Source organism: Mucilaginibacter sp. GW822-FHT03E02 (assembly GCF_058801545.1).
In genome coordinates this window covers 1,268,285-1,325,955 of the sequence record NZ_JBXANJ010000002.1, presented here as the reverse complement: position 1 = coordinate 1,325,955, position 57,671 = coordinate 1,268,285, and the positions used below count along the sequence as shown (strand labels likewise).

The following is a 57,671-nucleotide window of genomic DNA, read 5'->3' as shown; positions in this document are numbered from 1 at the left end:
ACATTTCATTAAGGATCAAAGTATTGCCGCCATTCTGGAAATCAACTTTAGCTTATGCTATTTACCTGGTAGTGTTCCTGGGTATACTTTTACTTATTCGCCAAAGAGGAATAAGAAAAATAAAAAGACAATTCGAAGCTGAAAAAGAGAAGCAGGAAGCAAAATTAATAATTGAACAGGAGCGCCAGGAGGTTAAACGGATGCAGGAGCTTGACCAACTGAAAACTAAGTTTTTGACGAATGTTAGTCACGAGTTCAGGACGCCGCTGTCATTGATCATGGCGCCGGTTGATAAAATGCTTACCCGTGCTGACCCGGAACAGAAACAACAGTTGAGCATGATAAGAAAAAATGCCAGGCGGCTATTAAACCTGGTAAATCAGCTGCTCGATTTTCGTAAGATGGAAGTTCAGGAGTTGAAATTGCATAGTAAGCCTGGCGATATTGTGAAATTCATCAGCGAAATAAGCATGTCATTTACAGATATAGCCGAAGAAAAAGGGATTAATTTTGTCTTTGATACCACGATTGATTCGTTGTTTACCAGTTTTGACCATGATAAGATAGAAAGGATATTGTTTAACCTGCTATCAAATGCCTTTAAATTTACACCGTCTGGCGGCCGGGTAAGCGTTTTGCTCAATATAGATGGGGAAGCCGATGACGCCCCACTTGAGATTAAGGTGATTGATACTGGTATTGGTATTCCGCTTGAAAAGCAAGGTAAAATTTTTGAGCGTTTTTTTCAGCACGATATCCCCGAGTCGATGATTAACCAGGGCAGCGGCATCGGCCTTGCTATCACACGTGAGTTTGTAAAGATGCATGGAGGAGAAATAAAAGTGGAAAGCGAGCCGGATCACGGCAGCTGTTTTATTATTAAACTGCCGCTTATTATTTATGACGGGGCGGCAATGGAACTACCAGTTGAAGATGAAGTTGATATTGAAAGCCCGAATGACATCATCAATTCTGAAAGTAAAGCTGTATCCAAACAGCAGCGTACAAATAAAATGCCTGTGGTTCTTTTGGTTGAGGATAATGATGACTTTCGTTTTTATCTGAAGGATAATTTGAAAGACATATTTTTTTTAATCGAAGCTTCAAACGGAAGAGAGGGCTGGCAAAAGGCGCTTTCGCAACATCCGGACATTATCGTGAGCGATATCAGTATGCCCGAGATGACCGGAATTGAATTGTGCAAAAAACTAAAGAATGATAAACGCACGTCGCATATTCCTGTTGTTTTGCTAACCGCATTGACTGGCGAGGCCGAACAGGTAAAAGGTTTGGAAATTGGTGCGAATGATTACATGACAAAACCATTTAATTTCGAAATACTGCTCTCCAAAATCAAAAACATCCTGACCCTGCGGGACACCTATAAACGTACATACAAAAAACAAATGGATGTGCAATTGCAGGAGACTTCTTTGCCAAATGAAGATGAGAAACTGTTAAGGAGCATAGTAGAGTATATAGAACTTAATATTTTAAATGATAGCCTTTCGGTAGAAGAATTGAGCCGCAAAATGAACATGAGTCGCGGATCGCTTTATAGCAAGGTATTAATGCTTACGGGCAAATCACCTGTCGAGTTTATTCGTTCTATAAGGCTTAAAAAAGCGGTGTATCTGCTTGAAAACAGCCAGATGACTATTAGCCAGATTTGTTATGAAGTAGGCTTTAACACCCCCAAATATTTTACAAAGCTATTCAAAGACGAATATAATATGCTTCCCTCTGCCTATATCAGTTCTATTCGCCAAAAGAAACTCTCCGAAGCTGAAGAGCAATAGCTTTCACATCGCAGGGCAAACGCATCTAATTGGGTTAACATAACTTAACATGTTTTAGATATATTTTTTATAAATATTTGATAATCAATATTTTGTATTTTATCATGGTTGACGCTAAACTAATAGCGCAATTTAGGCGCATCCTAATATTTGTGCCTGTTGTTAGCCAACACAAGTCCCGTTAGTACCTGGATTATTTAACCAGAATCAGCCAATAAAAACAAGGTATTGTTTGATGCTTATATCTTCCCGGCGCTATAAGCTTATTCCGTTAGCTATTATTAATAACAGCTTATCGCCGTTAACTATTTAGATGCGTTTGCCCCGTTTCACATCGTTGTAGGGCCGTTATCCATTTTATGTTTGGCCCCAATTAGCTAATAGTCCACAAGGTACTGGTGTAAGGGATGCTGTGACTCTGAATTATTATAGAACTTTTTGTAGTGATACAAGGTGTAATGACTATATTTTTATTTGTAATTTGTTCATTTACAATAAGTTGTGTTTTTTTGAACATTTGGTCTATATTTTTGCTCAACTCTGGCACGTCCCCTTTTTTAAGTTATCATAGTTTCATCCCCCGGAACAAAGGTTTAAAGTAACGTCTGTAAAGAAGTTGCTTTTGTACGATGTGCCACCAATTACCAATAGGACCAACAGTTAATTTTTTTTGAACTAATAAGCATGTCTCTGGCTGCACCTGAAGTTTTTACTGATTGTTTAGGCAGTCGTTTCATGTGAAAAACCTATCAGTTAGATAGTTTCAGGTGCCTTTTTTGGCGTGTTTTAACCAAAAAGTTGTGATAACTAAGATAATTATGAATGAAAGAAAAACCAATTAAGTACTAACCAAAAAGAACAATGAACCAATTATCAAACCTTAAAATCCTGTTACCAGATGGATAAAAATTTACAAAGAAGAGTGAAATACCAGTTTTCATTAATTATCGCGGGCATATTTCTTTATTTTTCAGCCCATGCACAAACAGTCAATATCACCGGTAAAATAACAAGCGCAGACGATGGCCAGCCAATACCGGGAGTAAGCATTAAAATTAAAGGCACAGGCCTCGGGACCATATCCAGCGTTGATGGTAGCTATAATATAGCTGCTGAACCGGGCAAAGTACTTGTTTTTAATTTTTTAGGCTACGCGAAACGGGAGATAACTGTTAAACAAGCCGGAGAAATTAACGTCAGACTCAATTCAACATCCAGCAATTTGAACGAAGTAGTCGTTATTGGTTATGGTAAATCGCGAAGGCCTGATGTAACGGGCTCTATCAGTTCAATTTCGGGTACCGAATTGCGCCAAACACAACCCACTACTTTTGATCAGGCTCTGCAAGGAAAAGTTGCAGGTGTAGTAGTGCAACAGATATCAGGTCAGCCTGGTGGTGGTGTATCTATTCAAATACGTGGCGTATCGTCAATATCAGGCGCTAATGCGCCATTGGTGGTTATAGATGGTGTTATCATTCCTCCGGCTACCGATCCTGGTCACGGTTCTAATCCCTTAAGTGGTATCAATCCTAACGACATCGAATCGCTCGACGTATTGAAAGATGCTTCCGCAACGGCCATATATGGTTCGCAGGCTACCAATGGTGTTATCGTTATTACCACAAAAAGAGGTAAAGCAGGGCGCCCAACAGTAAATTACGATTTTTATACCGGTTACCAGGAGATTCGTAACAGGCTCCCTACCGTAGACTTACAACAGTTGGCAACATTTTTGAATGCCCGCGCACAAGTTTGGGGCTACGGTACAAGGCCAGAATTAGCCAATCCGCAATATTTAGGTAAGGGTACCGACTGGCAAAGTGAATTATTCCGTAAAGCGCCGATGACCAATCATACACTTTCTGTAAGCGGTGGCGATGATAAAACCCAATATTATATATCGGGTTCTTATTTCAACCAGCAAGGTATAGCGCTTGGGTCTGCTTTCAAAAGATACTCAGTACGTTTGAACCTGGATACTAAAACCACTAAATGGTTAAAACTCGGAACCAGCCTTCAGTTTTTTCGTGTTTATGAAAACACAGTTGCCACTGACGGCGGTGTAATTGGCCAAGCGTTAAGCATGACACCCGATGTTGCAGTAAAAAACGCCGACGGTTCCTATGGTGGTGTTACCACCTCAGATGGTTGGGTACCACCTGTTGCAAACCCTGTAGGCATAGCCTCGCTTTTGAAAAACGAATCTGCAAGATATGAGGCGTATACCAATGCTTATGCAGAAATACAGTTTACTACGGATCTGTCATTCCGTACGGAAGTATCTGGTAACTTTACATTTGGTTCCCACAATACTTTTAACCCGGTTTTTCTATTTGGAACAGCAACTAATAATGTCTCCAACCCTGTCAACAGTGCCGGCTCGGATATTAGTCATGATTACGCCACCACATGGCGCCAATATTTAACTTTTAACCATAATTTCAAGAAATCTAAATTTAGTATTTTAGGAGGGCACGAAGCAAATACAGATTATTACGAAAATATAAGTGCCGGGCGTAAAAATTTCGTTTCAAACAATGTGCAGGCTATAAGTGCTGGCGATCCCACTGTTGTAACAAACGGTGGCGATCATGGTCCCGGTAGCGCATCTGAATCGTATTTCGGCCGGGTTAATTTTTCCTGGGATGATAAATACCTGATCACCGGTAACCTGCGCAACGATGGTTCTTCAAATTTTCCGGTTAACCATAATTGGGCTGTTACCTATTCAGGAGCATTTGCCTGGAAAATTAATAACGAGGCGTTTTTAAAAAGTGTAAAATCTATAGATGAATTGAAACTGAGACTTGGTTATGGGCTTACCAATAACCAGGGTATACCGGGCAATACTTATGCAACCCAACTTACAACAGTTCCTACCGGTTTATCAGGTGTTTCGCAGTTTCAAAGCAATTTGCCAAATCCAGATGTAACCTGGGAAAAAACAAATTATTATAATGCCGGACTTGACGCATCGTTTTTTAACGGCCGCATAAACTTGTCGTTCGATGCTTATGACCGCGAAACAAAAGGGCTTTTATTAAAAGTCCCTCTTCCTGAATTTAGCGGTACTACCACCAACTGGTCGCCGGGCGCCATGGCTGCACCTTATGTAAACGTTGGTTCTATTCGCAATAGAGGGTTTGATTTCCGTATTAGCACTACTAATACCAATATCAGAAACTTTTCATGGAAAACTGATTTTACCTTTTCACGAAATGTGAACACTGTACTCAGTTTAGGTTCTGGCGGAAGTGATGCCAGCTTAACTACCTCTGTTCAAAAAACCGTAGTCGGGCAGCCAATCGGCGAATTTTACGGCTACATATATGATGGCATATTTGCAAAGCCAAGTGATTTTCAAAACCATGCCCGGAGTGCTGATCAAAGCGGAAAACCTTATCCAATTACTCCTGCTTATGGCGGTATCTGGTACGGCGACCGTATGTTTAAAGATTTGAATGGTGATGGTATTATCGATACCAAAGACCAAACTTTCCTGGGTTCGCCTCTCCCTAAATTCCAATATGGGTTCAACAACTCATTTACCTACAAAAATTTCGGTCTGAATATCTTCTTCAGTGGTAGCTATGGCAACAAAGTTTATAACCAATTAGCTGTATCACAAACCAGTTCACAAAATAACACATCCTATTTTGTCCAGGTATTAGATTACGCCAAATATGCTATGGTAGATCCCAAAGGTTCATCATCTGATATTAACAACGTATATATTTCCAACCCCAATACATCGGTTGTAGGTTTAAGACAGGATAACGTCACCAACTATAATAACCGCCCTTCTAATTTGTGGATCGAAGATGCTTCATTCCTGCGTTGTAAAAATATCAGGTTAGATTATAGTTTTCCAGAAAGCATGTTGTCGAGGATCTTCTTGCATTCGGTACGTGTATATGCTAATGTATCCAACGTATTTGTAATCACAAAATATAAAGGGATGGATCCTGAAATTGGTACGTGGAACCCCCTTCAGGGTGGTGTGGATGGCGGTAACTATCCTTTGCCACGCGTATTTACTATTGGTGCAAGCCTAACCTTTAACAAATAAAATGATTACCAATTTTAAAAGATATTTTATGAAACCAATTAATAAAATTGTATTCTTTTTGCTACTCGGAGCAGCAATTGCCGGATGTAAAAAAGAATTCTTGAACCGTCCATCCAACTCGCAAATCAGTTCTACTAATTTCTACAAAACCCCCAACGATTTAAGGTTGGCTACTGCCAGTCTGTACGGAGGTGCCCCCTGGGGCCAATGGCATTATAATGCATTGTTGCAATTGGGCGATATATTGAGCGGAACTGGTCACGTAGGCTATAACGACGATATGGGGCAGCTTTTTAGTCGTACAATTACGGCGAATAATGGTATTTTAAATGAGGGTTGGACTGGTTTGTATATCGTGATCGGTCAATGCAATAACGTTATCAATGCCATACAGCAAACAGCATCGGCATCTATCCCGCAGGCAACCAGGAATGCTGCTATTGCCGAAGCTAAGTTTATACGTGCGGTAGCTTATTACCACCTCGCTGTTTATTGGGGAGCTGTGCCTATTATCGAGGACAATTCCAAATTAATAGGCAACCCAATGCTTAATCGTAATACTGTTACTGATGTATTCAAATTTGTCACCATCGATTTAACTTATGCCGCACGAAACCTTCCTTTAAAAGATGACAAAGGCAGGCTAACCACCTGGTCGGCGCAAGGAATGCTGGCCAAAGCGTATTTAACAATGGCAGGTGTGGGCAGCAAACAGGAAGGGCAACGCAACCAGGCTTTACTGGACAGTGCAAAAAAATACGCAGGCAATGTATGTAAAAACAGTGGACTAACACTTCTTGGGCAGGATGACCCGAACCACCTTGGTTATTATAATCTTTTCAGGTCGCAATACAATGATAACCCCGAAGCATTGTTTGCTTTTCAGTGGTCGCCTGATCAGACGAGCTGGGAAACTGGTAACATGTATTTAACCTTTTCACCAAGCAATGCTATAAATCCTCAAAAAAACGGTGCCTGGTTTGGCTTAGCCCCAACCTGGGATCTGTATAAGATGTACTCAGCCGACGATACAATAAGGCGCAAAGCCACTATTATGCTCAACGGAGATTTTTATCCCGAATTGAATGCAGCAGGTGGTGGTTTTAAATCAACAGGCGTTGGTTTAAAAAAGCACATTATTGGCAACGAAGTGGATAACAACGCGCCAACAATGACTTATACGTCATCCGTTGAGCACGACGCAGTGCTCAGGTTGGCTGATGTATATTTGGTGTATGCCGAAGCTATTTTGGGTAACAATGGTATTACTACAGATCTTGATGCCTTAACCTATTTTAATAAGGTGCGGACAAGGGCTGGCGTAACCACTCTGAATAAGCTGGACGGTACTACAATACTAAAAGAGAGAAGAGTTGAACTTGCTTTTGAAGGGCAATATTGGATAGACCTTGTCAGGTATTCTTTTTACAGCCCGATGGCAGCTGTGAAGTTGCTTAATGATCAGGATGCCACTCACAGCCGCCAAACGTTTAGTTATGATGCTACAACGCGTAAGGCCACAAGGGATACTACTACTGCTCCATCTACGGTCCCAGCATCCATCAGTTCATTTACATTGCAAATTCCGGCATCCGAATTATCCTCCGATCCGAAATTGGCAGCTCCACCGGTACCATATTATTAATTAAGAAACATTTTAAATAAATTGTTATGAAAAAGAAATCATATCTAAGCTTGTTTTTTTTGCCGCTTTTATTCGTGATAGTGGCCTTATTACCAGCTTGTAAAAAGAATACCGACGGCAGCGGTGCTCCTCCGGTTATCGCAGCTATTAAAAGTTATGTAGCCTCACCTAATGATACGGTTTTGCATAGCGCTGTGGCAAATGGCCAATGGGTGGTAATAACCGGGCAGAATTTGAAAAATGCAACTCAAATTTATTTTGACGGAGTTCCTGCCTCTTTTAACATTGCTTTATTAGCCCCAGGCAGTGCTGTTGTGAAAATTCCTGTCATACAGTTTTCAACAATTGATACTGCCAAACTATATACAGTAAAGTATGTTACAACGGCAGGTTCAGCAACGTTCTCTTTCAAATTAGGCCCGGCAGCACCTGAGTTTACGGCTATATCTAATGTATTTGCCGCCCCGGGAGATTCTGTTCACATTTATGGTGCAAATTTAGTACTGATTCAACGCTTTGTGTATGGAGGAACTCCAATTACATCGTTTAAATCAAGCCTCGACGGGACTTCCCTTGACTTTATTATGCCGGCAACAACGCCTACCGATCAGTTATTAATAGTCGGCAAGGCTGGTACTATTAATTTAAAAATAGTTGCAACGCCAACCATTACCGGCATTTCAAACGAAAATGCCAGCCAGGGCGATTCGGTATTTGTTTATGGCACATATCTTAAAAACATCCAGTCACTATCGTTTGCAGGTACTCCAATTACTTCCTTTAAAGAAACAAGTGATGGAAGTTCTGTTCGTTTTGTTTTGCCTGCGCTAAGCAAAAGCGGACCGGTATCTGTAACTACAAAGTTTGGTACCACTGCTACCGTGTACAATGTAAACGATGTTGCAACCGGTAGAATATCAGATTGGGAATGGGGCGGAAACTTTAACTGGCAATGGTGGGGCGGTTCCTATTATACAAGTGGCAGTTCTGATTTTCCTGGCAATTCCAGCCAATACATGGTGCTGAAAACTGGTGTTTTGGCTAAGGACGAAGGAAATACGTATTCCAGTTATGCAATACGCATGAATGGAGCACAGTGGGTACCAGCAGCCAATATTAATGAACCGGTTGGCAATTGGGCATTTAAATTTGAAGTAAATGTTTCAAAACCCTGGAATGGTGGTACAATTGATATCATGAGTGGGATAGATAGCAGCCCTATAGCCAGGTGGGAGCCATGGCAAAAAGACGCTGCTACCACAGCACCTTATTCAACAAAAGGCTGGATAACCGTAACTATTCCTCTTTCATCGTTCCGTAAACCAGATGGTACGCTTGGCGAGGGCAAAGGGGAATCTATATCTAAACTTGCCGATTTGATAACCACATCAGGAAATACATCGTGCTTTGTGTACATACACAACTATAGCGCTTCGGCTACAGCCACAGGTTTTTACGGTGCTTTTGACAATTTTAGAGTTGTTAAAATTAAATAAACAGCCTAAGCCCCACGGTAGCACATTGCTGTGGGACCTTAGCTAATTAAAAGATGATTTTTTTAATAAAAAACGGATATGAAGATAATGAAAATAGAGACGGCGTGTAAGATACTGGGAGTGTTTTTTGCAATTTTGGTTGTGGTTTCCTGTAAAAAATCGGCAACAGCGCCCGCACAGCTAACGCTGTCCAATTTAACAGATGCTATACCGGATGGTGGCGGAACTGTAGACTTAAAATTTACCACCAACGCCGCCTGGAGTGTTGATACTGCCGGTTTAGGATGGCTCCATTTAGACAAAACATCGGGCAATGGCGGCGATGTGACCATTAAATTTACGGCAGCAGCAAATTCATCGGGCGTTACCCGGTCGACGGTGTTAAATTTAACTTCGGTTAATGGTCAAAGCAGGCGAATTACCCTAATGCAGGATGCCATAATTTATCCAACGTACAATGTATCGCCAAAGGCGCCCGATGCCACGGGTATGGGCAGCACCGCTTCGCAGCTGGCCGCAAAGATGACAATGGGATGGAATATTTATAACACTTTGGATGCGCCCGGGTGGGAAACCGGATGGGGAAACCCTAAAGTTACCCAGCAGCTGATTGATCTGGTAAAATCAACCGGTATGAATGCTATAAGGATTCCTTGCACCTGGAGTAACCACATAATAAATAACCAAACTCAGGAAATAGACCCACTCTGGCTCGCCCGCGTAAAAGAGGTTGTTCAATATTGCATTAACGACAATATGTATGCGATACTTAATACCCACCACGAGGGTTATATCGACTGCACAGTTACAGGTGCTAAACAGGATACTGTTAATGCCAGGCATAAGGCAATTTGGCAGCAGATAGCCACAGCGATGCGGGATTTTGACGAGCATTTGATATTTGCCAGTGCCAATGAACCCAATGCGAATGATATACCGACAACCGTTACCTTAATGCGTTATCATCAATCATTTATTGATGCAGTGCGTGGTACCGGTGGTAAAAACGCTTATCGTGCTATAGTTATTCAGTCGCCTTCTACGTCACTTGATTTGCTCGCTTCTTATCTTGATCCGGCCAATGAGTATAAAACACCAAGACTACCTACCGACCCTACCGCTAATAAAATGATGGTAGAGTTTCACTTTTATAGCCCGCCGCAATTTTGCATATTAGGTGGCTACGGTAGTACCACACCTATGGACGCAAGCTGGGGAAAAGAATTATATTTCTGGGGAAAAGACTTTCATACAACAAACCCACTCTTCCTGGATCGCAACTGCGTAGCCTCAACAGAAGAAACTTATATGGATAACGCATTTAAAAGCGTTAAAACAAAATTTGTCGATAAGGGTATCCCGGTAGTTATGGGCGAATTTGACATACAATATCACGCTCAGCGATTAACCGGATACCCGGCTGATTCGATATTGGCATTAAGATCGGGCTGGCATTACTATGCTTACCTCACAAAGCAAGCCAAAGCACATGGTGTGCAGCCGTTTTTATGGGCCAGCGGTATATTTCAGCGGCCAAATACCGGTGTGCCCGCATATATAGGAGACAGGCAGGCATTAGATTCGTTAAAAAAAGGCGCAGGGTTTTAAGCAAACCAACAAGTAATATAAAACCTTTCGTTAAAGTTCACCTATCGTGGGTGATAAAAAAGGTCATCTGGACAGTATTCTGTTCAGATGAATCTTTTAGGTAAAGATCAGGAGTAAATGAAAATAAAGTATTCTTTTAAAATATTAATATCTATAATAACGCTCGCGTTTTTTTCTTCATTCAAAAGCGCGAATATTTACAATAGGAAAGCGAGTTTCCCGCGGCCAGCTCTCTATCCTTCTTATAACACCTCACCAAAAGCTCCCGACTCAACTGGGATGAAAAATAATGCTGTTCAGCTTGCAGCTGAAATCAGGTTAGGGTGGAACATCGGTAATACCTTTGAAGCTCCGGGTGGCGAAACAGGTTGGGGTAGCCCTGTCATTACGGAAGGCTATATAAAATTCGTAAAACAGCAGGGGTTTAATGCTATCCGCCTGCCATGCGCCTGGAATTTGACGCATTTAGCTGATAAAGACAAAGCGCGTATAGATATAAATTGGCTTAACAGGGTTAAAGAAGTAATAGGATATTGTGTGAAAAACGATATGTATGTTTTACTCAACATACATTGGGACGAGGGATGGCTCGAAAACAATTGTACCGCCCTTAAGAAAGAGTCTGTTAATGCCAAGCAAAAAGCGCTTTGGGAGCAAATTGCAACAACCATGCGCGATTTTGATGAACACCTGATGTTTGCCAGCGCCAACGAGCCAAACGCAGACAACGCGGAAAAGATGGCTGCGCTTGCCAGCTATCATCAAACTTTTGTCAATGCAGTCCGATCCACCGGCGGCAGGAACAGTTACCGGGTGCTGGTAGTTCAGGGCCCTTCAACAGATATCGACAAAACTAATGAACTGATGACCGGTCTTCCCCAGGACCAGGTGCCGGCGAGGATGATGGTTGAGGTTCATTTTTACTCTCCATATCAACTTTGCCTGATGGACGGCAACGCAAGCTGGGGCAAAATGTTCTATTATTGGGGAACAGGACACCATTCTACGATAGAACCCGAACACAATGCCACCTGGGGCGAAGAAGGTGATGTAAACGCCACCTTCCGCAAAATGAAGGCAAAATTCGCCGACAAAGGAATTCCTGTGCTATTGGGCGAGTACGGTGCCTACAGGCGTAACAACAGCAATCACGTTCCTTTAGATCTGGCAACACATAACGATGCAGTTGATTATTGGCTAACTTATATTACAAAACAAGCGAAAGCCAACGGGATGCTGCCATTTTTCTGGGATACGGGTGGCGCTTTGGACAGGCAAAATTATTCGGTAAAAGATCAACGTACAATTGTGGCACTTAATGCGGGAGCTAACTAAAATATTACACAGAAAAGGTGCAAATTACATTCGAATAATTGCAGAGTCAATGTCACCTGCATCTATAACAAATGACATTATTGATAATGCTGAATGAAATTTATGGTGAAACAACTTAAAACAGCTTCTATAGAAAAGCCCGGGACCTTTTTGATGAGAAAATTAATAACTACAATTATATTAGGGATCTTAATCCCTTCGGCAGTGTTAAAGGCACAGGAAGCCGGCCGGTTTTTCCCGGAAAAAGATTTGGTAACAACGGGTATCTATTACTACCCCGAACATTGGAATGAAGCCCAATGGGAAAGGGATATAAAAAAGATATCAGACATGGGTTTTGAGTTTGTTCACCTGGCCGAATTTGCCTGGTTCAAAATGGAGCCCGAAGAAGGCCGGTTTGACTTTACCTGGCTTGACAGGGTGGTGGGGCTTTGCACAAAATATCATCTCAAGGTGTTGCCATGCACACCTTCTGCAACCACGCCAACCTGGATGCGGATAAACTACCCGGCGACTTTTGTTATGGATGGCCATTATATCCGTGCGGAAAATGGTACGCGGGGCCTGGAATCAATGGTCAATCCGAAATTCCGTGGCTTTGTACAAAGGATAGTAGCAGAGATGGCTAAACGATACGGGCAGAACAAAAATGTGATCGGGTGGCAAATAGATAATGAACCAGGTGCTGTGTCTGATTATAGCCCTTCATCGCAGGATGCATTCAGAACGTGGCTGAAAAAGAAATACAAAACCATTGATGCATTAAATACCGCCTGGGGTGCCGCCTTCTGGAGCCAGTGGTTTAATAGTTTTGATCAGGTAATCATCCCGAATACGAACCTGGTAGGCTGGTGGGGCAATAATCCCCATGCATTACTGGATTTTAAAAGATATTCGGCAGATGCCCAGGCTGAGTTCCTTGATTTTCAGGCAGGCGTTTTACGCAGCTACGTTTCAAAGACGCAATTTGTTACCACCAACTATACTGCCGTTTGCACCGGTTCCGACCCTAACCGTACCGCTAAACTGGATTTTGCAACATACACGGCATATCCAAACGGTGGTACTGATAATCTTGGCGAATCGGGATTCCGTTTAGGCAACAGCGATGTTGTTCTTTTTGCTTCAGAATATTATAAATCTGTGGGCGGTGTGTCGGGTGTCTTGGAAATTCAGCCGGGGCCTGTTAATTGGGGAAGCTACAATCCGCTGTTGTTACCGGGTACCGTTCGGCTATGGCTGTATCACAGTTTTGCAGCTGGAGGTAAAGTCGCCTGTTCGTACCGCTTTCGTCAAATCCTATATGGCGCAGAACAGTATCATGCTGGTGTGATACAAACGGATGGCGTAACGCCTTCGCAGGGCGGTAAAGACTATATGCAGTTCATGAAAGAAATAACAGAACTGAGGAAGCAATTTACGCCAGGCGCGAAGATGCCGGCAAAGCTGACTGCACGGTCGACAGCACTTCTTTGGAATGTGGAAAATTACTGGAGCATTGACAGGCAAAAGCAGACAGGACAATGGAATACCTGGGATTACCCGGTAAAATTCCTTAAAACGGCAAGATCATTAGGTGCACCTGTTGATGTAATTCAGGAAACGGCAGATTTGTCGAAGTATAAGTGTGTAATCGTTCCCGCTTATGAAATGATTGATTCTGTATTGGTAAAAAAATGGAATGACTATGTAGCCAAAGGCGGCCACCTGGTTATTACCTGCCGTACAGGTACCAAAGATCGCAGAGGGCATTTTTGGGAAGGGGAGACCGCCTTGCCAATTTCAAACCTGATTGGTGCCCATATAAGCCAAACCGATATGCTGTCATCATATGGTAAAGGCGATATATTAATGAATTCGAATCATTATCCATGGCATAGTTGGGCGGATTTGCTTGTGCCGAATGATACTGCGGGGGTGCTGGCCACCTATAATAACCAGTTCTATAAAGGAAAAGCTGCTGTGGTAAAACACCGGATTGGCAAAGGCGATGTAACCTATATCGGTGTAGATACCGATGATGCTAAATTAGAAAAGGATTTGTTGAGGCAGATTTATAAAGATGCCGGTGCTACAACGGAGGATTATCCTCCCGGTGTATTTGTTTATTGGCGCGATGGCTTTTATACAGCATTAAATTACTCATCAGAAAATTACACGGTAAACCTGCCGGAAAAAGCAAAAGTTTTAATTGGGGAAAAAACACTAAAACCATCGGGCGTGCTCGTGTGGACAGAATAATTTTAATAAGAATTAACAAAACAGATGAAAAAAATAATTTGGGTATTGGTGGTTTCGCAATTGGCTTTTTTGGCAAATGTAAAAGGCCAAAGGGCGATTAACGTAGATTTAAACAAGACATCGGGTAAGCTTAATGCCATGTTTAACACCTGCGTAGGTGCAGGCCGGGCAAATGAAGGGCTGCGTGCCGACTGGCAGCAACAACTGGAATACGTAAGAAAACAATGTGGTTTCCGGTATATCCGCATGCATGGGTTACTTACTGATGATATGGCCGTATATACCGAAGACTCAAAAGGGAAACCTCAGTATAATTACATGTATGTAGATGCGCTGTTTGATTTTCTGCATAAAATTGGGATGAAGCCTTTTGTAGAACTGGGTTTTATGCCTAACGCCCTGGCAAGCGGAAGCCAAACAATTTTTTGGTGGCGCGGCAATGTTACCCCTCCAAAAGATTATAACAAATGGCAGGCGCTGATAACCAATCTTGTCCAGCATTTTACAGAACGGTATGGTACCGAAGAAGTAAAATCCTGGTATTTTGAAGTATGGAATGAGCCTAATTTATCTCCCGGATTCTGGACAGGTACGCAAGCCGATTATTTCAAATTGTACGATTATTCTGTAAAAGCGGTTAAAAGCGTAAACCCCGAATATAAAGTAGGTGGCCCAGGCACTGCAGGCGCGGCCTGGGTTCCCGAAATGATAAGCCATTGCAGCAAGAATAATATTCCAATCGATTTTGTAAGTACCCATTCTTATGGGGTAAACCAAGGCTTCCTGGATGAGTATGGTAATTCGGGCACGGTATTAAGTAAAGATTCGCTGGCCGTGAGCGGTGACGTGCTGAATTCCCGTAAACAAATTTCTCAATCAGCGAAACCCGGCCTGGAACTGCACTATACAGAATGGAGCGCATCCTACACACCGGCAGATCCCGTGCATGATAGTTATCATGAAGCCGCCTATATCCTGGAAAAATTAAAACAGGTTGGCAATGCGGCCAACTCCATGTCGTACTGGGTTTTTACCGATGTGTTTGAAGAACCAGGCCCACGGTTTACACCTTTTCATGGAGGTTTTGGCCTGCTCAACATTCAAGGCGTAAACAAGCCCGCTTTTTATTCCTATAAGTTTATGAATAAACTTGGAGGAACGGAGTTAGCCAATACCGATAAACGCTCATGGGTTTGCAAAAATGATAAAGGGGATATACAGGCATTATTGTGGGATTATACTTATACTTTACCGGATTCTGTCAATAACCAGTCTTACTATATCAAGGATTTGCCCGCCAAATCAAAAGGCAAGGTGAAAATAAATCTGTCGCATGTACCTGCCGGGAAATATACTATGGAAATTTATAAAGTAGGTTATAGGATGAACGATGCCTATACACGCTATGTGGATATGGGCAGGCCCGGACAATTAAACAGGCAACAGGTTGAAAAGTTAAAAGAAGAAAATGGCTCTCCTGTAACAAAACATGAAATTGTAATACAACCCAATGCCGGGTACTCCCGCGAATTTGATATCCGGGAAAATGATGTAATCCTGATAAACCTGATTAAACGCTAACCTATGAATACATTGATATTGAGAATAAAAAAAATGGTAAAAAGATGCGGTAGCGTGCTTTCTTTTATGCTGCTGACAGCGGGAATGGCAAATGCACAGCAAAACCTGAATAATAGCAAGCAGGAAGAAAAAATCCGTTCGCTCATCAGCCAAATGACGTTGCAGGAAAAAGTCAGTCTTTTGCATGCTAATTCCAAGTTTTATGTATCCGGGATAAAGAGGTTAGGCGTCCCCGAACTGGCACTGAGTGATGGGCCGCATGGCGTACGCGCCGAAATTAACAGGAACGACTGGGCTTATTCGGGCTGGACTACTGATTCAGCGACCTGCTTTCCGCCGGGAACAGCGCTTGCTGCAACCTGGAATCCTAAACTGGCCTCAAAACAGGGTCTGGTATTAGGAGAAGAAGCCCGTTCCCGAAAAAAAGATGTGCTGCTTGGGCCTGGTATCAACATTATCCGTTCGCCACTTGGTGGCCGTAACTTCGAATATATGAGTGAAGACCCTTATCTTATTTCGAGGATGGCCGTTGCTTACATCAAAGCCCTGCAGTCCAAAGATGTTGCGGTGAGTGTAAAACACTGGGTAGCCAACAACCAGGAAACACATCGCGATTCTGTTGATGTGCAAGTAAGCGAAAGGGCTTTTCGTGAGATTTATTTGCCGGGCTTTAAAGCGGCTGTAACAGAGGGCGGGGCTTACACCGTTATGGCTGCTTACAATAAATTCCGCGGCGACTGGTGTTCGGAAAACGAATATCTCAACAGACAGATCCTTCGGAAAGAATTTGGATTTAAAGGCGTTTTGATGACCGATTGGGCTGCGGCGCATACTACGGTAAAGGCCGCGTTAAGCGGGCTCGACCTGGAAATGGGTACCGATATAAAAGATTACAACGAATGGTATTTTGCCAATCCGTTAATAAAAGCGGTAGAAGAAGGAAAAGTACCCGTATCGGTAGTTGATGAAAAAGTAGCGAATGTGCTGCGTGTAATGTTCAAAACAAAGATGTATGATGAAGGTAACCGCGAAAAGGGAAAAATGAATACGCCCGAGCATCAAAAGGCAGCCTATAATTCTGCTGCCGAAGCTGCGGTGTTACTTCAGAACAAGGGCGGTATTCTCCCTATCAATTTTAATAAAATACAATCGATTGCGATTATTGGTGATAATGCTACCCGGAAACATTGCGGGGCGGGGCTTAGCTCCGAAATAAAAGCGCTATATGAAATAACGCCGTTACAGGCAATCAAGCAAAAATTCGGCGCCAACGTAAAAATAAATTTTGCGCAGGGCTACGAGAAGCAATCTACATTCAAAGAAGGCAGCAACGGGGGCCAGGGAAATTCGAACAAGGTTGATTGGAAACTGATTCAGGAAGCTGTAAAAGTTGCCCGGGAATCAGACGTAGTTATCATTTTCGGAGGGTTAAACCATGATTTTGATACAGAATCTTTTGACAAGCAAAATATGGACCTGCCTTATGGACAGGAAGTTTTGATGCAGGAAGTGGCAAAAGCAAACCCTAACACAGTTGTGGTAATGATTGCCGGTTCGCCTGTAAAATTAGCAGGCATTGTTAACCGTGTACCTGCTATTTTATGGTCGTGGTATGGCGGCATGGAGGCGGGCAATGCGGTGGCAGATATATTAAGCGGCAAGGTGAATCCATCAGGCAAATTACCTTTTACATTACCTGTTACGCTTGATCAGTCGCCGGCCCATGCTTTGGGCAATTTTCCGGGAAAAGATTTGAAAGTGAATTACGAGGAGGATATTTTGGTAGGATATCGCTGGTTTGATACTAAGAAAATCCAGCCCCAGTTCCCTTTTGGATATGGGCTTTCTTATACCGGTTTTGTACTCAGCAACTTTTCGACAGATAAGAGCTTTTATGAAAAGAATGATATCATCCATGCAAAATTGGTGGTGAAAAATACAGGCAACCGTTATGGTGCCGAGGTTGTGCAATTGTATGTAAGCGACCCTGTTAGTTCGGTTTTGCGTCCTGAAAAGGAGTTAAAAGCTTTCGAAAAAGTTTTTCTGCAGCCAGGCGAAACAAAAACAGTTGAACTGGATATAAAGGTTGGTGATTTGGCTTTTTATGACGAGATAAAAAAAACATGGAAAGTTGAAGCCGGCGAATTTGTTCTTCAATTGGGTAATTCATCACGCAATATTTTAAAGACAGTAAAAATATCCGTTAAATAACATCATACTGGATACTGTCATACTCGGAAACAAATTCCAATTAATAAACAAATGTCGGTTTTGTATAAAAGAAAGTCCCTTTAAATGAAACATTTGGGACATGCTTTAAGCTAAATTTGATTTGCCAATTATCAATTCCTTGTAATGAATTAAGTGGAGAACCAATTATTGACAGCTATGCTCCTTCCTGTCTGCGGTTAGGTAATTCATTACGTAATATTTCAAAAACAGTAAAAATATCAGTTAAATAAATGAAGATACAAATCAAACAGCTTTTGATAATTTCAACGCTGTTGCTTGCTACCTTGTCGGTTAAAGCTCAGGAATTATACGTGGGCACCAATTATCATCCACATGATGATAAAGACCAGGAAAAAATAAAAAAAGACATCGAATTGATGAAGGCCGCCGGATTCAAGTCGGTTAGGATGGGGCATCTGGCCTGGGACAGTTATGAACCTTCTGAAGGTAAGTTTGATTTTAAATGGTTTGATTTTGTGATGGACATGATGAATAAAGCAGGGATTAAAGTGATTCTTGATATCGCTATTCGTCCGGCGCCTGTTTGGTTGCACCATAAGTACCCCTCCATTGATGTTACCAGTCCGGGGGGCAATGCGCAATACCCCAACCATCGCTACATGGATGATGTAGGCGATCCGATGTATCAAAAATACGCCGTACGCTATGCGGATACACTTACAAAACATTATGCCAAACATCCGGCTCTGTTAGCTTTTGGTGTTGATAACGAACCTGGTGATGGACCCATTTCCTACTCAGAAACGGTAAGAAAAAGGTTTGTTGTTTGGTTAACCAAAAAGTATGCTACCATTGATAATTTTAACAAAGCCTGGGCTACGCAACGTTGGTCAAGAAGGATTAACGAATTTGATGAAGTTGGGCTACCTGTAGCAGGCGAAAAAAATGGCGCCCCGGAGAAAATATTAGATTTCAGGCGTTTTATTTCAGACGAAGTTAACCAGATCTTATTCAAGGTACTCGACAAAGTTAATACCAATGCCCCTGGTGTACTTACCAACACCAACGCATGGTACTTTAGTTGGATGAGATATTTTGACTATTCTGAAATTGCGTATTCAGGGAAAATGGCCCGCGAGGGTTGCGGCTTCTATCCCGGAAACTCATTAACCACCAATTGGGGTGTCATGAACGCCAACTTTGTAATTTCCCGTAACCAGTTTGAAAGTACAAACCCCTTCTGGTGCAGTGAGTTTACAACAATGACGGCGGTTCCCAATTCTATCAGAAAATCGGCCTACGCTACGCTGATGTACGGCAATCAGATGGTTTGCGGATGGACCTGGCAAAGTATGTGGTCGGGCGAAGAACAATATCTGGAAGGAATGCTTGACTGGGACGGAATTCCTAACCGTAAATATGAAGAATACAAAAAGATAGCGACGGAGTTTAAAAAGATCGAAAAATACTTTCCCTACAAGCTCAACCCGGAAGTTGGTTTAGCATTCTCCTTTCCAAGTCAGATAGCCAGCAGTTCGTTTCCCGAGGTGCAGGACCAACAGTTACAGAGCTGCTGGAATTTGTTCCATTACCGCAATATGGATTCCCGCATTTTGGAGATCAGCAAGAGCTCATTAAAGTATAAATTACTTTTTGTGCCGGGTGTAACTGTAATGGATGAAATAACTGCCAATAAAATCAGGGATTTTGTAAAAGATGGCGGGACAGTTGTGATGACAAGTAATTCTGCCGTGGTTGACGAAACGGGGAGAGTATTTGCATCCACCCATCCGGGCCGTTTAAGCGATGTGTTTGGAATACGGGTAGCCGGTTATGAAGAAACAGAGCAGATGAACGAAATATCCCGCACGTCGTTGAGAGGCAAAAAAATTGAACTAAATTACAATGGGAAAACTATTGGCGCTGAATCAACCCGATTTGACGTTGTGGAATCTAAAGGCGCCGAAATACTTGGAAGTATAACCAGCTTAGATAAAGATTACCCGATTATTACTGCTAACAAGTACGGTAAAGGCAGGGCAATTTATGTCGGCCTGCCTGCAAGTGGCGAGGTATTGGGCCCATTGCTTGACAACCTGGTAGATGAACTGGGTATTAAAAAAGGACCACAGGTACCAGTAGGCGTTATGGCCAGGCAAATTGATAAAAACCATTTTTTATACCTGAACGTGTCGGGCGAACCTAAAATAATACCAATGAATAGAAAATCGCAGAGTATTCTTTTTGATAAAAGTTATACCGGCAATTTTACTATTGCACCGTACGAACCTGAGTTTATAGAGATAAAATAGCTTTAGTTTCTGGTATACTGAATAAACAAAAATGATAATTGAATACATTCTGCAATCGATTGAGTGTTGTAAAATGTTCGGGTAAAAGGCATGACGGGGCAACGTCAACATACGGGGTAATTTTTAAACAGCATTAAATGCGAAAAATAAGGAACTTAATAATAACAGCGGTTTTATTTGCTGCGTTTTTATGGCCGGCCGGTAGCAACGCACAAACTAATTTATATGTTTCCGTCAGCGGGAGTGATAGCAATCCAGGTACCCAAAGTGAACCGTTGGCGTCCATAACTGGTGCGTTGACTATGGCACGGAAAATTTCGGGAGCTGTTTTTATCAGGCTATACGGAGGTACCTATTATTTTAGCAAGCCTGTGGTGTTTGGCTCTGCCGACTCCAGGAAGGATAATGAGCCCCTCACTTTGACCAATGTTGACCACCAGAAGGTTATCATAAGCGGCGGCGCTAAATTAGACGGCCTGAATTGGACAGCATATAAAAACGGTATCTGGCAGGCTAAGATGGGTCATGATCTTGTTTTTGATGAACTGTTTGTGAACGGTAAATTACAACATATGGCCCGTTACCCAAACTATGATCCGTCGGCTCAGTTTCTTGGTGGCACAGCAGCCGATGCAATAAGCAAAGAACGGGCTGCAAGGTGGAAGTCGCCAGCAGGAGGGTATGTGCATGCATTGCACAGTGCCAGGTGGGGAGATTTTCATTACATCATAACAAGGAAAGACGTCAGCGGCCAACCTATACTGGAAGGTGGCTGGCAAAATAACCGGCGTTCGGGCATGCATGAAAGATATCGTTATACAGAGAATGTTTTTGAAGAGCTTGACACGGTCAACGAATGGTATTATGATAAGAAAACGAAAATATTATATTATCTCCCATCTAAAGGCCTTGATTTAAAGGCTGCAAGGTTTGAAACGCCACAGATTGCCCATTTATTTGAATTCAGGGGGACGGAAGAAAAGCCGGTCAAAAATATTACTATCTCTGGCCTTACATTAACAGAGACGGTACGCACTTTTATGCAAAACAAGGAGCCCTTGCTGCGCAGCGACTGGACAATTTACCGGGGCGCGGCAGTATATTACGAGGGTGCGGTACGTTGCAACCTCGAAAATTGTGTGCTACATGATTTGGGCAACAATGCTGTTTTTTTTAGCAAATTTAATCGCGGCTGTCAAGTGTCCGGATGTCAGATTTCCGAAATCGGTGCAAGCGGCATTTGTTTTGTCGGCGACCCGGGTGCGGTACGTTCGCCCAGTTTTGAATATTACCAGTATATACCTCCGGCGGAAATTGACCGTACACCCGGGCCCAAAACAAACAACTATCCAAAAGACTGTAAGGTTTATGATAACCTGATGTTTAACCTTGGTTATGTAGAAAAACAATCAGCCGGGGTGCAGCTATCTATGAGTCAGGATATCACGGTAAGCCACAATACCATTTACGATGTGCCCCGTTCCGGTATAAATGTAAATGAAGGAACCTGGGGAGGGTATATCATTGAATATAATGATGTGTTCAATACGGTAAAAGAAACCGGAGACCATGGTTCTTTCAATTCCTGGGGCCGCGACCGTTACTGGCAGGCCGATAAGAAAAAACTTGATTCAATTGTTGCCGAAAACCCCGGCATTGCACTCCTTGATGTGGTGAGGCCCATAGTCATCCGTAACAACCGGTTCCGCTGCGACCATGGTTGGGATATTGACCTGGACGACGGATCCAGCAACTATCTTATCTACAATAACCTTTGTTTAAACGGAGGTATCAAGCTACGGGAGGGCGTAAACCGTGTTGTTGAAAACAATATCATGGTTAATAATACTTTTCATCCCCACGTATGGTTTAAGAACAGCGGCGACGTGTTTCGCCATAATATCGTTGGAACAGGATACTTACCTATCGGTATTTCCGCCTGGGGAAAGGAAGTTGATTATAACACTTTTTCTGATTCTTCTTCACTGGCTGAAGCCCGTTTGCGCGGAACGGACAGTCATTCGGTGTACGGCCCCCTAACCTTTGAAAATACTGAAAAAGGGGATTTTCGCGTGAATGAGGGTGCCGCTGCGTTGTCCGTCGGGTTCAAAAACTTCGCGATGGATAATTTCGGTGTTGTTTCCGCGCGGCTGAAGACCATTGCAAAAAAGCCAATCTTCCCGGCAGTCGTTGTCACTAATAATTTAAGTAAAGATGATGCAATAGATTTTATGGGTGCCAGGGTCAAAAACCTGGGCACAGCCGGCGAGCAATCTGCAACCGGCATGGATCAGATCAGGGGTGTGTTGGTGCTCTCTGTTGCCCATAGATCGGCCGCATCGGCATTCCTTCAGGCCAATGATGTAATACTGACTTTTAATCGCAGGCAGATTAACAACCTTAAAGATCTGCTGGAAGCCCGGAGTGCGGTTGCCGGGAAAAATACCGAAATAGTGGTCTTTCGCAACCAACACCAGTTGAAGCAAAAGATTGAATTAAAGATGTAATAAATATGAATTTATGAATAGAAATTTTTTCCTGGGAATTGTTTTTTCTTTATGGCCGGCAGTGTTTTGCAGCGCTCAAATCAGTGCGCCTAAACCATTTGGCCCGGTGCCAACCAGTAACCAATTGCGTGTGCAACAAATGGAATCCTATGCATTTGTGCATTTTTCATTGAACACCTACACCGATCAATCCTGGGGATTTGGTAACGAAGATGTGAATTTGTTTAATCCAAAGGACCTGGATTGCCGGCAATGGGCACGTACCTGCAAAGAAGCAGGTATGAAAGGAGTCATCATTACCGCGAAGCATCATTGCGGTTTTTGCCTTTGGCCATCAAAATATACAGCGTATTCGGTTAAAAATTCGCCATGGAAAAATGGCAAAGGCGATGTAGTGAGGGAAATGGCCGCCGCCTGTAAAGAATATGGTCTGAAATTGGGCATTTATCTGTCACCCTGGGACAGAAACAGCCCTGATTATGGTAAACCGGAATACATTACCTATTTCAGGAATCAGCTCACTGAGCTACTGACTAATTATGGGCCCATTTTTGAAGTATGGTTTGATGGTGCTAACGGAGGGTCGGGTTATTACGGCGGTGCCGATGAAACCCGTACTATTGACCGGACGACCTATTATGACTGGAAGAATACTTATGCCCTTATCCATAAACTGCAGCCAAATTGCGTAATCTGGAACGACGGGGGCGAGAGGGGCGATCTTCGTTGGGTAGGAACAGAATCAGGGTATGTAGGCGAAACCAATTGGAGCCTGCTTAATGCGACTGGTGATGTGCCCTACAATATGCTGCATTACGGTTTGGAGAACGGTAATAGGTGGGTTCCCGCCGAAGTAAATACTTCCATCCGGCCGGAGTGGTTTTATCATCCCGGTGAAGACACTAAGGTAAAAACGCTGCCCCAGCTGATGGACACTTACTATCACTCCATTGGCCGTAATGCTACTTTCCTGCTTAACTTTCCGATCATGCCCAATGGCTTGATCAATGAACGAGATGAAAAAGCAGCCCTGGAATTTGGTAAAGCGGTTAAGGAAGCCTTTGCGGTGGACCTGGCTAAAATAAAGAAAACAACGGCTTCCAATGTTCGTGGCAACAATAAGGAATTTGGTGCCGGCAAAGCTGTTGATAATAATAAAGACACTTATTGGGCAACGGACGATAATATAAAAACTGCTTCGCTAACTATCGATTTGGGTAAGCCAACTACATTCAATCGTTTCCTGGTGCAGGAGTACATCCGGTTGGGCCAAAGGGTGAAGGCATTCACGGTTGAAGCCCTGGTTGACGGTAACTGGAAAGAAGTAGCTAACGCGACGACGATTGGGTACAAACGTATCCTTACTTTCCCGAGTGTGAGGGCTACAAAGGTTCGGTTAACTATTAAGGATTCAAAAAGTTGTATTGTTATTTCCAATATCGGTGTTTATGATGCGCCGCAGATTTTGACTGCGCCATCTATAATCAGGGACCAATCCAGTAAAATAATTATAACCCCGGCAGACAAGGAATCGGCAGTTTATTACACACTGGATGGCAGTGCACCCACCACGGGTTCAAAAAAATATACTGGTCCGTTTCAAACAGATGGAAAATTGGACGTGAAGGCAATTGCCGGCGACCCTACCACGGGCAAAAGCAGCCCCGAAGTTGAGGAGAAATTTGACTTGCCCCGCAAGGATTGGAGAATTTTAGGAGTAAGCGACGAAAAGGCTAACGCAATTTTAGATGGAGATCCGTCGACAGTATGGCACCAGGGTAAGGATAAAAAAATGCCGGTTGATTTGGTGATCGACCTGGGAAAAGAAGAAACCCTGTCTGGTTTCAGGTATTTGCCCGATCCGGGTTTGTGGGGCCCCGGCATTATTACAACTTATCAATTTTACGTATCTGCCGACAACAAAGAATGGAAACTGGTTGATGAAGGAGAGTTCCCCAATATCAAAAACAATCCGCTGATGCAAATTAAAAACTTTGCGGCTGTAAAAGCGCGCTATATTAAATTGAGGGCTTTGAAGAATACGGAAGGCAACGATAATACAGGATATGCCGAAGTAGATGTAATTACAAGCCAACCCTAATGTTATCGTCCGGTCTTTAAGGAGCCGGTTATCTATTTAAATGATGAATACACATAGTCATACTAATAATCAGTTATTTAATATGCTACTGCGGGGGATTGCACTCTTGTTTGCAGCTTTATTAGCGTTAAATGCAACGGCCCAAAACACGCCATCGAAAAGGACAAAAGAGAATTTTGACTTCAGCTGGCAGTTTCACAAAGGCGATATTGCTATCAAACGGGCAGTGAAAGCTGCCGGTTATGGAGGCTTAACAGATATCAATGTCAAAGTTGAAACAAATAAAGAAACCATTGTTGCTTATACCGATGTAGATAAAGCAGCTACATTTAAACCCGAAGACTGGAAGGAAGTAAACCTTCCGCACGATTGGTGTGTGGAGGGAACTTTTGTTAATGATAAATCAATCGGCAGCTCGCCTGCTGTAAGCGGATATTTACCCGGTGGAACAGGCTTTTATAGAAAAGAGTTTGAAATACCAGAAACCGATAAGGGGAAAAAAATATCTATTGAGTTCGATGGGATATTTAGAAACAGTACTGTTTGGGTCAATGGTCAGCTCTTAGGCAGCCACCAAAGTGGTTACACACCCTCAAACTATGATTTGACAGATGTTTTGCGTTACGGTAACGAAGGCAAAAATGTTATTTTGGTAAAGGTTGATGCTACCGAATATGAAGGTTGGTGGTACGAAGGCTGTGGGATTTACAGGCACGTTTGGCTCAATAAAACCGACAAGCTCCATGTCGACCGGTTTGGCACCTACGTTACTACATCTTTAGCCTGGCCCGGTGAAGCTGCTGTAAACGTAAAAACCAATATTAAAAACGAATACGGCTTAGTTAAAAACATTAAACTCACCTCTAAAATTGTAGATAATAAAGGAGCGGTGCTTGATACAAAAACTTCATCGCAAATAATTGAGCCATTTAGTACAACGGAGCTTTCACAAAAAGGAACAATTCAAAAGCCCTTGCTCTGGAGACCCGAAACACCAAACCTTTACAAGGTACTGACTGAAGTTTCTGAAAACGGGATAGTAGTCGACAATTACGAAACCACTTTTGGGGTAAGGACAATCGAAATAAACCGGAAGGGGGTGTTTTTAAACGGGAAGCTTTACCCGGTGAAGGGCACCTGTAACCACCAGGATTTTGCCGGGATTGGCGTAGCCCTCCCTGATAAAATAAACGAATACAAATTAAAGTTGCTCAAAGAAATGGGCAGCAATGCTTATCGTTGTTCCCATCATCCGCCCACACCGGAACTGCTTGATATGTGCGACAGGATGGGTTTACTTGTGCTGGACGAAAACCGGATGTTGTCGAGTTCTGAAGAAGGGATAAACGATTTGAAAGCCATGTTATACCGGGATCGCAACCACCCGTCGATATTTATGTGGAGTATGGAAAATGAGGAATGGATTCAAGGTACGGTAACCGGGGCCAGGATACTAAAAACCCTGGTTGACATCACCCATAAAATTGATCCAACGCGTCCTGTCACCGCTGCAATGAATCACGGGCGGAATGAAGGCGGATATAGCGATGTGCTGGATATTGTGGGATATAACTATGGAGACAAGGGATTGGCGTATGTGAAAGATCATGAAAAATATCCTAACCGAGTTGAGTTTTGTACAGAGTCCACAAGTTTCATTTCAACCCGTGGTGAGTATCAGAACGATTGGGGAAAAGGTTATGTTTCAAATCTCGGACTATGGCAACCCAACTGGGGGCCGTTACCCGGCGAAGACTGGGCGGATATTGTTAAATATCCTTATCTGGGAGGCTTGTTTGTGTGGACAGGTTTTGACTACCGTGGTGAGCCTACTCCATACCAATGGCCATGCGTTACATCACATTTCGGATTTATGGATATATGCGGCTTCCCCAAAGATGGGTATTATGCGTACAAAGCGGCCTGGACAAATGATCCCGTTGTTCATATTTTTCCGCATTGGAACTGGCCTGGCAAAGAAGGAGACAGCGTAAAGGTGCATTGTTACACCAACTGCGACGAGGTAGAGCTATTCCTTAACGGCAAAAACATAGGTAAGCAGAAAGCAACTCCATATACTAAATTGATATGGAGCCTTATGTATAAACCAGGTAAATTGGAAGCCAGGGGATATAAAGGCGGAAACTTGGTAACCAGGGACATTGTTGAAACAACAACTACTCCGGCGCAATTAACCTTGAAGAGCGATTGCAACACCCTTAAAGCAGATGGTACAGATGTGGCTGTTATCCGGGTGGCGGTTAAAGACGCCAAAGGCAGGGTAGTCCCTACGGCGGCAAACCTGGTAAAGTTTTCAATTGAAGGCCCGGGAAGAATCATTGGCACAGGCAATGGTAATCCCAGCAGCCATGAACCGGATAAAGCCAGCCAGCGGATGGCGTTCAACGGATATTGCCTGGTGCTGGTCCAATCAAATAGGCAGGCCGGGGAAATCCGCTTAAAAGCCACTTCCGAAACCCTTAAAGGAGATGAGGTTGTTATTAAAGTCAAATAAGGTTAAAATATTATTTCTTCAAAGAAATTAAAGATCACTATGAGGTTGCATAAAACTTATAATATTACATACCACGTTAAAGCAATGGTTACAACAGTGCTGTTTTTGGCTGTTAGCATTGTGTGCCAGGCTCAAAATGCTGTTAAAATTGAACGAAAACGACTATTTGATTATAACTGGAAGTTTTACTTAGGAGATACTGCATCAGCAAAATCAAGAGATTTTAATGATAAGGGTTGGCGGAGCCTTGATTTACCGCATGATTGGAGTATCGAAGGCAAAATAAGTCCTAAAAACCCCGTGGGCGGCGCTGGAGGATATTTCACGGCAGGTATTGGCTGGTATAGGAAAACCTTCAAAGCTCCGGGTGAATGGAAAGGCAAAAAAGTTTCCGTTTATTTTGAAGGGGTTTACATGAATTCTGAAGTGTTTGTTAATGGAAAATCGCTTGGAGTTTATCCTTATGGTTATTCATCCTTTAGTTATGACCTTTCGCCTTATTTAGATTTTAATAATGAAAATGTGATAGCGGTGCGGGTAGACAATTCGCAACAAGTAAACAGCAGGTGGTACAGTGGTTCGGGCATTTATCGCCATGTTTGGATGAATGTTACTGATGCTGTGCATATAGCCAATTGGGGAGTTGCCATTACAACCCCTGCTGTTTCTTCCCAAAAAGCGACTGTTCAAATTAAAACATTGGTAAAAAATGAAAGTGATTTGCCTCAAAGTATTGCTCTTAGCACCTTGTTAAAGGATGAAAATTCTAAAAATGCAGGAAATAATAAAGTAGAGGTTAAACTGGCTGCAAATAGTGAGAAAGAGGTTACGCAAACTATCATTGTAGCAGCTCCGCAGCAGTGGACACCGGAAACACCCCGTTTATATGATGCTCAAATAAGTATCATTCTAAATAAAAATGTAGTTGACAAAACGGAAACGAGTTTTGGCATACGTTCCATAAAATTTACGCCTGAAAATGGATTTCAGCTTAATGGCAAAACAGTAAAACTCAATGGCGGATGTGTGCACCATGATAATGGTTGCCTGGGTGCTGCCGCTTTTGACCGTGCAGAGGAGCGTAAGGTCGAGTTACTCAAAGAAGCCGGATTTAACGCGGTAAGAACTTCACATAATCCACCTTCCGAAGCTTTTTTAAATGCCTGCGACAGGTTAGGCCTATTGGTTGTTGACGAATCGTTTGATTGTTGGAGAATTGGCAAAAACAAAAAGGACTATGCGCAATATTTTGCCAAGTGGTGGAAACGCGATTTGGATGCCATGGTTTTGCGGGATCGTAATCACCCTTCGATTGTTATGTGGAGCATCGGTAACGAAATAGTGGAGAGGGGTAGCCCCGACGCTGTAAAAACAGCCAAAATGCTTGCAGAAGCGATAAGAAAAATAGATACCGTACGCCCTGTAACATCTGCTATTGTGGAAAATGGTAAGGAATGGGCGATTATGGACTCTCTCATGGCAGCGCATGATGTGGCTGGCTATAATTATCATTTGTGGAGTGCGGCTTCAGATCATCAGCGGGTTCCCTCACGGATGATTGTTCAAACAGAGTCGTATCCCAAGGATGCTTTTGCCAACTGGAAGCTGGTAAAAAACAACAATTATGTGCTTGGGGATTTTGTTTGGACAGCTATGGATTATCTCGGAGAATCGGGGATAGGCCGTTGGTATTATTCGGGCGACGTGCCCGGTGAACACTGGGAACATGATTTTTTTCCCTGGCATGGCGCTTATTGTGGCGATATTGATGTGATTGGGTGGAGAAAGCCGATTTCGCACTATCGTAACCTGCTATATAATAATACCGAAAAACTCTACATGGCTGTTCGTGAGCCCGAACCTGATCCTTTGGAAATTAAAACAACCTGGTGGTCTGTATGGCCCACCTGGGAAAGCTGGACCTGGCCGGCGTATTTGGGAAAGGCCATTAAGGTAGAAGTTTATTCAAAGTATCCCAGGGTACGGCTTTACCTCAACGATAAACTCATTGGCGAAAAGCCTACTACTGATGAGCAGGAACATAAAGCTGAATTTGATGTGCCTTATTCGCCTGGCAGGCTTAAAGCAGTAGGCGTGGGTAACGGTAAAGAGCTTGAATCAACCGTTTTGCAAACCTCCGGTGACGCTGCCAAAATCAAGCTAACTGCTGATCGGAAAGAGATAATAGCTAATGGACAGGATTTATCTTATGTTACCGTTGAGATAACCGACAAGGACGGTATACTTCAGCCAAATGCTGCGAACCGATTGTTTTTCAAAATTGAAGGCCCTGGAATAATTGCCGGTGTAGCCAATGGGGATATGAAAGATACGGACTCCTATGTCGGAAATTCGCACAAAGCCTGGCACGGACGTGCGCTGGTTGTAATTAGAAGTACTCACGGTGCGGGTGATGTTAAATTGACCGTCAGTTCCCTCGATGTGTCAGCGGCTATTTTAAATATTAAAACACTTGGGCACTAACGCTTGTGAAGGCTTATAAAGAAATCTATTTTATGAAAAAATTAATTCTACTTACGCTTTTATTTTCTTCAGCTATTCAATTTCATTGTTTATACGCGCAAGAATTACCTCAATTAAAACATGAGGGTAATATAACCAGGTTGTATGTTGATGGTAAGCCATTTATTATGGTTGCCGGGGAGTTGCATAACTCTACATCCTCCAATTTAACATATCTGGCACCCATTTTACCCAAATTAAAAGAAATGGGACTTAATACAGTTCTTGCATCAATCGCATGGGATCAACTGGAACCTCAGGAGGGTAAATTTGATTATTCTATCATTGACGGGATCATATCCCAGGCCCGTCAAAGCAAACTAAAACTTTGTTTGCTATGGTTTGGAAGCTGGAAAAATGGACTGTCTACTTACCCGCCACTTTGGGTAAAAAAAGATTCAAAACGTTTTTTTAAACTGAAGCAAAGTAACGGGAGCACCGGCGAAGTAATTTCGGCTTTTTGCAAGGAAGCGCAAATGGCAGATGCTAAGGCGTTTGTGCAGTTAATGAAACGAATAAGGGAAACAGATAAAGAACATACGGTTGTAATGATCCAAGCTGAAAACGAAGTTGGTGCATTTCAGGATATAGATTATAATAAACAAGCGCTTGACTTATTTAATTCGCAGGTTCCGGAAACTTTAACCCGGTATTTGCAAAAAAATACGAATAATCTGAGCCCTGAAATGAAATATGTTTGGCAAAAAAACGGAAGCAAAACCAAAGGTACATGGTCTGAAATATTTGCAGATACCATGAAAAGTGCACAAAACTTCTTCATGACGTGGCAATACGCCAGCTATATTAATGAAATATGCCGCTTAGGCAAAAAAGAACTAAACCTGCCAATGTATGTAAATGCCTGGCTGGTTCAGCCGACTGATTTACCCGGGGTATATCCCAACGGAGGGCCTGTATCCCGGGTGTTTGATATTTACAAAGCCATTGCCCCTGATATAGACTTATGCGCCCCCGATATTTACGCACCTAACTATAAGGAAATATTGTCGATGTATCATCGGTCTGATAATCCGCTTTTTATTCCCGAAAGCACTACCGAACAGTCCAGGGCTTTTTATGCCTATGCAGAACATGATGCCATTTGTTTTTCTCCTTTTGGGATAGAAGATGCTTATCCCAATTTGGCTTATCGGCAGGCAATCTCTGTAATAAATGAATTAATGCCATACATCATAAAATATCAGGGTACTGGTAAAATGCGGGGATTTATGCGTACTAAGAACAGGACTACCGACACGCTTGTATTTGGGGAGGATAAAGTAATTGTAGAATATAATAATTGGGACAATACAGGATATGGCCTGGTTATTCAAACTGCCCCAGATGAATATTTAGTAGCGGGCATTACAGCACGATTAAAATTCCAATCGAAAAATCCATCAAAAAATATTCGCATCGGACAGGTGTTTGAGGGAAAGTTTGAAGGAGAACAGTGGGTAACTACCCGGATGCTTAATGGCGATGAAACCTGGCATCATGACTGTTTGATTATAACAGGGCGTAAAGCTATGGTAACTCAAACTTTAGACGGACAAATAGTTCCTCCTCAGCCAGGACCAGGCCAACCTGTATTGGAATCAGCCAAGAATATAGAAGTTCAAACTCCTGCAGTCTACAAAGTGATAACCTATCAAATGAAATGAACATATTCTTTTTGAAAATTCTCGATCTCAATTACTTTTTTTGGCAATTCAGGCTTCAAAAAATCAGGTGATTGGTTTGCAAGCTTCCATGGCATGCGGCTAAAGGCGAACCCTATGCCTGCCGCCCTGGTCATTTTTTGGGGCCGGCGGCAGTCTGCTCTTTGGCACTTTCTTTTTGCGCCTGCCGGGTTTGTGATTTACCCTGATCCTGCTTTAGTTCTGCGTCCCGCCCGCTGGTTTGATGTTTGAGACTTACTTTAGCACTTCCTGCGGCGATATCCCCGCTTTTTGCGTTTGGTCATGGGCCTGTTTTTCCACTTTTCGCACAATCAGGCTTTGCCCGTTGGTGTCGTAAAAGTCCAACCGTGCCATACGTTTGGATAATCCACATCTTGTTGACCCTTGTTGGTTAATTTTAAAATGACCATCCTTGATACTCTGGTTCAGGTCTTTAGGTATAATAAATCAAATTGGCAAAAGGGGGGGCAATGCAACCGTTTTTTTCACATTATTGACAAAAGTTGACTTTTATTGCTGAATAGTGTGGTGATGTCCTTTTCTGAAGGTATAGTTTTGGGACAATAATCTATAAGCCATTTTTAAAAATTGAAGAAATATTTTAATGTTAACCCTAAGTATCATCAATGAGATGTGAGGGTATCAGGCTATTGATGTACCATGCAAACGGTTTCTATGCAACGCATCAACAGGCCGAAAGCGCATTTGTATTTCGACAATTTATTATTTACCAAAATTGATTTAAGTTAAAGAATCTACCATGAATATTAAACGCAGTGCACTATTGTTGGCGGCGGGCTTTGTAATTCTGTCAGGATTAAGATCACAAGGACAGTCTGCAACTCCAGGCAAGATAGATGTTATAACCGAAAATGATACTGTACGAAGTATCGCGCCATTATTTACCCCGGCTACCGCATCAAAAAAAGCTCCGAATAGTGAAGGGTTTATTCAGCGCTGGTCACTATTGGAACCCATTAACAAATCCATACGGAGTAATCTTGTTTTTACCGTTAACTACCTGAAAGCGCAGTTTGAAACCGATTATTTCCCAAACCAGTTTACGGTTATTCCGAAGAATGGTGAAAAAGTAAAAGTTGGCGAGCAGGAATTGTTTTGGCATACATTGGAAAGCCCAAATTTCAACGTCAAATTATTTCGTTTTGCCTATGGCTTAAGGAAACAGACCTATGCCGTATTGTTTTGGGCGGTAACTGTAGTAAACAGTCCGCGCGAGATAAAAAATGTACGATTGGCGGTAGGGTCAAACGGAGGATCAATGTGGTGGCTGAATGGCAAAGAAGCAGTAATACTTGATGGGGACAGGCGCATGGTAATGGATGATTGTGTTTCGGTCCGGCTGACACTAAATAAAGGGAAAAATATCATACGCGGAGCAGTGATCAATGGGCCCGGGCTCAGTGATTTTTGTGTTCGGCTGCTGGATGAAAAAGGAGCGCCGATAAAAGATGTAACTATTACGCTGCAATAAATTAACTGATCATCCCATTTAACATCGAATTTGTAAAAACAATTGAGTTATTATGAAATTAATAGTGAAGGTATTAAGTACTATAGCCCTGTTTTCATTGTTATTAACCGGACAGGCCAATGCACAAGTTGGCAAACCATTTATACATGACCCCTCTACCATTGCAGAATGCGATGGAAAGTATTACACATTCGGAACATTTGGAGGCGGGTTAATATCCGAAGATGGCTGGACATGGAATGGCGGCGGGGCCGCTCCTGATGTATTAAAAATTGGTGATCGCTACCTTATTGTTTATGGCGCCACCGGCGGCGGCCTGGCGGGCGGTCATAACGGAACAATATTAACCATGTGGAATAAGTCGCTTGATCCAAAGTCACCGGATTTTAAATACTCGGAACCTGTAAAAGTTGCTTCGTCTGATGGTATTGAAGATTGTGATGCTATTGATCCGGGGCTTCTGCTTGACCCAACCGATGGAAGGTTATGGTTATCCTACGGTACCTATTTTGGGTATATACGCCTGGTGGAGCTTGACCCTAAAACGGGTAAGCGTGTTGAAGGTAATAAGGCACTAAACATAGCTATTGATTGTGAGGCCACAGATTTGTTATATCGGGATGGATGGTACTATTTGCTTGGAACACATGGTACCTGCTGCGATGGCCCAAACTCAACTTATAATATTGTTGTTGGCCGCTCCAGAAAAGTAACCGGGCCGTACCTTGATAATATAGGAAGGGATATGTTGAAGGGCGGCGGCAAAATGGTAGTTGCAGCTGGTGACAGACTGATTGGACCAGGACATTTTGGACGTATTGTAGTTGGCGATGGGGTAGAAAAAATGTCTTGCCATTACGAGGCAGATCTGGATCAAAGTGGCCGTAGCGTATTAGGTATCCGCCCGTTGCGATGGAAAAATGGATGGCCTGTGGGAGGTGATAACTTTAAAGAAGGAACTTATGAGATTGAGTCTGAGCGAAGGGGCTATGCCTTAGAATTGGGCGTTGATTTTACGAGAATGCCTGGTGGGATGCGATTTAACCGGAATAATGATGAACCGGTGAAACCGGTACCATCCCAGGAGTTAGCAGATGTAGTTAAAGGCTGGCCAGCCGGAAATATTGGTGTGCGGATAAGCGATTATATGTTCCGCCCGCATCAAAAATGGGCAATTTCGCCAGTTCCTGGCGCAGGGGGATACCTGGGCGGACCGTATTATAAAATAGTAATTGCCGGAACAGACCGTGCATTGGCGGCAACAGCCGAAGCTGAGCTTGTGACCGTTCCAGCGTTTACCGGAGCACCGGAGCAATTATGGCGAATTGATCAGCTGACTGATGGAACTTATAGGATTATGCCAAAGGTGATTCCAAACTCGGGGGAAAAGCTGGCTTTAGTTTCATCTGGCGACAGCACGCCTACACTCGCCAAATTTGATATGAATAGTGAGAATTCCAAGTGGAATTTCAAGACTCACTAACTTATCTAAATGCGCTCCGGAAATGCAACTATTCTGAAACTTAAATTATGGAGATATGAATTTTAAATGTTTAATTATTTTATTAACGGCCTGCCTGTCGGATAGCTTTTGTAAGGCTCAAACCGGCACAGGCGAGATCAAAGAAGATTTCCGGTCTTCCAGCCTTAACCAGCCAGGCCAGGAATATCCCCAGGTTAATTCGCAAGGGTATGCACGTTTTCGTATAAAAGCAACAAACGCCGACAGCATAAGGGTTACCTTAGGCCTGGGCGGAAGAGGCGGGACTAAGCTGGTGAAAGGTACCGACGGATATTTTTCGGGCACAACGGAAGGGCCAATGGACGAAGGTTTCCATTACTACCATTTAATAACTGATGGAGGTATTTTTAATGACCCGGGCACGTTGAATTATTACGGCTCCACCCGTTGGGAAAGCGGTATAGAAATACCTGCTCATGACCAGGACTTTTATGCCTTAAAGGATGTGCCTCACGGCAATGTGCAACAAATACTTTTTCCTTCAAAAAGCACAAATACGCAGCGGAGGGCCTTCGTTTACACACCTCCGGGTTATGACAAGGAAAGATCGAAGAAATACCCCGTGTTGTATTTACAACATGGCTGGGGCGAAGACGAGACCGCATGGAGCAACCAGGGGCATGCCAACCTGATCATGGATAACCTGATTGCTGAAGGCAAAATAAAACCTTTTATTATAGTGATGACCTATGGCATGACTAACGATATTAAAATGAAGCCGGGTGGCTTAAGGGATTTTAAGATAGATGCTTTTGAAACTGTGTTAACAGATGAATTAGTGCCTTTTGTGGATGCCAATTTCCGTACGGTTGCCGATAGGGCACACCGCGCTATGGCAGGGTTATCAATGGGCGGCATGGAAACGCATTTAATAACACTTGCCAAGCCCGATGAATTTGCCTATTATGGTCTTTTAAGCGGGGGTATTTATACGCCCGCTGAATTAAAAGACAAACCTAAGGCTAAACTTATTTTTATAAGTTGCGGTAGCAAGGAAAATCCTGCTGGCGTAAATAATGCTGCGGCTGCATTAAAGGAAGCAGGCTACAACGCTGTATCTTTTATTTCAGAGAATACTGCCCATGAGTTTCTAACCTGGCGCCGCAGCCTGAAAGAACTTGCGCCGCTGCTGTTTAAAGATTGAGCTGCCTTGTTTATTTAACAGAACAAACCGACAATGAGTAGAACTTTCAATAACCTTTTTCTGGGATTCACTTTTTTTTTGTTGGCTACATCCTCGCCTTTTGCACAAACGGCTCATAATCCAATTATTTATGCAGATGTGCCTGATATGTCAATAATCAGGGTAGGCAACACTTATTACATGAGTAGCACTACGATGCATATGAGCCCCGGGGTGCCAATCATGAAGTCTAAAGATTTAGTTAACTGGAAAATTGTAAGCTACGCATATGATATTTTGGATGATACCGATGACCTAAACCTAAACAATGGCAAGAGGAGCTATGGGCGGGGTTCGTGGGCAAGCAGCCTGCGCTATCACAATGGCATTTATTATGTATCTACCTTTGCGGGCAATACCGGCAAAACTTATATTTATACCACTCATAATATTGAAAAAGGCCCGTGGAAGGCGTTATCCTTTAAACCAAGCCTGCATGACCACTCCTTGTTTTTTGATGATGATGGTAAAGTTTATATGATTTATGGAAGCGGGCGTATCATGTTGGCGCAATTGAACGATGATCTGTCCGGCTTAAAACCTGACGCAAAGCCACAGGTGCTGATAGAGAACGCCAGTCTGGCTGCCGGGCCGAATTTAGGATTGCCGGCAGAAGGCTCGCAGATGTTTAAAATCAAGGGGAAATATTACCTGTTCAATATTTCATGGCCGCGTGGCGGAATGCGAAGTGTTCTTATTCACCGGGCAGATCATATTACCGGCCCATATGAAGGCCGCCTGGCATTGCAAGACAAAGGCGTAGCCCAGGGTGGTTTGGTAAATACACCAAACGGCCGGTGGTTTGCCTATCTTTTCCGCGATTTTGGTTCAGTCGGCAGGGTGCCTTACCTGGTGCCGGTAAAATGGGAGGCTGGCTGGCCTGTATTGGGTATAAATCATCAGGTGCCCGATACCGTCACGCTACTGGCAAATAAATCGCTAATGCCGGGTATCATCTCATCGGATGAGTTTAACCGCAGGCGCGGTGAACGCGATTTACCCCTGGTTTGGCAATGGAACCATAATCCTGTTAATCAATTATGGTCGCTAAGTCAGCGTAAGGGATACCTTAGGCTAACAACGGGTAGGCTTGATACCACTTTAATTACGGCGAGAAATACGCTTACACAGCGCACGTTTGGCCCTGAATGTTCGGCCATTACAGCTATTGATGTATCCGGGCTTAAAGATGGTGATTGCGCCGGCCTTGCATTGCTACAGCAAAAATTTGGATGGGTGGGCGTAAAGGTCGAAAACGGGAATAAGTTTATCGTTATGGTAAATGCGCAGGGCGGTTCGCCGGCAGAGTCGGCAACTATTCCATTGGCCCAAAACCGGGTGTATTTAAAGGCCGCGTGTGATTTTAAGGATAGGACCGACAAAGCGTATTTTTATTATAGCCTCGACGAAAATAATTGGATTTCCATTGGCACCACGCTTCAAATGGCGTATACTATTCCGCATTTTATGGGCTACCGGTTTGGTCTTTTTAACTACGCCACAAAAGTTACCGGCGGATATGCCGATTTCGATTATTTTCGGTTGGGCGATAAATAGGCATTCAGCATTAATCCGGTTGTTTAAAGCAGGCACGTGTTTCATGCAACGCAAAATGCCCCATTTATCTGATTATAAACACCAGTGTTGCAATTGTATTAATCAGTGTTATTTTGAAATGAGTAATCGCTTTACCTTGCAGCACTATCTTGTAAATGATGAAGAATTTTAAGAAATGCGCTGCGCTGATTGTATCTATCTTATGGTTCAATTGTTTAATGGCACAAAACCCCCTTATACAAAACCAGTTTACCGCCGATCCTTCGGTACGTGTTTTTAATGATAAGATATACCTTTACCCCTCACACGACATTCCCGCCACGCCCGGACATGGCCGGGCTGGCTGGTTTTGCATGCAGGATTATCATGTGTTCTCGTCAGCCAACCTAACCGATTGGACGGATCACGGCGTAATTGTAAGCCAAAATAAAGTGCCCTGGGCCGACTCGGCAGCTTATAGCATGTGGGCTCCTGACTGTATTGAGCGGGCCGGGAAATATTATTTTTATTTCCCGGCACCTGCAAAACCTGGCGGCGCCAAAGGCTTTTCAATCGGTGTTGCAATGGCCGATAAACCTTACGGCCCATTTGTTCCGCAACCGTTGCCCATAGCCGGGGTTCATGGTATAGACCCGAATGTGCAAATTGATAAGGACGGACAGGCATATATTTACTGGGCCCAAGGAAACTTGTACGGCGCAAAACTCAAAGCTAACATGCTTGAACTGGCATCAGAGCCGATAAAACTTGATGGTTTCCCTGATAAGGGATTAAAGGAAGGGCCTTATTTATTTGAACGAAAAGGTATTTACTACATGACTTATCCGCATGTGGCAGATAAAACAGAACGGCTTGAATATGCTATGTCAGATAGCCCTTTAGGGCCTTTTAAATACGCCGGCGTGCTCATGGACGAATCAGCTTCGGGTTGCTGGACAAACCATCAATCGATTATCGAATTTAAAAATCAATGGTACTTATTTTATCATAATGACGACTTATCGCCAGCCTTTGATAAAAACCGGGCTGTACGGGCCGATAGTTTATTTTTTAATGAAGATGGCACTATCCGTAAGGTCATCCCTACATTACGTGGCATTGGCGTAACCGCCTCAGCAAAAAAAATACAGGTAGATAGGTATAGCGCCAAAAGCGCGGACGGAGTAGAGGTGGAGTTTATAGACACGCTAAACAAATTCAAAGGCTGGAAAGCGATTTTCAATAAAGCCAACTCATGGATAAAATATAACAGTGTGTTTTTTGGCAAACAAACAGCAGCACAGGTTAGTGTAAACGCCTTTTCGGCAACCGGCGGAACTTTATTAATTAGTACAGAAGATAACCCGGACAAGGTTATAGCAAAAGTTATTGTACCAAAGGGTAACAACTGGAGTGTTGTTAAAAAAGCATTGATATCGATGCCTGTAGGCGTCAAAAACATTATTGTGCAAACAGAAGGCAGCGGCCAAGTAGAAGTTGACTGGATAAGCTTCAAATAAACTTTTCTTACCGAAAGTTTAGGGATAAAACTATCAGTGCCGCGCGAATTTTATGAGCATAGGTTGATGTTTTTAATAATGCACGGGGTTTTGTCCTATACCAACACGCTGTTATTTTCTGCTTTTCTGTAATCGGAGGGCAGCATGTTAAACTTTTCCTTAAATGACCGGGAGAAATAATGCGGTGTCGCAAAACCTGCCTCATAGGCTATTTGAGTAACTGTCAGATCGCTCTTTAGAAGCAATATCGCAGCACGGTCAAGCTTATATGAGCGGATAAATTCAACCGGGGGAAGCCCGGTAAGCTCAAATATTTTTGTGTAAAGCGCTCCCCGGCTCATTGCCAGATGTTCGCTAAGGTCCACAACAGAAAATTTCGGGTTATTTAAGTTGTTATCTATGTAATTGATCACCTTGTTTAAAAATTTCTCCCTGCCCGATTCAACCGCTATATCGGGGTGAATGACCGTCAATTGCTTTTTGTAGGTGTTTTTAAGCATGGTATTAAGCTGCAACAGATTTTTAATTTTGACATTTAAAATTTCAAAATTAAAAGGTTTGGTCAGGTAATCATTCGCCCCCGATTCAAGCCCTCTTAACTGCTCGTCTTCGCGTGTGCAGGCGGTAAGCATTATAAACGGAATGTGGCTGGTACGTTTATCGGCTTTTATTTTCCTGCTCAGCGTAATACCATTCATAAATGGCATGGTTATATCGCTAATGATTAAATCAGGATGACATGATAGCGCCTTATCCCAGCCCTCTATACCATTTGAAGCCTCAACAATTTTATATTGTGTCATTAAATGGTCTTTAATGTAAAAGCGAAACTCATCATTATCTTCCACAATAAGCAGTAACGGCATGTCTGTAATTGCCTGGGCAATATTTCTTTTTGTACGGAGCTCTTTTTCCTTAATATCTGTTTTACCAGGAAGTTGAACTTGCATTGACCGCTCAGCAAAAACTTCAAGAGGGATCCTCACGCTAAAATCTGAACCTCTTCCTAATTCGCTTTCAACAGTAATGGTGCCACCGTGCATTTCAACAAACTCTTTAGTAATTGACAAACCGATTCCACTTCCCGGATTTACGTTTGCGGTGTTAGTTTCCCCTGCCTGGTAAAACCGCTTAAATATCAGGTGTTTTCTGTCCGGGTTGATGCCGATACCGGTGTCACTTATTTTAAATTCCAAAGTAGTTTTATCGATGTGCGGCGTAGGATGCTGAATAACATCAACAGAAACCGTCCCACCGGGTGGTGTAAATTTAAATGCGTTGGAGAGCAGGTTAAATAAAATGCGTTCTACCTTATCGTGATCAAATCGAACGAACAATTTTTCGGCGGGTGCTTTAAAATTAAAGGTGATGCTTCGCGATTCTGACAGATCATGAAAGGAATCAACAACATCGCATACAAATGAAAATATTTCGCCTTCGGTGAGGTTAAGCTTTAATTCTTGTTCTTCTAACTTGCGGAAATCTAAAAGCTGGTTAACCAAATTTAACAAGCGCCGCGCATTGCGCCGTATCACGGCCAGTTGGCCTGTAGTTTGTTCATCCTTATGTTCTGCCAATAGCTTATCTGCAGGCGCCATGATAAGCGAGATTGGTGTGCGAAACTCGTGGCTCAGGTTAGTAAGAAATTTAATTTTGAGCGCATCAAGTTCATGCAATCGTTCTGCTTCCCTTCTTTCCTGTTCCAGCGCCAGTTTCCCTTTTAATTTCTTTATCCCCCTATGGCGGATGAACAGTAACGAGCCCGACGCCATCAGGGCGTATAACAAATAGGCGTACCAGGTCATCCATATTGGTGGATGAATTATAATACGAATTTGGGCACCTGAGTTATTCCATATCCCGTCGTTATTGCAAGCCCGCACAACAAAAAGGTATTCGCCAGGATCTAAATTGGTGTAATACGCGGTTGTAGCCGAACCTACATAATTCCAGGTTTTATTGAACGATTTAAGCATGTAGGTATACCTGCTCTGCTGGGGAAGCGTGTAATTAATGGCAGAATAACTGATTGAAAAGTTTTCCTTATAATCCAGGTCAATTTGGTTTGCTACCGAAATATCTTGTTTAAGCGGCGAGTGGCTGCCTGGTAATACAACGTTATTATTTACTTTAAGGTCGGTTAAAAATACCGGGGGAGTATTGTTGTTGAGTTTTACGTCCTGCTGCGGGTCAATATAATTAAAGCCCTTCGCTCCGCCGAAGAAAAGCAGCCCCTTACTTGTACGCAGTCCCGATCCATCGATGAACGCATCGTTTTGTAAGCCATTGTAGGTGGAATAATGAGTGAACTTTTTAGATGCCGCGTTAAGCGTGCATATTCCTTTATCAGTACTTAACCATATGTTGCCGCTATAATCCTCCAGTAGTTTATGTACTACGCCATCTGGCAATTCATTTGGGGCGGAGTAATTGACAAATTTTTTATGGTCGAGGTTAAAGCAAAATAGCCCATCTCCGGCAGTGCCAATCCACATGTTGCCTTTATGGTCCTGCAACAGCGAAAACGGACGATCAATAGCCATTCCGGTAATCTTATTATTATACACCCGGAACTTTTGAGTTGCGGGATTTAATACTGCTATCCCGCTGCCATAGGTGCCAATCCAAATGTTTCCGTCGCGGTCCTCGTCAATAGCTCTGATATAACCATTTACAGGCAAATTACGTTCGCCGGCAGTGGCAGGAGTTGACGTATATTTAAAAAAGGTTTTTGTGCCAGGGTCAAATACATTAACGCCACCGCCATTGGTCCCTATCCATACCCGGCCTTTACTGTCTTCCTTTAAACAAAAAATTTCGTTGTGGTTTATGTGGGCATTATCATTTCCTGCATTTAACTGTTGGTACGCGCCTGTTTTTGTATTGTAAATGAACAAACCATCCTGGAACGTGCCTATCCAAAGTTGTTGATTGCGGTCAAGCATCATGGTTAATATAGGAAGCCCGGCCGAGTTACTGCTTGTTTTTGATTTAATAGGAATATGACTGAACAATCCGCTCTTGACATGAAAAAGATTCAAGCCTCCGCCATCTGTGCCAACAAACAAGTCCCCGTCCTTATTCTCGGCAAATGACGAAACAAATGGCGCGCTTAACCCGGCAGGATCATAGGCATTGTTTTGCTTTGAATTAAATAAAGTAAGGTTTTTGTCATACTTATCCACGCCACCCTGGTAAGTGCCAAGCCAGTAAATGCCATCAGGGTCTTTATAAATACAACGGATGGATTTACTGCTTACGCTGTATTTATCCCTATCGTCATGATTGTAACGTTTTACCTTTCCGGTTATTGGATCTAAAATATCCAAACCGCCTTCGGTACCTACCCATATTTTATTGCCATCCGCAGCCATGCTATATATAAGGTTACCGCTAAGGGTACTATCATCATCAGGGCTGTATTTGAAACTTGTAAAGGTTTTTAAATCTGCTGATAGGGTGCTTAAGCCATCGTCAGTGCCTATCCATAATTTATGCTGAAATTCGGCTATGGTATTTATCGCGTCGCCCGGTATACTTGCAGGGTCGTCTTTTTTGTGCATAAAGGCAATGAAGCTGTTTGATGGTTCATTATAAAGATAAAGGCCTTTACCTGTCCCTATCCACATCCGGCGCTGACTGTCCTGAAAGATGGATAATATAATACCCGAGTGTAGCTGTCCGGGTTTTTGCTCATCGGTTTTGTAAAATACCTCTTTTTTTGTTTTAGGGTCGAGCACGCACAGGCCTCCTAACATACCAATCCAAAGGCGGCTGTGCGTATCACCGTAGATAGATTTGATATAGCTGTTTGCGAGATGTCCGGATGCAGAACTCTCCTTGTAATTTCGGAACTGATCTTGAGAACGGTCAAGGTAATATAGGCCGCCCCCCATGGTACCTACCCAAAACTGCCCCGCCTCATCCTCGTACATACTTGTAACTTCCCTGGAGCGAAAGCCCGATTTGTCCGCAGGGTCAAAGCGATACGGCTTATGTTCTAAACCGTCAAATCTGTCCAGCCCATCCGCCGTTGCAAACCACAAAAAGCCGTAACGATCCTTAATGATTGCATTAATCGTGTTTGACAGCAAACCATCGTGAGATGTAAGTACGGTAAATCGTAAAGACTGCCCCTGGCATTGTATAGTGATAAGGATTGATGCTGTGAATACAATTAAGAATAATCGTGTAACCGCAGCTCGCTTAAGTAGTAATAGGGAGTTTAACATTCCGGTACTGTTTAAAAAATTTGTACAGCGTCCCGCTTTATCCGCAGATGGTGTACTAATAATTTCATTTTCAAAAATAGGAGGTTTATAAAGGTGCAACTTCAAACAAGTGTTTGGTGAAAATCACACAACGTAAATATAAACTATAAATTAATAAAAAGCAATCGATTGCATAAATAAAAAAATAGCGATTTTAACCTGAATGCCCGGTGCAATATTTACTTGCATATTTGAATTGGTAACGTAAAACATCCAGGTAAAGCCTCTTAATTTGTAGCAACTTGAGGCGGCCGTTTATTGCTGATAAACCTCCGGTATCACAATTTACTTTCCAATGCAGAAATGAAATATTAGGCAGTCAAATGATTTAGAGTTTTGCTGTTGCCTTGCCTGATTAAGGCACAGGTGTCGTAAATGGGTAGTTATTTCAACCAAAGTGTTGATTAATTCAACATTTGTGGCACATCAAGTTCTGTTTTCAAAATACTTTTGGTCAGAGTTGATTTAACAAATGTTGGTTTCACAACGTTGAATGCTTAAATCGCCAGATGAACAAACCAATCTGTGAACCAACGCTTCAATTTAAAACGCCCGGGCACAATCTGAATTATCTAATATCATGCACCAACTAATCCGGCTTACGGGCCTTGTCTTCATCTTCACGCAATCAGTTTTGTTGGTAAACGGCCAGGAAAAAATACCAGATTCCTCTCGGTTTTATCAAACAGTTAACACCTATGTGAACCCCGTGTTACCTGGCGATCACCCGGACCCCACCTTACTTAAGGTAGGAGATGATTTTTATCATTGCGGCTCTTCCTTTCATTTTAACCCCTACCTGCCCATTTATCACTCAAAAGACCTTGTTCATTGGGAGGTAATAAGCAGGGTGCTGCCATCATCAAAGGCAGCCTGGGTTACCGATAGGCCTTCAGTGGGTATCTGGCAGGGTGCCATAACCTACTTTTACGGCTCCTACTGGATCTACTTTTCGGCCGGCGGGCAGTGGTTTTGTAAGGCAAGTTCTCCTAAAGGGCCATGGTCTGCTCCTGTACAAGTAAAGTCTAACCCCGAAACAGGTAACCTTGGTTATGACAACTCCATTTTTGTGGATGATGACGGAAAACCTTACATGGTCATAAAAAACGGTCAAAAAGTTAATCGTTTACAAGCCTTGGGCAGGGATGGCCAATTAACAGATCATGTGATAAATCTCGACTGGGTAAACGCCAGGCTACAATATAGCTGGGCAGAGGGGCCGGTAATGTGTAAACGCAATGGCTATTATTATTACTTCCCGGCTGGGGATGTTACGGGCGGACAATATGTTTTAAGAGGAAAAGAATTGACCGGCGATTCGACAAAGTGGGAAAGACTGGGTAATTTTTTTAAACCGGTTACTGATAATAAGGCAGGTTTTCACCGCCCTAACCATATTTCAGCTCCCGTTCAATTAGCCGACGGCACCTGGTGGACCATCGGGCAAAGCTATGAAAAGTACGACGGCGACGACTGGTCTGGTACCGAGCGCCAAACCGCTCTTTATCCCGTAACCTGGGAGGGCGACAGGCCATGGGGTATGGCACCAACCACCTTGCCTGTCCCGAAACCAAACCTACCACAGTCAGGTATTTCATGGACGAGTGTAACGACAGATTATTTTGACCGCAGTGTATTAAGTCTTAACTGGCACTTCCTCACCAAAAAAGCATCAGCATCTTACTCGCTTACCGCCCGGAGGGGATGGATAAGGCTTACACCCGATACTGCCTGTACCCATCTTGTTCAAAAAGAAACAGACCACTATTATTCCGTTGTTACAAAGGTTGACCTGCGGGCAACCAATGACGGTACCAGTGCTGGCATTTACCTTACTAACGGAAACCAGGCCGTAGTGGTGAGGCTTTACAGCGGTTACAACAACGGAAGGAAAATTGTTTTTACAATGGATACGGCCAGTAGGAGCGTGCCGAACATCTTCGGAAACGTAGTTTGGCTGAAACTGGAAAGAAACGGCCACGAACTAACCGGATATTATAGCGGCGACGGAAAAACCTGGGTTTCTTTAGGCAGGCCAATTAACGCAGTTAAACTTGATGAAACCCAGCCAAATTTTAATTCATGGGTAGGTACAAGTGTAGGGTTATTTGCCGAAGGAAAGCCGGCGGACTTTGACTGCTTTATTTGCAAAGACGGTTCCTCGTCCTTACCGGCAGCAGGCTATAGTAATTACTATGGAATAGCAACTGTTAATAAAATGGTAACCAATACATCGGCGTACGGTGGATGGTTTATGATATCTGGTGTGGAACTTGGAAATCAGTCGCCATCTTCAGTCCAGGTACTTGCTTCGTCAAAACGTACGGGCAAGCTTCAAATATGGCTTGATGATCTTCAGAACGGTAAATTGATAGCTACAATACCGCTAAACGCTACAGGCAGCGGTAATTATAAAATATTCAGCAAACAACTTAAAAATGTTACCGGGCAACATGATGTTTTTGTGCGGTATCCTGCAGGTGTTCCGCAAAGCATCTTTATTAAAAGCATAAGGTTTCCTGGTAAATAGGATGACTTTAGTTATTGACCCAATATGAAAATTAGTAAGACAAAATCTTTATTTAACTACGACTTAAGTATGCAAAAATTAGTGTTATTGTATGTAATGATTGCTTTGCTGCCTGCTTTGGCAAATAGCCAAAACCACAAAGCTTCCAAAAAAATGCCAGGTAAAGGGGCTGTTGCTTCTGGTGTTTATCCTGATCTTTTTCATGAAGCGGGATATAGCAAGGGCGATATCAACATAAAGGTAGCCAAGGCCTATCATGATGTGTTTGAAGGCCCCAACAAGGTTTATTTCGAGGTAGGCGATTCAATGGCCTACGTGTCTGATGTGAAAAACCACGATGCCAGAACAGAGGGCCTTTCATATGGTATGATGATCGCTGTGCAGCTTAATAAAAAAGATGTCTTCGACCGCATATGGAGATGGTCAAAAAAGTATCTTCAACACCAGAACGGGCCAAGCGAGGGATATTTTGCCTGGAGCATTAATCCGCAAACCATGAAGCATAACTCAGAGGGTTCTGCATCTGATGGAGAACTATACTATGTAACCGACCTGCTTTTTGCATCTAATAAGTGGGGAAACAGTACAGGCATTAATTATTATGCGGAGGCCAGGCGGATACTTGATGCCATGTGGAAAAAAGAAGGTGCCGCAAATGTTCATCCTTTAATAAATATTGCTGCTAAACAAATATCCTTTGTACCCGAAGGTGGCGGGTATGGATGGACAGATCCGTCCTATCATCTGCCTGCATTTTACGAGGTATGGGCGCTTTATGCAAAAGACGGTCATGAACAATTTTACCGGGATTGTGCAGATACTGCGAGAGTGTTTTTACACAGGGCTTGTGACCCCGTTACAGCACTTAATCCCGATAATACCGATTTTAATGGCAAGTCACTCGGTGGCAGGCGAATGCCGTCGGCTTTTCGTTTCGACTCCTGGCGCGTACCGATGAATATCGCAATGGATTATGTGTGGTTTGGGAAAGACAAAAAGTGGCAGCAGGATTATGCAACACGCTTTCAAAACTTTTTACGATCGAAGGGAATCAATGATTTTGATGATCAGTTTAATACAGATGGATCAACGCCTGCCTTTATTCTTCCGGCAGGAGGAGTAAAAAAGTTACGGCATTCTTTGGGATTGGTAGCTACCTCTGCCGCGGCCTCGCTCATGATAACCGACAATACAAAATACGATTTTGTGCGGCCTCTCTGGAACGCTAAACTTGAACCTTATGCAGATGGATATTTCGATCCATATTATGATGGCTTGTTGTATTTATTCAGCCTGATGCATCTCAGCGGCAAATACCAGCTTATACAACCACAAACCAATTGATAAATTAATTTACCTGTCAACAGTATTAACGATGAATATATTACAACATATTAGGCAAATTTTGTTTGCGGTATGCGCCTTTGTTTTATTTACCATACCGGCTTATTCACAAGATATAATTCACCAGGCGCGGGCAGGTTTCGATGTGTTTCGTGCAGATATTCCGCATGGCAAAATTGATACCATTACTTATCAATCAAAAACCGTGGGTAATGCCCGGCGTGCGCTTCTTTACACCCCGCCAGGATACTCTAAAAGTAAAAAATACCCCGTGTTGTATCTTTTGCATGGCATAGGTGGCGATGAAAAAGAATGGTATAACGGTGGTAGCCCCCAGGTTATATTGGATAATCTATATGCCGAAGGCAAAATTGTGCCCATGATAGTAGTGTTACCGAACGGCAGGGCTTTAAAGGACGACCGCGCGACAGGAAATATCATGGCACCCGATAAGGTACAAGGTTTTGCCGTTTTTGAAAAAGATTTGTTGAACGATCTGATACCATTTATTGATAGTAAATACCGGGTATATACCGATAAGGACCATAGGGCAGTGGCCGGCCTTTCGATGGGAGGCGGGCAATCATTAAATTTTGGCTTGGGAAACCTTGACGTATTTTCATGGGTAGGCGGCTTTTCTTCGGCCCCCAATACTAAAAAGCCTGAAGAATTGGTCCCTAATCCCGACGAGGCAAAAAGAAAGCTGAAGTTACTTTGGATATCATGCGGATCAAGCGACGGGCTAATTGCATTTAGCAAACGTACCCATGATTACCTGGCAGAGATGAGCGTGCCGCATGTCTATTATATCGAGCCGGGTGTGCATAACTTTAAGGTTTGGAAAAATGGCTTATATATGTTTTCACAAATGCTTTTTAAGCCGGTAGATGCCTCAATATTTTCACAATATGCTTATAATGAAGTAGGTATACCGGCGCCAACTAATATACCGGGGGTACAGTACCCGCAAATATTTCCAGACAATACAGTTTTTTTTCGTGTAAAGGCCCCGAAGGCACAGAGTGTGCAAATTGACTTGTTGAAAAAGTATCCAATGACCAAAGATACCGGGGGGTATTGGACGGTAACTACCGATCCCATTGTATTGGGGTTTCATTACTATTCCCTGATAATTGACGACGTTGCAGTTGTGGACCCATCAAGTCAGACATTTTATGGGATGGGAAGAATGGCAAGCGGGATTGATATTCCTGATCCGGATGGTGATTTTTATACGATCAAAGATGTGCCGCATGGAGAGGTGCGTTCCATAATCTATTACTCAAACATCACAAAGGCATGGAGGCGGGCAAACGTGTATACACCTCCTGGTTATGATACGCAAACCGGCAAAAGATTTCCGGTGCTTTACTTACAACATGGCTCGGGCGAAGACGAAACCGGCTGGCCCACACAAGGTAAAATGAACTTTATATTGGATAACCTAATAGCCGGGAAACAGGCAACGCCGATGATAGTTGTTATGGATAGGGGTTATGCTACTGACCCAACCCAACCGGTTACTACTAACGCCCGTGGAATGAGTATGGCAGGTAATGTTTTTCCGGATGTGCTTGTAAAGGAAATTATCCCGATGGTTGATGCAAAATTCAGGACGCTTACCGACCGCGATCATCGTGCTATGGCAGGGCTTTCAATGGGAGGGTTTCAAACTTTGCAGACCACCATGACCAACCTCGATAAGTTTGCCTTCGTGGGAGGTTTTAGCGGTGCCGCCTTCATGCAGCCAGGTACCGATATAACCAAAATGTATAACGGTGTATTTGCTGATGCCAATGCTTTTAACAAAAAACTTAACGTGCTTTATTTAAGTGTTGGAACTACCGAGCCGGAAAGAATGCAAACCACAGTAAAGGGTTTTCACGAAGCACTTGAAAAGGCCGGCATTAAACATGTGTTTTACGAATCGCCGGGCACTGCGCATGAGTGGCAATCCTGGAGGCGTTCCTTAAACCAGTTTGCAAGCCTGATATTCAAGAATTGAAATTATTTATGAAAATGAAGCTTAGATTGATAGCTGCAACATGCCTTACGTTGTTGAGCCTGAAAAGCTTTTCGCAAGACAAGAATTTTTACATATTTATTTGCTTCGGTCAATCAAATATGGAAGGTAATGCAAGAGTTGAGGCCCAGGATACTATCGCTGTTGATAGCAGGCTTCAGGTGTTGCAGGCTGTTGATTGCGGCGTCAGAGGCAGGATAAAAGATAATTGGTACACAGCTGTACCGCCACTGGCGCGGTGCACAACTGGCTTAACCCCGGCAGATTATTTCGGCCGGACTTTGGTGGCGAATCTTCCTGAAAAGATACGGATAGGCATTATCAATGTTTCTGTCGCCGGTGCCAAAATCGAGGTTTTTGAAAAGGACACTTATCAATCATACCTTGCAACGGCCCCCGGCTGGATGAAAGGTATAGCCGCCGAATATGGCGGTAATCCATATGCAAGGTTGATTGAACTGGCCACGTTAGCTCAAAAGTATGGCGTAATTAAAGGCGTTTTGTTACACCAGGGAGAATCAAATCCAAATGATACGCTATGGACAAAAAAAGTAAAAGGGATTTATGATAATTTAATCAGGGATTTAAAACTGAAACCTAAAAAAGTGCCTTTACTTGCAGGCGAATTGGTAAATGCCGACCAGGGCGGTGCTTGCGCCGCGATGAATAAAATTATCGCCACCCTGCCACATACAGTTGCCAACTCATACGTTATTTCATCAGCGGGTTGCACCAGTTCTCCCGATCACCTGCATTTTAATGCAGCAGGGTACAGGTTGTTAGGCAAACGATATGGCGAGGCTATGCTTTCATTATTAGGTTACAAGTTTCCAGATGCTGCCATTCATTAACCTTCATCAGTTTAGGATAAACAACGATTAGTGAAGTATAAACAGTTAACCACTATCAATTAAAACCACTAATAACCAATGAATTTTTCTACTGTTAATAAAAAAACTGACCGGGGCTTCCTGCTCCCGGCGATTGCCTTTATTATTATGTCATTTGTTCAATGTACACCAAAACACCAGGTGGCTTCATCATTCAAGACAGGTACTACCGCTGATGGTCCAAATAAGGGTTTAAAAGATTATTATAAAAACTATTTCCCTATTGGTGTAGCCGCTAACATAGCTTCCTTGCATGGCCCTGATTCTGCATTAATTGTCAAAGAATTTAACAGCCTAACACCCGAGAACGATATGAAGATGGGCCCGATACATCCCTCAGAAAACGTTTATAATTGGAAAAATGCCGACAAAATTGTTGATTATGCAATAAGTCACCATATTAAAATACGTGGGCACAACCTATGCTGGCACAACCAGGAAGCCGCTTGGATGTTTAAGGGCCCAAACGGAGAGCCGGTTACAAAAGAATTACTGTTACAACGTTTGAAGGATCATATTTTTGCCGTAGCAGGAAGATATAGGGGTAAAATTTATGCCTGGGATGTGGTTAACGAGGCCGTTGACGACAGCGATGATACCACGCAGATATATCGTAAAAGCAACTGGTACAACATATGCAATGGGCCCGGTTTTATTGAAGCAGCCTTTAGATATGCACATGAAGCCGATCCGCAGGCCAAGCTTTACTATAATGATTATAATAGCGAGCACCCGGTAAAAAGGGAGAAGATATATAAATTGTTAAAAAAATTGGTTGAGGACCATGTACCGATTGATGGGGTGGGCATGCAGGCGCATTGGAAATTGAACGATCCATCGCCCGGCGAATTACGTAAAGCTTTGGATGAAGTAACCTCCTTAGGTTTAAAGGTACAATTTACCGAATTGGATATTACTATACGTTTGCCACAACCAAACCCTGCGCCGGGGGCTACAACGCCGCCCGTACCTGACCCTGGTTATACACCAGAATTGGAAGCCAAACAAATAGCGCAATACAAAATGGCTTTCGATATTTTCCGGCAGTATAAAAGGTTTATAACAAACGTTACATTCTGGAATGTATCTGACCGGTACAGCTGGCTTGACCAGAGAGGCGGAGGACTAATGGGCGGAGCCGCCGCAGGCGGCAACACGCCACGCATGGTTAAAAAAGCCTATCCCTTATTGTTTGATGAAAACCGGCAACGCAAAAAAGCCTACTGGTCTGTAGTGGGTTTTTAAACCGAGGCAGCTTTTGCCTCATTGCAGGATACCATGTGGAATTAGCAAAGCGATGTGGGGCGCAAACGCAAACCTTGCAGGCAGTTTAAACAGGTGTTATAGGAATATAAACAAACGTTGTGTTTGATAGTATCATCGCTTTTTATATTTGTTAACTGCTGCTTAACAAGGGTTATCAGATATCAATTAGTTTTTTTCTATTCGTTTTACGAGTGAATTTGTTTATCTGGTCACCTTTTAGGGTTAGGGGCAGAAATCCGTGTCGTTTTTTTAACCAATTATCATGCTATCACGATTTGCCAAAATAACCATGCTTTTTGCTGCGGCTACTTGTAGTTTACTACTATCATGTAAGCCGCACGCCCCAATAAAAATGGCCGACTTGCTGCAACAGCTTAAAAAGCGAAATTATAACGCTCAAAATGTTTTTAGTTCCGACGCCCGCCTTGCCGCCTGCGATTCGATGTTAAACGCCGGTTCTCCAAATTATGATGTGCAGCTATTATCGAAAAAAGCATTGTTTGAGTTACAGGAAGGACACGAACAACAAGCTGTTGATATATATTCGAAAATTGCGAAGCTGCCGCGTTACATGAACCCCGTAAATACACAGCCCGATGAGGCTGTTGCTTTTATGCGTTTGGGCGAACGTGCCAATTGTATGCTTGGCCACAACGGGTCATCGTGCATATTTCCTATAAAGGGGGCAGGCATACACCTGGTTCAAACAGGATCGCGGCAGGCAATTGCAGCACTGGAGAATATTTTGAAGAACAATCCCCAGGATGCCCAGTCCCGCTGGTTGTTAAATATTGCTTATATGACCTTAAATGGCTATCCGGAGCAAGTTCCTGCCCAATACCTGATTCCTAACTTAAATGCAGATGACAGACCGTACAAAGTAAAACCATTTACAGATGTAGCTGTAAATGTTGGTATTAACCTGAATAGCAGGGCGGGTGGATCCATAGCCGACGATTTTGACAATGACGGATATATAGATATTATTACATCGGGGATGGATCTGCAGGATCATATGCATTACTTCCACAACAATGGCGACGGTACTTTTAGCGACCGTACCGCGCAAAGTGGCTTACAGGATGAAGTTGGCGGCCTAAATATTCAACAAACTGATTACAACAACGATGGCCGTCCGGATATTTTTATCATGCGGGGAGGCTGGCTTCGGGATGGTTTTGGTAACCAGCCGGGTTCATTGCTTAAAAACAACGGTAACGGCAGGTTTACCGATGTTACCATTGCAGCCGGCCTTAAATTTATGCATCCTACACAAACTGCCGTATGGGCCGATTTTAATAACGATGGCTGGCTTGATGTTTTTATCGGGATGGAAAGCCATGGCGGAACCAACCCTAACAATAACCATCCATCAGCACTTTATATGAATAATCATGATGGTACTTTTAAAGATATGGCTCAAAATGCCCATTGCCAGATCAACGATTTTGTGAAAGGGGTAACATCGGCCGATTACAATAACGACGGCTGGCCCGACATTTTTGTATCTACCATGAGTGGAAGAAAATATTTGCTGAAAAATAAATGTAAAGGAGGGAACAACGTAGGTTTTGATGATGTTACCGAAAAGGCCGGCATCAATATCAAACAAAATACATTTACCACCTGGTTTTATGATTACAACAATGACGGCTGGCCCGATATTTTGTTGAGCGGTTACAATTTTAGCACAACCCTGGGATATTACGCCGCATTGGAGGCGTTGGGTACCCCAGTGGCAGATAACGGCAATATTTTTCTTTTTAAAAATAACCGCGATGGTACTTTTACCAATGTAACTCGTGATGTTGGGCTGAACAAGGCTGTATTTAGCATGGGAGGCAATTTTGGTGATATTGATAATGACGGCTATCCCGATATTTATTTTGGAACCGGCAACCCCGATTTTGGATCACTGATACCTAACAAGCTTTTCAGAAATATTGGCGGCAAAAAATTTGCCGATGTAACCAGTTCATCGCGTACCGGCAATTTGCAAAAGGGGCATGGCGTATCATTTGCCGATTTTAGAAATAACGGGTTGCAGGATATTTTTATTGAAATGGGCGGCGCTTATATAGGCGATGCCTACAAAAGCGCATTATACCTTAATCCGGGTCAAAACAATAATAGTTGGATAGGTTTAAAATTGGTGGGAACACGGTCAAATAAGTCGGCTATTGGCTCAAGGATAAAGGTAACCTTTACAGAAAATGGCGTACAGCGAAGTGTGTTCAAGGATGTAAATTCCGGCGGCAGCTTCGGTTCATCTCCGCTAAGGCAGGAGATAGGGATAGGACAGGCCAAAATGATTGACGACATCGAGATAAGGTGGGCAGGCAGTGGCATTTTGCAGCATTTTTACAATGTAAAGCCTAATCAGTTCCTGGAAATAACAGAGGATGGCAAGTTAACCCCACTTAATTTGAAGCCACTTAAATTTAATACAGGCGAGCCCGCGATGCAAATGCAAATGGCTGGCATGTAAAGGCGAAGGTGTTTTTAAGTAGATGATATACGCCTGCCTGAAAATAAAAAGGACAACCCTGACCTTCATACAGCATATTGTGTACGATGAGCTGGGGTGCCCTGGTTGAATTGCTTTGTTAAAATGGTCAGGTAGTAATTAACATAACGATATTAGAATTTAAAAAGCCTGCTTGTCCCTGAGGTGTTTTTTATTGATACCTGTGCTATTTTATCATTAATGAGAATAAATCTGGACGATTGGGAAAGAAACGAACTGCCATAGTAAAATTCCTGTTTAGCCTGGCTGCCATTTTTGTATGTTATAACAGCGCTTTGATCTGTATCATCTAATTTTAACATAGATACTTTAGCATTTAATTGAAAAATCCGAAGCGGCCCTAAATGTTCGCTTGCCGCCATCAGATAATTATTGTTTGCACCCTTTAATTTTACAAGGGCTTTTCCATCTCCAGGTAAATATATCCCACTGCGCGCAATTGATAGGGGCGCAAAATTACCCTTGCCGTTACCCTTCAGCAGTAAGCCATTTAAGGCATCATACCTGCCAATAGAAACGTCGGTGCCAAAATCATTTCCATTGATCAATATATCCAGGTTGCCGTCCGCGTCAAAGTCATCAGCCACCATGCCATTCAAAACAGAAACCTGCGCCTCAATTGGCAGCGGAATTATGGTGAATTTACCCCCGCCATCGTTCCTGAAATAGCAGGACTTCAACTCGGTGGCTTTAAGCCGTAAGGCATTTTTCATTTGATCGGCACTGAGCACATCTTGCATCGTAGCCTCGGCATATGAATGATAATTGGTGAATTTGGCACGCAGGGTTATCATTTGCTTAACAGCATCTTCCCGTACATTTGCCGGGTATTCCCGTTTAATGTCGTCTTTACCCGGCAGGTACAATGATGGAAATGCATCAAACCGGTTTCTCTTGTCAAAGTCGCCTGCTGTAATAAAGGCCGGGGACTCATCGCTGACCTGGTAAAGGGTATTGAGGCCGGTATTACCCACTATGTAATCCATTCTGCCTGTATGCCTGAAATCGCCCGCAACTATTGAGTTCCACCATCCGGTTTTATTGCTAACGCCACTTTGGGCTGTAACGTTAACAAATTTGCCGCCTGTATTTTTTAAGAAAGTTAGCGGCATCCATTCTCCGGCTAATATCAGGTCTGTTTTACCATCGTTGTCAAAATCACTAAAAATGGCATCGCATATCAACCCTATCTTTTTTAAGTCTGGGGCAACTTCATTAGTTACATCTGTGAATTTTACTTTTCCGTTCTTTGTGTCATTTCTTAAAATATAGCTATTCACAGGTTCGGGATATCTCCATGGCTCCACCCGTCCCGAAATAAACAGGTCTAATTTGCCGTCGTTATTATAATCAAAAGCCCTTACACACAACTTACTTTTAAAACAAACCGGCAACGCATCCTTTGCAAGCGTAAAATGGCCCTTGCCGTCATTAATATATAATCGGTCCTGGTATGCCGTATCGTTTGCCGCTGCCTTATAACCACTGCCGGTAATTAGTACATCAGGAAACCTATCGCCGTTTGAATCGAAAATCAGAATTCCGCCATCAAGATAGGCGTGATCATATTTCTTTTCTTCTAAAAGGCCCCGTTGTATAAATGTTCCGTTCTTTTGTTGAAAAAAGATCTGTGCCGGTTCTTTCAAGTTTCCGCCGGCAACTATATCATCTAAGCCATCGCTGTTAATATCGCCGACTGACAGTGCCGGATTATATTCTGAAAGCTTATGCGGCAAAAGCTTTTGAATATTAAAGTCGGCATAATCTGTGTCACGATGTATGTAGTTAATCGCACTTTTGCCCGTGATATTGGTAAATATCGGTGCTTTTGGTTGTTCCGGATTTGCCCATGTATAGATTTGGCCGGCATTATTAATGTTTGCAGCCAAAGTTTGATCGGCAGCTACATTAAAAAAAGTTTGTCTGTATTTGTTCGGCCATCTAACCACTACCGAATCTATGGTTTTGCATTTGCCTAACCCAAAATGTGCTATCGGTTGGATGCTGGTAAGATAGCCCCGGTAAGGGTTGTTTTCATAAACCTGATGTAAACCGTGCTGGTAATATATATCAACAAAGGTTCCTATTCCTTCAAGGTTTTGATCTGGGCCCTTAAACTTTATGTTGAGGTAGTGCTGCACATTTTCGGCGCCCTCGCCGGCGGTATTTTTATAAATTAACGCCTCGTCATTGATGTTATTGATCACAAGGTCCAGTGCGCCGTCATTATTAAGGTCGGCATAGGCTGCACCATTTGAAAATGAGGGGATACCCAGGCCCCAATCCATGCTCACATCCTTAAATTGCAAACCATCCTGGTTACGGAAGCCGTAATTGTGAATTTTGACTGACGGTATCTGTTTAAGAACTTCGCTCTTAGGCGTTATTAAAAATGCATTGGATCTGTAAGCAATAAAATCATGATCTGTAACGTCGCGCGGATAACCGTTGGTAACAATAACATCCCGGTAACCATCATTATCAAAATCGGTTACCATCGGGGTCCAGCTCCAGTCTGTTTGGGCTACGCCGCTTAAAAAGCCAACCTCGCTAAATGCTGGCGGGCCAGCCTGGTTATTTTCCCCCATAGATGGACCCTGGTTCAGCTGTAATGTGTTTCGGACGTATTGATATTGATAACCATAATGGTCGAAATTTTGAATGGTATTATAGCTGCTCGGTCCCGACATCATTTTTTTTCGGTAATTATCGGCAGGGCTCATGTCCAGTTCAAATATGTCGGCCAGCCCATCATTATTAATGTCCTCAATATCCTGGCCCATGGCATTGAACGAGGTATGCTTAAAATACGCCTTCGACTTATCTGTAAAGGTGCCATCATGGTTATTGATGTACAGGATATTGTTAGATAGGAAGTCGTTGGTAACATATATATCTTTCCAGCCATCAAGGTTAATATCAGCTATAGTTGCAGCATGCCCGTAACCTTCAATCTTGATGCCGGCTGCTAATGACACATCTGTAAATACGGGATGCTTAAGTTTCGGGTCCCAATCGTTCCGGTACAATCGTCCCATGCTTCTCCCCGTGCCGCTAATATTAATAGGCCTGAATTGGTTGGGAAACTCAGCGGGGTTAGGCTCGTTAACAGTTAAGTACATGTCAAGGTCGCCGTCATTATCATAATCGAAAAAGCTGGCCATTGTAGAAAATAGTTGAATGTCAAGCCCGTACTCCTTTGCCTCATCTTTAAACACCGGAACACCATCTTTATTAAGCCCCTTGTTTATATACAGCAGGTTTTGTCTTTTTTGTGGATCATTGGCAAACGAATTACATACGTATATATCGGGCAAGCCGTCGTTATTGATATCAATTACAGATGCACCCTTTCCCCATCGGCCCTTGCCATCCACCCCTGCCATTGCAGTAACATCGTCAAACCTGAAGTTCCCCTTGTTGATATATAGCTTATTGGGCACCATATTGCCTACAAAGTAAATATCCTGTAATCCATCGTTATTAAAATCGCCTATACCCACGCCTCCGCCATTATATACAGTGGCGTTATCAATGGGGTTAATGGAGTCGTTTTCTGTGATCAGGTTATTAAACATAATACCCGAGCCGGAAGATGGCACTTGCACAAATAGCGTATGCTTTTTACACGACCAAAGTGATACAGCAATGGTAAAACCTATGAGGAGCCTCTTCATAAAATGTAATTTAAATATAAGAAAAAAGCAGGCGGCTTTTAGGCCGCCCGCTTTCAAATTAACTGCAAAATAAATTAATAGCCTGGGTTTTGATGACCGTTAACTAATGGGTTATTATCCAGTTCGGCTTGAGGTATAGGTAATAATTCGTCTCTGTTGGCATGAAAATTAGCAATCGGCTCGGTAGTGAAATATCCCTTTTTGCGCCATCTTAAAATGTCAATGTTGCGTACTTCTTCATCGCCCAGCTCTACCATTTTTTCGTGCATTAGGGCTTTAA

29 protein-coding genes (2 of these 29 running past the window's edge) are annotated in these 57,671 nt (G+C 43.0%); 26 read left to right on the top strand and 3 right to left on the bottom strand.

Features of this window, described 5'->3' with window-relative positions:
* The 20 genes from AC1RM2_RS32070 to AC1RM2_RS31975 all read left to right on the top strand — a co-directional run.
* Window positions 1-1,799, top strand: the 3' end of a protein-coding gene (locus AC1RM2_RS32070; protein ID WP_492989203.1) for a hybrid sensor histidine kinase/response regulator transcription factor. Its footprint begins 2,401 nt before the window's first position; 1,799 of the gene's 4,200 nt are visible here — the last part of the coding sequence; its start codon lies beyond the left edge, outside the window; it ends in the stop codon at window positions 1,797-1,799.
* A gap of 898 nt (window positions 1,800-2,697) precedes the next feature.
* Complete coding sequence (locus AC1RM2_RS32065) at window positions 2,698-5,871, top strand: SusC/RagA family TonB-linked outer membrane protein (protein WP_492989202.1); 3,174 nt, start codon at window positions 2,698-2,700, stop codon at window positions 5,869-5,871.
* A 28-nt stretch (window positions 5,872-5,899) separates the two neighbouring features.
* Window positions 5,900-7,516, top strand: a complete 1,617-nt coding sequence (locus AC1RM2_RS32060) for a RagB/SusD family nutrient uptake outer membrane protein (protein ID WP_492989201.1) — start codon at window positions 5,900-5,902, stop codon at window positions 7,514-7,516.
* Window positions 7,517-7,542: 26 nt separating this feature from the next.
* A complete protein-coding gene (locus tag AC1RM2_RS32055) occupies window positions 7,543-9,012 on the top strand; it encodes a glycan-binding surface protein (RefSeq protein WP_492989200.1) in 1,470 nt (489 codons plus the stop codon).
* Window positions 9,013-9,090: 78 nt separating this feature from the next.
* On the top strand, window positions 9,091-10,620 hold the full coding sequence (locus AC1RM2_RS32050) for a cellulase family glycosylhydrolase (protein ID WP_492989199.1): 1,530 nt from the start codon (window positions 9,091-9,093) through the stop codon (window positions 10,618-10,620).
* Between the two features lie 279 nt (window positions 10,621-10,899).
* A complete protein-coding gene (locus tag AC1RM2_RS32045) occupies window positions 10,900-11,955 on the top strand; it encodes a glycoside hydrolase family 5 protein (RefSeq protein WP_492989198.1) in 1,056 nt (351 codons plus the stop codon).
* Window positions 11,956-12,108: 153 nt separating this feature from the next.
* Window positions 12,109-14,196 carry a beta-galactosidase gene (locus tag AC1RM2_RS32040; RefSeq protein ID WP_492989197.1) on the top strand — a complete coding sequence of 696 codons (2,088 nt, stop codon included), beginning with the start codon at window positions 12,109-12,111 and terminating at the stop codon, window positions 14,194-14,196.
* Window positions 14,197-14,220: 24 nt separating this feature from the next.
* Window positions 14,221-15,777: a GH39 family glycosyl hydrolase gene (locus tag AC1RM2_RS32035; RefSeq protein ID WP_492989196.1), complete on the top strand. Its 1,557-nt coding sequence runs from the start codon at window positions 14,221-14,223 to the stop codon at window positions 15,775-15,777.
* A 3-nt stretch (window positions 15,778-15,780) separates the two neighbouring features.
* Window positions 15,781-17,988: a glycoside hydrolase family 3 C-terminal domain-containing protein gene (locus tag AC1RM2_RS32030; RefSeq protein WP_492989195.1), complete on the top strand. Its 2,208-nt coding sequence runs from the start codon at window positions 15,781-15,783 to the stop codon at window positions 17,986-17,988.
* A 251-nt stretch (window positions 17,989-18,239) separates the two neighbouring features.
* Window positions 18,240-20,282: a beta-galactosidase gene (locus tag AC1RM2_RS32025; RefSeq protein ID WP_492989194.1), complete on the top strand. Its 2,043-nt coding sequence runs from the start codon at window positions 18,240-18,242 to the stop codon at window positions 20,280-20,282.
* A 302-nt stretch (window positions 20,283-20,584) separates the two neighbouring features.
* Entirely contained in the window at window positions 20,585-22,789 is a 2,205-nt protein-coding gene (locus AC1RM2_RS32020) for a right-handed parallel beta-helix repeat-containing protein (RefSeq protein ID WP_492989193.1), read from the top strand.
* Window positions 22,790-22,802: 13 nt separating this feature from the next.
* Complete coding sequence (locus AC1RM2_RS32015) at window positions 22,803-24,890, top strand: discoidin domain-containing protein (RefSeq protein WP_492989192.1); 2,088 nt, start codon at window positions 22,803-22,805, stop codon at window positions 24,888-24,890.
* A gap of 82 nt (window positions 24,891-24,972) precedes the next feature.
* Window positions 24,973-27,405, top strand: a complete 2,433-nt coding sequence (galA, locus tag AC1RM2_RS32010; protein WP_492989191.1) for a beta-galactosidase GalA — start codon at window positions 24,973-24,975, stop codon at window positions 27,403-27,405.
* Window positions 27,406-27,444: 39 nt separating this feature from the next.
* On the top strand, window positions 27,445-29,889 hold the full coding sequence (locus AC1RM2_RS32005) for a glycoside hydrolase family 2 TIM barrel-domain containing protein (RefSeq protein WP_492989190.1): 2,445 nt from the start codon (window positions 27,445-27,447) through the stop codon (window positions 29,887-29,889).
* A gap of 32 nt (window positions 29,890-29,921) precedes the next feature.
* Window positions 29,922-31,592: a GH35 family beta-galactosidase gene (locus AC1RM2_RS32000; RefSeq protein ID WP_492989189.1), complete on the top strand. Its 1,671-nt coding sequence runs from the start codon at window positions 29,922-29,924 to the stop codon at window positions 31,590-31,592.
* A 778-nt stretch (window positions 31,593-32,370) separates the two neighbouring features.
* Window positions 32,371-33,102, top strand: coding sequence for a hypothetical protein (locus tag AC1RM2_RS31995; RefSeq protein ID WP_492989188.1), 732 nt, complete (start codon window positions 32,371-32,373; stop codon window positions 33,100-33,102).
* A gap of 52 nt (window positions 33,103-33,154) precedes the next feature.
* Entirely contained in the window at window positions 33,155-34,585 is a 1,431-nt protein-coding gene (locus tag AC1RM2_RS31990; RefSeq protein ID WP_492989187.1) for a family 43 glycosylhydrolase, read from the top strand.
* 55 nt (window positions 34,586-34,640) lie between these two features.
* Window positions 34,641-35,768 (top strand): alpha/beta hydrolase-fold protein, encoded by a 1,128-nt coding sequence (locus AC1RM2_RS31985; protein WP_492989186.1) that lies wholly within the window; start codon window positions 34,641-34,643, stop codon window positions 35,766-35,768.
* Between the two features lie 33 nt (window positions 35,769-35,801).
* On the top strand, window positions 35,802-37,364 hold the full coding sequence (locus tag AC1RM2_RS31980; protein WP_492989185.1) for a glycoside hydrolase family 43 protein: 1,563 nt from the start codon (window positions 35,802-35,804) through the stop codon (window positions 37,362-37,364).
* A gap of 155 nt (window positions 37,365-37,519) precedes the next feature.
* Window positions 37,520-38,863, top strand: a complete 1,344-nt coding sequence (locus AC1RM2_RS31975; RefSeq protein ID WP_492989184.1) for a family 43 glycosylhydrolase — start codon at window positions 37,520-37,522, stop codon at window positions 38,861-38,863.
* A 95-nt stretch (window positions 38,864-38,958) separates the two neighbouring features.
* Here AC1RM2_RS31975 and AC1RM2_RS31970 read toward each other — a convergent pair whose 3' ends face one another.
* Window positions 38,959-43,095, bottom strand: coding sequence for a hybrid sensor histidine kinase/response regulator transcription factor (locus AC1RM2_RS31970; protein WP_492989183.1), 4,137 nt, complete (start codon window positions 43,093-43,095; stop codon window positions 38,959-38,961).
* Window positions 43,096-43,714: 619 nt separating this feature from the next.
* Between AC1RM2_RS31970 and AC1RM2_RS31965 the strand changes: the two genes are divergently transcribed.
* The 6 genes from AC1RM2_RS31965 (at window position 43,715) to AC1RM2_RS31940 (ending at window position 53,675) form a co-directional block, all read left to right on the top strand.
* Window positions 43,715-45,664 carry a family 43 glycosylhydrolase gene (locus tag AC1RM2_RS31965; RefSeq protein ID WP_492989182.1) on the top strand — a complete coding sequence of 650 codons (1,950 nt, stop codon included), beginning with the start codon at window positions 43,715-43,717 and terminating at the stop codon, window positions 45,662-45,664.
* Window positions 45,665-45,733: 69 nt separating this feature from the next.
* Window positions 45,734-47,008, top strand: a complete 1,275-nt coding sequence (locus AC1RM2_RS31960) for a family 8 glycosyl hydrolase (RefSeq protein ID WP_492989181.1) — start codon at window positions 45,734-45,736, stop codon at window positions 47,006-47,008.
* Between the two features lie 31 nt (window positions 47,009-47,039).
* Window positions 47,040-49,013, top strand: a complete 1,974-nt coding sequence (locus AC1RM2_RS31955) for an alpha/beta hydrolase-fold protein (RefSeq protein ID WP_492989180.1) — start codon at window positions 47,040-47,042, stop codon at window positions 49,011-49,013.
* A gap of 14 nt (window positions 49,014-49,027) precedes the next feature.
* Window positions 49,028-49,882, top strand: a complete 855-nt coding sequence (locus AC1RM2_RS31950; RefSeq protein ID WP_492989179.1) for a sialate O-acetylesterase — start codon at window positions 49,028-49,030, stop codon at window positions 49,880-49,882.
* A 78-nt stretch (window positions 49,883-49,960) separates the two neighbouring features.
* Window positions 49,961-51,166 (top strand): endo-1,4-beta-xylanase, encoded by a 1,206-nt coding sequence (locus tag AC1RM2_RS31945; RefSeq protein WP_492989178.1) that lies wholly within the window; start codon window positions 49,961-49,963, stop codon window positions 51,164-51,166.
* A gap of 283 nt (window positions 51,167-51,449) precedes the next feature.
* Window positions 51,450-53,675 (top strand): FG-GAP-like repeat-containing protein, encoded by a 2,226-nt coding sequence (locus tag AC1RM2_RS31940; RefSeq protein ID WP_492989177.1) that lies wholly within the window; start codon window positions 51,450-51,452, stop codon window positions 53,673-53,675.
* Window positions 53,676-53,827: 152 nt separating this feature from the next.
* Here the strand turns inward: AC1RM2_RS31940 and AC1RM2_RS31935 are convergent, their stop codons facing one another.
* Together AC1RM2_RS31935 and AC1RM2_RS31930 are read right to left on the bottom strand one after the other, a co-directional pair.
* Entirely contained in the window at window positions 53,828-57,391 is a 3,564-nt protein-coding gene (locus AC1RM2_RS31935) for a VCBS repeat-containing protein (RefSeq protein ID WP_492989176.1), read from the bottom strand.
* A 74-nt stretch (window positions 57,392-57,465) separates the two neighbouring features.
* Window positions 57,466-57,671 carry the 3' portion of a RagB/SusD family nutrient uptake outer membrane protein gene (locus tag AC1RM2_RS31930; protein WP_492989175.1) on the bottom strand. It continues 1,354 nt past the right edge of the window, so only the last 206 of its 1,560 coding nucleotides appear in the window; the start codon falls outside the window, past its right edge; the stop codon is at window positions 57,466-57,468.

What these genes read in the sequence shown, in the direction of transcription:
- AC1RM2_RS31950 (WP_492989179.1), top strand. Translation starts at nt 49,028, where the DNA reads ATGAAGCTTAGATTGATAGCTGCAACATGCCTTACGTTGTTGAGCCTG.
- AC1RM2_RS31965 (WP_492989182.1), top strand. Translation starts at nt 43,715, where the DNA reads ATGCACCAACTAATCCGGCTTACGGGCCTTGTCTTCATCTTCACGCAA.
- AC1RM2_RS31990 (WP_492989187.1), top strand. Translation starts at nt 33,155, where the DNA reads ATGAAATTAATAGTGAAGGTATTAAGTACTATAGCCCTGTTTTCATTG.
- AC1RM2_RS32035 (WP_492989196.1), top strand. Translation starts at nt 14,221, where the DNA reads ATGAAAAAAATAATTTGGGTATTGGTGGTTTCGCAATTGGCTTTTTTG.
- AC1RM2_RS32000 (WP_492989189.1), top strand. Translation starts at nt 29,922, where the DNA reads ATGAAAAAATTAATTCTACTTACGCTTTTATTTTCTTCAGCTATTCAA.
- AC1RM2_RS32005 (WP_492989190.1), top strand. Translation starts at nt 27,445, where the DNA reads ATGAGGTTGCATAAAACTTATAATATTACATACCACGTTAAAGCAATG.
- AC1RM2_RS31975 (WP_492989184.1), top strand. Translation starts at nt 37,520, where the DNA reads ATGATGAAGAATTTTAAGAAATGCGCTGCGCTGATTGTATCTATCTTA.
- AC1RM2_RS32020 (WP_492989193.1), top strand. Translation starts at nt 20,585, where the DNA reads ATGGCACGGAAAATTTCGGGAGCTGTTTTTATCAGGCTATACGGAGGT.
- AC1RM2_RS31935 (WP_492989176.1), bottom strand. Translation starts at nt 57,391, where the DNA reads ATGAAGAGGCTCCTCATAGGTTTTACCATTGCTGTATCACTTTGGTCG.
- AC1RM2_RS31985 (WP_492989186.1), top strand. Translation starts at nt 34,641, where the DNA reads ATGAATTTTAAATGTTTAATTATTTTATTAACGGCCTGCCTGTCGGAT.
- AC1RM2_RS31970 (WP_492989183.1), bottom strand. Translation starts at nt 43,095, where the DNA reads ATGTTAAACTCCCTATTACTACTTAAGCGAGCTGCGGTTACACGATTA.
- AC1RM2_RS32055 (WP_492989200.1), top strand. Translation starts at nt 7,543, where the DNA reads ATGAAAAAGAAATCATATCTAAGCTTGTTTTTTTTGCCGCTTTTATTC.
- AC1RM2_RS31980 (WP_492989185.1), top strand. Translation starts at nt 35,802, where the DNA reads ATGAGTAGAACTTTCAATAACCTTTTTCTGGGATTCACTTTTTTTTTG.
- AC1RM2_RS32060 (WP_492989201.1), top strand. Translation starts at nt 5,900, where the DNA reads ATGAAACCAATTAATAAAATTGTATTCTTTTTGCTACTCGGAGCAGCA.
- AC1RM2_RS31995 (WP_492989188.1), top strand. Translation starts at nt 32,371, where the DNA reads ATGAATATTAAACGCAGTGCACTATTGTTGGCGGCGGGCTTTGTAATT.
- AC1RM2_RS32065 (WP_492989202.1), top strand. Translation starts at nt 2,698, where the DNA reads ATGGATAAAAATTTACAAAGAAGAGTGAAATACCAGTTTTCATTAATT.
- AC1RM2_RS32030 (WP_492989195.1), top strand. Translation starts at nt 15,781, where the DNA reads ATGAATACATTGATATTGAGAATAAAAAAAATGGTAAAAAGATGCGGT.
- AC1RM2_RS32025 (WP_492989194.1), top strand. Translation starts at nt 18,240, where the DNA reads ATGAAGATACAAATCAAACAGCTTTTGATAATTTCAACGCTGTTGCTT.
- AC1RM2_RS31945 (WP_492989178.1), top strand. Translation starts at nt 49,961, where the DNA reads ATGAATTTTTCTACTGTTAATAAAAAAACTGACCGGGGCTTCCTGCTC.
- AC1RM2_RS31955 (WP_492989180.1), top strand. Translation starts at nt 47,040, where the DNA reads ATGAATATATTACAACATATTAGGCAAATTTTGTTTGCGGTATGCGCC.
- AC1RM2_RS32015 (WP_492989192.1), top strand. Translation starts at nt 22,803, where the DNA reads ATGAATAGAAATTTTTTCCTGGGAATTGTTTTTTCTTTATGGCCGGCA.
- AC1RM2_RS31940 (WP_492989177.1), top strand. Translation starts at nt 51,450, where the DNA reads ATGCTATCACGATTTGCCAAAATAACCATGCTTTTTGCTGCGGCTACT.
- AC1RM2_RS32040 (WP_492989197.1), top strand. Translation starts at nt 12,109, where the DNA reads ATGAGAAAATTAATAACTACAATTATATTAGGGATCTTAATCCCTTCG.
- AC1RM2_RS31960 (WP_492989181.1), top strand. Translation starts at nt 45,734, where the DNA reads ATGCAAAAATTAGTGTTATTGTATGTAATGATTGCTTTGCTGCCTGCT.
- galA (WP_492989191.1), top strand. Translation starts at nt 24,973, where the DNA reads ATGCTACTGCGGGGGATTGCACTCTTGTTTGCAGCTTTATTAGCGTTA.
- AC1RM2_RS32045 (WP_492989198.1), top strand. Translation starts at nt 10,900, where the DNA reads ATGAAAAATAATGCTGTTCAGCTTGCAGCTGAAATCAGGTTAGGGTGG.
- AC1RM2_RS32050 (WP_492989199.1), top strand. Translation starts at nt 9,091, where the DNA reads ATGAAGATAATGAAAATAGAGACGGCGTGTAAGATACTGGGAGTGTTT.